This window comes from Candidatus Acidiferrales bacterium (assembly GCA_036514995.1).
Classification (GTDB): domain Bacteria; phylum Acidobacteriota; class Terriglobia; order Acidiferrales; family DATBWB01; genus DATBWB01.
The window spans coordinates 1-53,321 of sequence record DATBWB010000219.1 but is presented as its reverse complement, the minus strand read 5'-3'; the positions used below and the strand labels follow the sequence as shown (position 1 = coordinate 53,321).

Genomic DNA, 53,321 nt, shown 5'->3' with positions numbered 1-53,321 from the left:
GTGATCGTGGCTGGCGCGCGCACCCCGATGGGCCGGTATCTGGGCGCGCTCAAAGATTTCACGGCGATGGAACTGGGCGCGATCGCCGGCCGGGAAGCCATTCGCCGTTCCGGGATCGAGCCGGAAGCCTTCGATCACGTGGTGTTCGGCAACGCGCTGCAAACCTCGGCCGATGCTCTTTATGGAGCGCGTCACGTTGGCCTGAAAGCCGGACTTCGAGTGGAGACGCCGGCGCTCACGGTGAACCGGCTCTGCGGTTCGGGCATGCAGTCGATTGTCACCGCGGCGCAGATGATGCTTCTTGGCGAAGCGAAAATCGTGCTCGCCGGCGGGATGGAATCCATGAGCCAGGCGCCCCACGTGATCCGCGGCGCGCGTTCGGGTCTGCGGCTGGGCGAGGGAAAGCTGGAAGACTCGCTCATGGCGGCGCTGCTCGATACTTACTGCGGCTTCACCATGGCCGATACCGCCGACAATTGCGCCAAGCAGTGGGGCATCACCCGCGAGGCTTCCGACGAGTACGCGCTCCGCAGCCAGCAGGCCGCCGATGCCGCCTACAAAGCTTGCCGGCTGAAAGATGAACTGGTGCCGGTTGAGATCAAGAGCGGGAAAACGACCACCTGGTTCAGCGAGGACGACCACCGGCGACCCCAGACAACGCTCGAGGGTTTGCGAACCCTGCCGCCGGCTTTCCGAAAAGATGGTCTTGTGACGGCGGGCAACGCCAGCGGGATTGTGGATGGCGGCGCGGCGGTGGTATTGACCACCGCCCGGCATGCCCAGGAGCGCGGCCTGAAGCCCTTGGGGCGGCTGGTGAATTGGGCGGTGGCGGGCGTGGAGCCGCGGATCATGGGAATAGGGCCGGTTCCGGCTACGCGCGCCGTGCTCCAGAAAGCCGGCCTGAGACTCGAAGACATCGCTCTCGTGGAAGTAAACGAAGCGTTCGCGCCGCAATATTTGGCGGTCGAGAAAGAACTGGGCCTCGACCGCGACAAGACCAATGTCAATGGCGGAGCCATTGCCCTGGGGCATCCGCTGGGCGCTACCGGTACGCGACTGGTTCTGACGCTGCTCCATGAATTGCGCCGGCGCAACGCGCGCTACGGCCTCGCCACCGCTTGCATCGGCGGCGGCCAGGGAATCGCCGTGCTTGTGGAATCGCTGTCCTAATGCCGTTCCCACTGAATCTGCCCGGTCCTGAGCGATGCGGGAAGGGAGGCCGCACACCGCCGGGTGCGAGGCGGGCATCTTGGGAAATCAGCAGGAACGGAACCGGAAGCTGAAAGTCGCGACAGGTCGGGCTCAAAAACTCGATTCCTGCCGATCCTTTCATCCCGAGGCTTCGGGAGGAGGCATCCTGTGGAGATTCAAAAAGTAGGGGTGGTCGGTTGCGGGCTGATGGGCAGCGGCATCGCTCACATTGCGGCGGCGGCCGGCTATCCGGTTGTGGTTCGTGAAGTAAGCCAGGAATTAATCGACAAGGGTTTGAAAGCGATTGAGAAAAATCTGCAACGCCAGGTGGACAAGGGCATTCTTTCGGCGGAAGCCAAGGCGGCCGCGCTGGGACGGCTCAAGGGCACAACGCAACTCTCTGACGTGGCGGGCTGCGATTTGATCATCGAAGCGGTGACAGAAAATTTTGACGTAAAAAAATCCATCTATCAGGAATTGGACCAACTCTGCGGGCCGAATGCCGTCTTCGCGAGCAACACCTCGTCGCTCTGCATCACGGCCATGGCGGCCACTACCAAGCGGCCGGGGCGTTTTCTGGGGCTGCATTTCTTTAATCCGGTGCCGGTGATGAAGTTGGTGGAGGTGATTCGGACGATCGCCACCGAGAGCGAGGTTTTGGAAGCCGTCATCCAGTTCGCACACCGGCTGGGCAAGACCCCGGTGCGCACCTCTGACCGAACCGGTTTCATTGTGAACCGGTTGCTTGTGCCCTATCTCCTGGATGCGGTTCGGGCGCTCGAGGAGGGGGTGGGGACGATTGAAGACATCGATAATGCCATGAAACTCGGCTGTGGCTATCCCATGGGTCCCTTCACGCTGCTTGACTTCGTCGGCCTTGACACAACGATGTACATCGCTGACATCATGTTCGACGAGTTCAAGGAGAAACGTTTTTCAGCGCCCTCGTTGCTGCGCCGGCTTGTGCTGGCCGGATGGGCTGGTCGCAAGACCGGCAAGGGCTTCTACGACTATTCGAATCCGGAGAAGCCAATTCCTAGCAAAGGACTGGAAGCCAGGGGCTGAGGTGGCGGCACAGCGCCTGTAGCTCGGGGAGGACGTCTTCCGTTCACCTGAGGTCTTGGCATCCGGGAAACTGCCTCGGGTGATGCCGCCGACGCGCCACCTGAGCTACCAGCTTTCCTGTCCCGTTTGGTACGAAGACCATTCATCGAAAGGATTCATCTCCATGTCCTACGAGAATCTGCTCTTTGAAAAACGCGCTCCCATCGCTTTTGTCACGGTGAATCGCCCAACCGTCCTGAACGCGCTCAACCGCAAGACGGTGGAAGAGTTGCTGGATTGTTTCGTCAAGGTTCGCGATGACGCCGAAGTGCGGGTGGCCATCTTGACCGGTTCGGGTGAAAAGTCGTTCGTCTCCGGCGCCGACATCAACGAGCTTGCCCGGCAAACGCCGCTGGAAGGCAAAGAGTTTTCGCTTTTCGGCCAGAGCGTATTTGCCCTGATGGAGCACCTGGGCAAGCCGGTCATCGCCGCGGTGAACGGCTATGCCCTGGGCGGCGGCTGCGAACTGGCCATGGCCTGCACGCTGCGGTTGGCGAGCGACAATGCCAAGTTCGGCCAGCCGGAGGTGAAACTCGGCATCATGGCCGGCTACGGGGGAACGCAGCGCCTTGCCCGCCTGGTGGGCAAGGGAATGGCGATGCAGATTCTGTTGACCGGCGATCTGGTCTCAGCCCAGGATGCCTTGCGCATCGGATTGGTGAACCAGGTCACGCCCCTGGCGGAGCTCATGCCCGCCGCCGAAACCCTGGCGAAGAAAATCGCCGCCAACGCCCCGCTCGCGGTAAAATTCACTATGGAGGCAGTTCACCACGGCATGGAGATGCCGCAGGAAGAAGGCCTCTTCCTCGAAGCAACTCTCTTCGGGTTGTGCTGCGCCACCGAAGACATGCGCGAAGGAACGAAAGCTTTTTTGGAAAAGCGCCCGGCAAAGTTCACCGGCCGTTGACCCCGTCCCGGGCGGGGCCAAGAGGTCGAGTGGACGAAGGAAAAGAACGGGGTGAAGAATGGAAAACAAAACAGGGAAAAGCTTGGCTGGCCATCTCGATGCTCGAGGCATGAAGTTTGCAATCGTGGTCAGTCGCTTCAATAGCTTCATCACGGAACGGCTGCTGGCCGGCGCCATGGATGGGATCGAGCGATGCGGCGGAAACCCTCAGGATGTGACGGTGGCGCGCGTGCCCGGGTCGTTTGAGATTCCCGTCGCTGCCAGGCGCTTCGCCGAAACCAAGGAATACGACGCGGTCATCGCTCTTGGTGCTATCTTGCGCGGAGAGACAGCCCATTTCGAATTTCTTGCCCAGGAAGTGACCCGGGGCCTGCAAATCGCTTCCGTCGAGACCGGCGTTCCGATCGGCTTCGGTGTCCTGACCTGCGACACCCTGGAGCAGGCGATTGACCGCGCTGGATTGAAGAGCGGAAACAAAGGTTTCGAGACGGCCCTCAGCGCCATCGAAATGGCCAACCTCATCCGCCAGATGGGAACCAAAAAGGCTGCCGGTCGCTAAATGGGCCGGCGGCGCCAAGCACGCGAGTGCGCGCTCCAGATGATGTTTCAGTGGGAGCTGGGAGGGGGAGATCCGTCTCAGGTAGCTGAAGTTTATTGGGCTGGCGTGAATGTCGGCGACGAGACGCGCTCCTTTGCCAATCAACTCTTCTCCGCGGCCGTCGAGAACCACGAAAAGATTGACGACCTGATCGGCAAGCATTCCGAGCACTGGCGCATCAAACGCATGGCGGCGGTGGATAGGAACATCCTCCGCGTGGCCGTTGCCGAGCTGCTTACCACCACTGAGACCGACGCAGCGGTGATCATCGACGAGGCGCTCGAGATCGCCAAACGTTTCTCGATGCCCGATTCCTTTCAATTCATCAACGGTGTTTTGGATGCGGTGCGGAAAAGCCTGGGAACGGGGTAGCGAAGGCGGCTGCTCGCCGTGAGCCCGCTGCGGCGGACGGAAGGCTCTTTTGGCAACCTTCGGAGGTTGCTGACCTCACCCGAGCTTGCTCGCCGGCCTCCCGCCGCCGTTCCCTTCAGGCTGAGCCTTCCCCGATTGGATCGAGGCGAGCACGACGACCGTCGGTTCAGCGCCCTCCCGATCATACCGTGATCGTTCCCTCGAGAACCCTCACGGCCGAGCCGCCGACGCGAGGAATCAACTGGCCCTTTTGGTTCCTGAGGATCACGACCTCGATCCGCGATGGCCGGCCCATCTCCATTCCCTGTTCGATGTGGATCGTTCGCTCGGGAGCAAAGACGCCGTGCTCGACCAGATAGCTGCCGAGCGCCCCGGCGGCCGAGCCGGTAGCCGGATCTTCAATCAACTCCGAGGGCGCAAAGCTGCGCGCCCGGGCATCGGCCCAGCCGCGAATGTCGAGCGTGAAGACGTAGGCGACAATCCCTTTCGGCCAAAGCAATGCCAGCAGCTTGTGCGGAAACATGCGCACCTTTCTCAACGCCGCTCGCGTCTTGACCGGAACCATCAATTGCTTGAGCCCGGTCGAGACGAATTGAGGTACCAGGCCGTTCCCGCCAATCGCCGATTTTGAAATGCCCAGGGCAGAGGCCAGCCGCTCCACGTTGATTCTTCCCGGGAAAAATTTTGCCGGTGTTTGTTCCATGACCACCCGCTGGACCTTGCCTTCCCGCTCGATGATTTCCACGGGCAGGACGCCCGCGCCTGTCTCTTGCATCACGTGGGTGACGCCTTCCATGCGCGGCACGACGCCCAGCTCAGCCAGCAGCCACCACGTGCCAATCACCGGATGGCCGGCCAGCGGCAGTTCCTGCACCGTCGTAAAAATCCGCACCCGGCAAAGCGCTCGGCGGTCACGCGGTTTTTGCACAAACGTCGTTTCCGATAGGTTCATTTCGCGGGCAATGGCTTGCATCTGCTCCTGGTGGAGGTCGTCGGCGTCGAGCACGACGGCAAGCGGGTTGCCGGTCAGGGGCTTATCCGTGAAGACGTCAAGCTGAAAGAAGCGCAGGCGTTTCAAGATGGGCTCCTCGGGCGCCAATGCCCCCCGTAGCGGACGCGGCCGATCAAAGCTTCACTTCTCGCGCCAGGGCAAGACGCTTTTCCACAGGCGGATGGCTATAGAAAACCAATTCGATCAAGCGGTTCGGTCTTGGTTCAGCCAAATTTTGCGAGCCGAGCTTCTCCATGGACGAAATAAATGCCTCGCGGTCGCGCGTCGTCTCGAGGGCAAAGCGATCCGCTGCTCGCTCCATCTGGCGCGAAAAAGCGTTGGCCATCGGCAACGCCGCCAGGGAAATGGCGGTTCCTGCCAGCATCAGCAGCGGCAGGTTCGCAAAATCAGCAAGCCCTGCAAAACCGAACCATGGCGTGGCCAGGAGCAGCACCCGGTGCGCGGCATAAAACGATGCGAAAGCCAGCGCCGCTTCCAGCGCGAGCCCCCGCCAGAGGTCAGCATGGACATGGTGGCCGAGCTCGTGCGCCAGAATGGACTGAATCTCTTCCGGCGCATAATTCTCGAGCACCGTATCCGCCAGGATAATCCGCCGGGTATTGCCCCAGCCGACGAGCGCGGCGTTGCCGCGAGAGCTTTTCTCGCCCAGTTTCCACTCCCAAACGCCCCGCACCCGTGTCTTCGCCCGCTCGCAAAGTTTCTGCAAGCGCTCGGTCAGATCAGCGTTTTCGAGCGGCTTGAACTTGAAAAACAGCGGAAAGAGGAGAACCGGCGCGAGGTTGGCCAGCACCAAAACAAAAAGAACAAAGACCGCGGCGACGATGACCCACCACAATTCCGGATAACGGCCGAGAGCGTAATAGACAATTTCCAGGGAGGCAAGGCCGAGGAGTGCGCTCAGGACGGAAGCTTTCAGGTAGTCTTTCGCCCAACCGGAGAACGCCTGGCGCGAAAGGCCGTAGCGGCGCTCCAGAAAAAAGCCGCGGTAGAAACTTGCCGGAAGGTGGAGAAACTTCATGGCCGCGCCCAGGACGGTGGCATAGACAAGCAAGGCCAGGGCAGGGTGCCGGAAGACCTGGTAGGCGAAGTCGCGCAGCCAGACGGTTGCGCCGGTCCACAGGAACACGATAATCAGGGCGGTGGAAAGGAGCCAACTCGCGAGGCCGACAAACCGCCGGCTCCGATGATAGCGTTTCGCCATCTGCTCGCCCCGATTGGATCGGGGCTCGCGCTTCCCGGGTTGCTCGGTGGCAGGAACAGTCGCCATGGCCCTCAGGCTAGCAGTTGCGCGCCATTCTTTCAACTTCGCTCAGGACGCGAGCCACCAGCTCAGGGCTGGGCGCTTCCGCGTAGAGCCGCAAAATCGGCTCGGTGCCGGAGGCGCGGATCATCACCCAGCCGGCGTTCTTGAGATAGAGCTTGATCCCGTCCAGATTCTCCCGGTTTTCAACCGGCAAGCCACCGACCTGTTGCAGGGCAGGGTCAGAGAAGAAGGCCACGGCCTTTTCTTTTTGCTCGCCGTGAAGTTCGAGGTCAAAGCGATCATAGAAGTGCGGACCGAAGTCGGCGCTGAGCATCTCAACGAGTTGGCCCAGCGTCTTGCCGTGGCACGCCATCACCTCCGCGAGCAGCAGAGCGATCAACGTGGCATCGCGTTCCGGGATGTGCATCTTGACGCCGATGCCGCCGCTTTCCTCCCCGCCGATCAAGATGTCCCGCTCGCGCATGAGGTCGGCGATGTACTTGAAGCCTACCGGCGTTTCGAAAACCTGCCGGCCAAATTGGGCGGCAATTTTGTCCACCATCTTGGTGGTGGAGAACGTCTTGGCCACGTCCCCGGAGAGTTTGCGCGTCCCGGCAAGGTGCCAGAGCAGGATCGAAAAAATCTTGTGGGAATCAATGAATTGGCCGGTGCAGTCCACCGCGCCGATGCGGTCGGCGTCGCCGTCGAAGGCGAAGCCCACGTCAAAGTTTTCTTGAACCACCTTCTGGCGGAGCGCCTCAATATGAGGGTCGATGGGTTCGGGGTTGATGCCCGGGAAAAGCGGGTCGCGCTGGCCGCGGATCTCGACGCACCCCGCCCCGCCCTTGCCCGGCCCGGCCAGCAGCCGGGGCAAACAGCCTGCCGCGACGCCGTACATCGGGTCGGCGACGATGCGAAGGCCGCTCGACCCGATGCGCTTCATGTCCGCCAGCGTGGCAAGATGATTCAAGTAAGGGGCGATGACATCGAGTGGTTGAATGCGGTCAGGCTTGGCGGGGCCCGGTTCGGCGCCTTCGGCAAGGACGCGCTCGAGATAACTTTCAATCCGGGCGGTAATTTCTGACGACGCCGAACCGCCGTAGCGAGCTTTGAATTTCACGCCATTCCAGCGATAGGGATTGTGACTGGCGGTAATCAGGATGGCGCCGGCCGCCTTCTCCGCCAGAACCATGTAGGAAATGGCCGGGCTGGGGCAAGCCGACGAAGAAAGCAACACGGGGATGTCGAGCGAGGAGATGGTCTCCGCTGCCGCCTGAGCAAAATTCTCGGAGCCCCAGCGACGGTCGTAGCCGACAAGCACACCGCGGCGCCAATCCTCCTCTTCGCGGACGTAACGACCGATGGCCAAGGCCACCCGGCGGACATTGGCGAACGTAAAATCCTCGGCGATGACGCCGCGCCAGCCGTCCGTGCCGAATTTAATCTGCATCGCGGGAATGAAGTATAAGCGAAGGTCGTCCCCCGGGACAGGCAGTCTTGTCTCCCCCTCCCGGGTTCGTCAGGGCACGGCGGAATTCAGAGCAGTCGGCTTTGACTGTTCTGCTCGAGCCACTTCACGATTTTTCCGACGTCCTGGGCCCGCTGGCGCGGGCAAATGAGGAGCGCGTCCGGGGTCTCCACAACAATCAAATCGCGCACGCCGATGGCGGCGACAAACTTCTGCGGACTCCATAAAAAGTTGCCTTTCGAATCAAGGGCCACGTACCGCCCGGCGGAGACGTTTTCGCCGGCCCTTCGCGCCAGGAATTCATACACCGCTGCCCAGGAGCCGAGATCGCTCCAGCCGATCCCCCCGCGGGCGGCACAGGGAATCACCCAGACATCACGCGCTCGTTCCATAATAGCATAGTCCACCGAGATGCTCTGGAGGCCGGGATAGAGGCGTCGAAGAAGGCGCGCGTAGCCTCGGCTGCCGATCGAGCCGGCAATTTCGGATAACCCGGCAAACGTTGCCGGAAGGTATCGGCGGAGATGGCCGAGAAAGGTTGTCACCTTCCAGAAGAAAGTCCCCGAGTTCCAAAAATATCGCCCGGCGCGCAGATAACCGAGCGCGCGCAGAAGCTCCGGTTTTTCGGTGAAGCGTCTTGCGTGGAAGATGGCCTGGCCATGGATTCTGGTCGCCAGCCGACCTCGTTCGATGTAGCCGTACCCGGTCTCGGGGCGAGTGGGTTCGATTCCGAGAATGACAAGATGGTGATCCGAGGCAGCCGCCGCCAGCGCCGCCCGCACGATCCGGCGAAATTTCTCCGGGCGTCGAATGACATGATCGGCCGGAAAAACCGCCATCAAACTTTCACCCCGTCCCGCTCTGCGGGACTGGAGGTGAAAGGCGGCCAGTCCGATGGCGGCAGCGGTGTTGCGCCCCACCGGCTCGGCCAAAATGTGGCGAGCGGGAACGTGCGGAAGCTGCCTGCGAACGGCGGGAACGAGCTCCTCGGTGGTGACCACCCACATCCGCGAAGGAGGAAAAAGAGGCCGCAGGCGCTGGTAGGTCTGCCGGAGCATCGAGCCGTCGCCGACAATGTTGATGAGCTGTTTGGGGGATTGCGCCCGGCTGCGCGGCCAGAAACGAGTGCCTCGGCCACCGGCCAGGATCACCGCGTCAGCGAGCAGCTTTGACTTCATCTTTGCCCCGGCACCGTTCCCGTTTTCCCTTTTGTCGCCCGGGGGAACATCCGGGGTTCCACTGGGGTCTTTGCATCGGCCAAACTGCGTCAGGTGACTTGAGCCGGGCCGCGGCCGAGGTCACCTGAGCTGCATTTTTCCCCTTCGACGCGCGCTAGGCAAACGTGATCCGGGACCAGTCGGCTTCTGTCGCGCCACGTTCGCGCAGCGGCTCGACCCAGTCGCGGGCCAGGTCCGGGACAAGCGCCCGGAGCAGCTTGCTGCCGCAGGCCGGCTGGAGCCGAAAGTAGCCAAGGCTGGCCGGGATGAGCCAGACCTCGCCCCGGCGATATTCGAACGCGCTTGCCCCGTGCTCGATCCTCCCCTCCCCTTCGAGGAAGATGAGCAACTCAAAGCGACGCGTCCGGGTCACTCCGCCGACGGGTTGGTCAAACTCCCAGCTTTCCACGGCAAAGTAGCGACAGGCCGCCAGAAATGTTTCCCCGAGATGCTTGCGCGAAAAAACGATGGGGTTGAGCCGTCCCCCGCACCCGCCTGCCACGGCGGCCCAGCGGATGACGGCGAGCGCCTTCTCGACGTGAAGCTCGCGCGGCTTGCCCCGGTTATCGAGTCGCTCGAAATCATAGAGCCGGTAGGTGAGATCCGAATATTCCTCGATTTCACAAATCGTCATGTCTGGCCCGATGGAATGCACCGTGCCCGGGGGAATAAAGAAGGCGTCGCCCGCCCGCACCGGGATGCGATGCAAGCACTCTTCCGCCGCTCCGGAAGCGATCGCCGCCCGAAGTGCCGGCCCGTCCACGCCGGGCTTGAGCCCCAGAAGGATCTCAGCGCCCGGGGCAGCTTCCACGATGTACCACATCTCCGTCTTGCCGGGCTGGTTCTCTTTTCGGCGGGCATAGTCATCGTCCGGGTGGACCTGAATGGAAAGTTTTTCGCGGGGAAAGAGGAACTTGGCGAGAAGCGGGAAGTGGTTCCCCCGCGGGACGTCAGCCCCAAGGATTTCGTTGGGGATGCTCCGCCAAACCTCGCCCAGCGTCTTGCCCGCCCAGGGGCCATTTTCAAACGTGGCCCCTTCCCCGGTCAGCCACAGTTCGCCGATGGGCTGCGGCAAGTTCACCATCCCGGGAAACAGCGGCGCAAGATTCCGCCTCCCCCACAGACGCGCATCCATGGAAGGTTTCAGTCGCAGTGGAATGAGCTGGTTCACATTTCAAGAGGCGGCCAGCCGGGCAAAGAAGCGCTCCAAGCGGCGCAAACCTTCCTCAATCCGCTCCATCGAGGTGGCGTACGATAGGCGAAGGTAGCCGGGGGTGCCGAAGGCTTCGCCCGGCACCACCGCAATGTGTTCTTGCTCCAGCAGGGCGCGGGCAACGGTGAGTGTGTCGCCGATGCCGTCATGTTTCAAGAAGGCTTTCACGTTCGGATAGACGTAGAAAGCCCCTTGCGGGGTGACGCATTTCACGCCCTGAATCAGCCGCAGGCCTTGCAGGATGCGTCGCCGGCGCCGGGAGTATTCGGCAAGCATTTTCACAACCGATTCCTGTGGCCCCAGCAACGCCTCCGCCGCCGCCCGCTGGGCAATCGAGGTGGGGTTCGAAGTGCAGTGGCTCTGGATGGTCAGCATGGCATGGATCAGTCGTTCCGGCGCCAGCGCATACCCGATCCGCCAGCCCGTCATCGCATAGGTCTTGGAGAGTGAACCGATAATCACCGTATGGGATTTCGCTCGCTCAACGGCGGCGATGGAAAAGGGCTGGCCTTCATAAACAAAGTGAGAGTAGCACTCGTCAGAAATCAGCAATATGTCCCGCTGCCGGCAAAGTTCCAGGATCCTTTCAAATTCTTTCGGGTCCACAACGGCGCCGGAAGGGTTGTTGGGGGAATTGACGATGACCAGCCGGGTGCGTGGCGTCAAAGCTTTCTCGACGGCATCGGCGCGAAGCTGGAAGGAGTCTATTTCGTGCGTCTCGACCGGGACAACCTTGCCGCCGGCAAACTTGATGATGTCCGGAAAGCTGACCCAATAGGGAACCGGCAGGATGACTTCGTCGCCCGGGTTCACCAGGGCGGCGACGGCGTTGAAAATGGCGTGCTTGCCCCCGACACAGACCAGCGCTTCTTGGGTGCGGTAGTCGGTCCCAAAATCAGCCGCGTGGCGGTCGCAGATGGCCTGGCGCAGCTCGGCGATGCCGCCGGTGGCGGTGTATTTGGTGAAGTTATCGTGGATGGCGCGGATAGCCGCTTGCTTGACGTTGTCCGGAGTGGGGAAGTCGGGTTCGCCCGCGCCAAAATCCACCACGTCCACTCCCCGCGCTTTGTATCTCTCCGCCTCCATCAAGACGGCGAGCGTGGGGGAAAGAGCAATCCGTTGCAAGCGTTCGGCGAGTTGCATGGGCGCTATCGCGGCACCTTGTGACGCAGTCGTTCCTCGACGATCGGCGGCACCAACCCCTTGATGGAGCCGCCTAGTTGAAAGATCTCCCGCACCAGCCGCGAGCTCAGATAGCTGTAAGCCTCGGCCGGCATCATGAATACCGTCTCTAACTGGGGTTCCAGCTTGCGGTTCATTAAGGCCATTTGTAGTTCGTATTCGTAATCGGAAATAGCCCGTATGCCGCGCAGGATCACCTGCGCGCCGCGACGGGTGGCGTAATCCACCAGCAGCCCGTCAAAGGTGTCCACTTCCACGTTGGAAAGATGTTTGGTTACCTCGCGCAGCATCATCTCGCGCTCGGGAATGGTAAAAAGCGGGCCTTTGTCAGGATTCCGAAGGAGCGCGACGATCAGACGATCAAAGATTTTGGCGCCCCGCTCGATCAAGTCCAGGTGCCCGTTGGTGATCGGGTCAAAAGACCCGGGATAAATGGCCACCCTTGGTTTTATCGTTTCCCCGGCTGCCATGGCTGCGGGCACATTCTAACCCAGAAGGCCCGCCCTGCTGGAGACGGATTTTTTCTCCTGACCGCCCCTTCTGCCCCGCGGGAACGATCCCGCTAGGCCCGCAAGCCGGACCCATAAAGGGCCGAGAGCAGCCGGGGTGGCGTCGCATCCGCTTTCCTGTAGTACCAGAAGGGCTTAGTACGTTCGTACGGGAAGTATTTGTGACGGGCAGTCTATTGCGTGGCTTCGAAGCCGGGGTTTAGAGTGTTGGCAGCGTGGGGACTGGTGGCGCACGCGGAACGCCGGATTGACCCGGAACGGCGCTCGAAGGCGCTCTTTTGAGAGAGGAACATGAGCGAGAGATTGATCAAGAAACTTCTCGACACAAACAAGGAACTGCTGCTGATCTTCTCGATCTTGGCTTTCGCGGCGGTGGTGAATTTCTTTGTCTCTTCGCAAAGGCTGCTGCTCTCTTTTTACAATTTGCCGACGTTGTTTGCAGCCTACTATTTTGGCCGCAAGCGAGCGGTTCAAACCGCCATCGCCTCCATTCTGACTGTGATTTGGGTGGCCCTCGGTAATCCGATCGTTTTTGCCGCTGGGAAAATCCAGCTCGCTCATCGAACCCTGGACGTCTATCTGGATTTGGTGACCTGGGGCTCGTTTTTGGTGGTCACCGCCTATGCCACCGGAACGCTCTACGAGCGCAAAGAACAGCATTTTCATGAGCTGCGACAAACCTACGAGGGCATCCTGCTCATCCTCAGCCACTTCATGGCCAATGACAAGTACACCCAAAACCACGCCTATCGTGTCTCCGTCTTCTCCTCCAAGATCGCGGGCCACATGGGTCTGAAGGAAGAACAGATTGAAGACGTGCGGGCGGCAGCGCTGCTGCACGACCTCGGAAAATTGGACATCAGCCGCGACATTCTCTACAAGGCGGCTCGGCTCAGCGAAAGCGAATACAAAGAGATGCGCTCTCACGTGGTTCAGGGCGTCAACCTCCTGAAGCCGATCGGCGGTTCGCTCAAGCGCGTCATCCCCATTGTTTTGGCCCACCACGACAAGTTCGATGGCACCGGCTACAATCCGCTCCAGGGAGAACAGATCCCCATCGAAGCCCGCATCTTGTCCGTGGCCGATGTCTATGATTCCCTCACCACCGATCGCCCTTACCGCAAGGCGATCTCGCCCTTCGAGGTGCGGGAGATGATCGTGCAGGGCTCAGGCAAGGATTTTGACCCCAAGGTGGTGGCCGCTTTCGAACGAGCCCTTCGCAACAACGAGTTTGAAATCCCGGAATTTCTGGTCTGAGATGACTGCCACTCAACCCGGCTAGAATGCGGCCCAAAAGCAAATAACCCCTTTCGACTCGCCATTCTTGACAAATACCCGAATTTAACGGTCTTATATTGGGGCAGATAGGCTCTATCCTGTTGGATTGTAGTAACTTAATGCTCTTGACAGAATCGTGAAAAAGTCTTAGTATGAATATGCGACAAATTTAGTCGCATATTATGCTGAAACTTACAAAGAAAGCAGACTACGGATTGATTGCGGTGAAGCACTTGGCTATGAGAGGCCAGGCAGCTTCCTGCAGCGCCACCGACATTGCCGAGTCTTACGGGATCCCGGCGCAATTAATGGCGAAGGTGCTGCAAAAGCTGACCAAGCGGGGCTTGCTGGTTTCGCGGCACGGTTCGAACGGCGGTTACGCGCTTGCCCGGGCGGCCGCGGACATTACCGCCCTTGAGGTGATCAGTGCGATTGACGGACCACTCTATATCACCTCGTGCGTGACGACCCACGGCGACTGCTACCAAACGCCGCGCTGCACGGTGCGGGAGCCGCTACGCAAGGTCAACGACAGCATTCTGCAAGTTTTGGGTACGATCCGGATTTCAGAACTGGCCGCTGAAGGGACGCCCCGGCTGGCCACAGAATCGGTGACGATTCGAACTTAAGGAGCAGGCGATGGCCATCAAGCTTCCGATCTACATGGACAATCACGCCACGACACCGGTGGATCCGCGGGTGGTGGAGGCGATGCTGCCTTTTTACAACGAAAAGTTTGGCAATGCCGCCAGCCGGAATCATGCCTTCGGCTGGGAGGCAGAGAAGGCGGTCGAGGACGCGCGAGCGACCATTGCCCGCCTGATCAATGCCTCGTCAAAAGAGATTATCTTCACGTCCGGCGCAACCGAGTCAGACAACCTGGCCATCAAAGGGGTCGCCGAGATGTATCGCGAGAAAGGCGACCACCTGATCACCTGCGTCATCGAGCACAAGGCGGTGCTCGACACCTGCAAGCGTTTGGAGAAATACGGCTTCAAGGTGACCTACCTGCCCGTGGCTGGTGACGGCCTGATTGATCTGGACGAACTCAAGCGCGCCATCACACCCAAAACAATTCTCGTCACCATCATGGCGGCCAACAACGAGATTGGCGTGGTCCAGCCGGTCGAGGAGATCGGAAAGATTACTCGTGAGCGAGGTGTCTTGTTCCACACCGACGGCGTGCAGGCGGTCGGCAAGATCCCGATGGATGTCCAGAAAATGAACATTGACCTGATGTCGCTGACCGGGCACAAGATTTACGGACCGAAGGGCATCGGGGCCCTTTACGTTCGCCGCAAGAATCCGCGAGTGCAGGTTGCTCCGATCATTGATGGCGGCGGGCATGAGCGTGGCATGCGTTCCGGCACGTTGAACGTGCCCTCGATCGTCGGTTTCGGCAAAGCCTGCGAGCTTTGCGAAAAGGAGATGGGCGACGAAGCCGCCCGGCTGGGCCGGCTGCGCGACCGCCTGAAGGACAGAATCTTCTCGCAGCTTGATGAAGTCTATGTCAATGGCTCTTTGACGCACCGCCTGCCCCACAACATGAACATCAGCTTCGCCTACGTCGAGGGTGAATCGCTCCTGATGGGTATCAATGACGTCGCGGTCAGCTCGGGTTCGGCCTGTACCTCAGCCACCCTCGAGCCGAGCTACGTGCTGAAGGCATTGGGGGTGGGCGAAGACCTGGCCCACACCTCGATTCGCTTCGGCCTGGGCCGGTTCAATACCGAGGAAGAGGTGGATTACGTTACGGCTCGCGTTGTCGAGACGGTGAATCGCCTGCGCGAACTCTCCCCGCTCTACGAGATGGCAAAAGAGGGCGTGGATCTGAAGAAGATGCAGTGGACGGCGTAATCGAAAGCGCCGGAACGAATTTTGGAAGTTGGTCTGCGAGTTGAAACACAACGGAGGTTCGGATGGCTTATTCCAACAAAGTGATCGACCACTACAACAATCCCCGCAACGTCGGCAGCATGCCCAAAGAAGATCCTGACGTGGGCACGGGGCTGGTCGGCGCGCCGGAGTGCGGCGACGTGATGAAGTTGCAGCTCAAGGTCAACCCGGAGACGACGGTCATTGAAGACGCCAAGTTCAAGACCTTCGGCTGCGGGTCGGCGATCGCCAGCTCATCGCTCGCCACCGAGTGGGTGAAGGGCAAGACGGTGGAGGATGCGCTCAAGATCAAGAATACCGAGATCGTCAAAGAGCTTTCGCTCCCACCCGTCAAAATCCACTGCTCGGTGCTGGCCGAAGACGCTATCAAGGCTGCCGTCCGCGACTGGAAGAAGAAACGGGGGGAAGAGGTTCCCACAGCCCACGCTGCCATTCCGGCCTCGACGGCGAGCCCCTCGCAGAGCTAAACTTTTCGCTGCGCCCATTCATCGTTGCCCTTCCGGCAACGCGGGAGTCTGATGATCACGGTTACTGAAAAAGCGGCGAAGAGGATCCGCGAACTGCTCCAAAAGGAAGGCATCCCGATCGAAGCCGGTGGGTTGCGCCTGGGCGTGCAGGGCGGCGGCTGCTCCGGTCTCACCTACGCGATGAGAATCGACAAGCAGTCCAGGCCGAGCGACAAGGTGTTCGTCCAGGATGGCATGCGCGTGTTCGTGGATCCCAAGAGCTACCTCTATCTCGCAGGTACCGTCCTCGATTTCAAAGAAGACTTGATGCAGCAGGGCTTTGTTTTCGAAAACCCGAATGCGTCGAAGACCTGCGGTTGTGGCACTTCCTTTTCGGCGTAGTCCCAAATCGTCGGACGGTCGGGGTGGGAAACGGCGCCAGAGGGGAGGAGCGGCCGGCCATCGCCCCGCCCCAGCGGCGGAGCCAAATCTCGAATGGACTTGGAGCGGTTGGCTGCGTCCCGAACGCTCGGGACAGGAAGCGCCAACCATTTTTTGTGTGTGGAGGCGTCGGTAACCGGGCAAAGGTTGAAGTCGGACTCGGACCGCGGACCGTTTCGATGAGCAAGGACCAACCCAAGCCGACCACCCTCACCCCGGAAGGCGCGGTGCTTCTTTGTTGGAGTTGCCAGGCGCCGGTCGGGGGTGACCCCTTTTGTCGTTCCTGCATGAAGATCCAGCCGCCGGCACAGGAGGATTACTTCCTGGCGCTCGGACTGGATCGAAAGCTGGCGCTGGCCGCCGGCGATCTCGAAACGCGCTTTCACGAAATGAGCTGGAAGCTGCACCCCGACAATTTTCACAAGGCGTCAGCGCTGGAGCGAACGCTTTCCTTGAAGCAATCTTCGATTTTGAACGATGCCTATCGCACCTTGCGCCACCCGGTGGCCCGGACGGAATATCTGCTCCGCATCGAAGGCGCTCGCCGGGAGGGAGCCAAGAAACAACAAGCTCCGCAGGATCTGCTGGAAGAAGTCTTTGCCTTGAACGAGTTCCTCGATGAGATGCGCATGGAAAAGAGAGCGGGCCACGCCGTGCCGGAGGAGTTGGCCGGGCGCCTCAAAGAAGCGAAGAAAAATTTTGAAGCGAAATTAAAAAAGGTGGACGACGAGTTGACCGCAACGTTCGGGAATTGGGATGCCCTGCCCACCGGCGCTGCGGCCGAGGCAAAAAAGCCGGTGCTGGATCGCTTGAATGCGATCTTGAACCGCCGCTCCTATATTCGCAATCTGCTCGAGGATGTGCAGGAAGTCATGGAGGTCTGAGCACGTTCATGGGGAAAGTGGTCGGAATCGATCTTGGCACAACCTTCAGCCTGGTGGCCTATACGGAGTTCGGCCAGCCGAATTGCATCCAGGGGCCGGCGGGGACGACACTGTGTCCCTCCGTCGTTTCGCTCGATGAGGACGGCCAGGTTGTGGTCGGCGAGCTGGCGCGCCAGCGGCTGCTGACCCATCCGGAGCGCACCATCTATTCCGTCAAGCGCCTGATGGGCCGCGGCGTGGAAGATGTCCGCGAGGAATTGAAGATTTTTCCGTTCCGGATCGACGAGAAAAGCAAGAACGTGATTCGCGTCCGGCTCGGCGGTGGCGCCGAACACCGATCCAATCGGGGCGAGCGCGTTTTTACCCCGCCGGAGATTTCTGCCTTCATCCTCCGCGAGTTGAAAAGCTGGGCGGAAACGTTCTTCGGCGAGGAAGTGGATCGGGCGGTGATCACCGTGCCCGCCTACTTCAATGACTCCCAGCGCCAGGCCACCAAGGATGCGGGCACGCTTGCCGGGCTTGAGGTGCTTCGCTTGGTCAATGAACCGACCGCCGCCTCGCTTGCCTACGGGCTCGACAAACGGCGGAACGGCAGGATCGCGGTGTACGACTTCGGCGGCGGGACGTTTGATATTTCCATTCTCAAGCTCAAGGACGGCATTTTCGAGGTGCAATCCACCAATGGCGATACCCATCTCGGTGGCGATGACATTGACAATTTGCTGGTGGAGTATTTGGTCGAAAAGCTCAATGCCTGTTTTGAAGACAGGCAGCCTCTCGATGCGCTGGTCAGGCAGCATCTGAGAAAGCAAGCGATCCAGATCAAGCATGAACTCAGCGTGAAGGAAACGGTTGCCGTTCACCTGGCGACGTGGGACCTGCCTCAAGGGAATCACGGATCGGGGGCCGATAAGCTGCAGTTGTCCTTCGACCTCAGCCGGGCTGAGTTCGAGCAAATGGTGGAACCGATCATTGAGCGCACGCTGGGTCCGGCGCGATTGGCCCTGAAGGATGCCGGGCTAAAACCGGCGGAGATTGATGAAGTGGTCTTGGTCGGCGGCTCGACGCGGATGCCGTTGGTGCGGCGGCGCGTGGAGGAGTTGTTTGGCCGCAAGCCGCACTGCGAGTTGAACCCGGATGAGGTGGTGGCTCTCGGCGCCGCCGTTCAGGCAGACATCCTTGAAGGCGGCGTGAAGGACATGCTGCTGCTGGACGTGACGCCGCTCTCGCTCGGGATTGAGACCATGGGCGGCGCGGTGGCCAGGATCATCCCGCGCAATTCCACCATTCCTGCCAGCGCCAGCGAAATGTTCACGACGGCAGTGGAGGGGCAAACGAGCATTGACATCCACGTGCTCCAGGGCGAGCGGGAGATGGCCCGGGATTGCCGGTCGCTGGCCCGCTTTCAGTTGAAGCCGATCGCCCCGGCGCCGGCTGGACTGCCCCGGATCGAAGTGAAGTTTTTGATTGACGCCAACGGGATTTTGACGGTGGCGGCGGCTGATCTCCACACTGGCCGCGAGCAGAAGGTGGAAGTGAAGCCCTCGTACGGCCTGAGCGAAGCGGAGATCGAGCGCATGATTGAGGAGTCCTTCACCTTCGCCGAGCAGGATTTCAAGCAGCGCCAGTTGGTTGAGGCGCGCAATGAGGCGGAAGCGATCTTGAAAGCGACGGAAAAGTCGCTGGGCGACGAGTCGGCATCGCTGCTGGGCGCCGGGGAACGCGCCGCGATCGAGGCTTCCCTGGCGGAGTTGAAGGCGGTGACGACCGGCGAGGATTACAAGAAGATCCGCGAGGTGATTGACCAGCTCAACCAGGCCACCTATCACCTGGCCGAGATCTTGATGGACAGCGCCGTGCAAGCGACTTTGAAAGGGAAGAAGTTGAATGAAGTTTGAAGATTCTTCGGCGGGATCAGCCGTATAGTGGATTATGTCGGTGAAGATCACATTCTTGCCGCTCAACAAAACCGTTGAGGTGGACCTCGAAACGATGCCCTATCGGGAGCACGGCAAGCCGCATTCGTTCCTCGATATCGCCCTCAATAACGGGATTCACCTCGAGCACGCCTGCGGCGGGAATTGCGCCTGTACCACCTGTCACGTGGTGGTAAAGAAAGGCATGGAGCTGCTCAGCGAGGCGCAAGACGATGAACTGGACAAGCTCGACATGGCGGCTGACCTGCAACTCAATTCCCGGCTCGGCTGCCAGTCGGTCATCACCAGGAACGAAGGTGAGATCGTGATCGAGATTCCCGCCTGGAACCGGAACTACGTGAGTGAGGGCGGCGAGTCGTCCATGGTCACCGCCAAGAAAGAGGATTAGTCATCTCCGAGGCGTCGGGACTCCTGTCACTCGGGAGCTACTCGGCTGGGGGGAAAGCACCATGCCTGGCAACTTGACCTGGGATGACGCGGAAGACATCGCTCTGAAGTTGATCGAACTCCACTCGGACACCGATCCGATGACGCTTCGCTTCACCGACCTGCATAAGTGGGTGACGGAACTGCCCGACTTTGGCGACGACCCAAAGGGGTCAAACGAAGGGAAGCTCGAAGCCATCCAGATGGCCTGGTTCGAGGAATGGAAGGAGAAGCAAGAAGGCTAGAGTTCGAAACTCGAAACTCGAAACGCGAATCTGAAAGGTGTTAAGCGCTTAGAACTAAACGGGTTTCGAGTTTCGCTTTTCGAATTTTGATTTTCGAATTGTCCTGCCTTGTCAATTCAGCGGATTTCTTCTAATGTAATACAAATTGGATTCTCAGCAGCACCCTGGCGCCATGGTGCAATGGTTAGCACGGCAGTCTTTCAAGCTGCAAATGCGGGTTCAATTCCCGCTGGCGCTACCAATACCCGCAGCCCGGGATTGTCCTGACCCCGCCACGGCCGAGGAATAGCTTGCGCGGGGAACTCCCTACCGATGTACAATGCTGCCTGGAGTAGAGGAGCTGGGTTTCTCCGCCTGAGGCGGATCTCCCTTCACGTTGCCGCGGAACACTCGCATTCGTGTTCGATCCGCCCGGTGGCGACGCCCGTGGGCGAAAAGAGATTGAGCGCTGACGATCTCAAGGCGCATCGAGACTTCCCATTTTTCCCACACTCTTTCCGCTTGGTTCCCCTCTCTCAAAACTGTTGCGAAGCTGACTAAAGACTAACCTCGAAAAGGAATTTCGCAGGAACGCGGCGATGCGTTCCTGGAACATACGCGAAGGAGGTCACCCATCATGCCGACGTCCAAAGAATTCGCCATTCGCATGGAAGATCGGCCCGGCACTCTCGGAAAATTCTGCCGGGCGCTGGCCGACCGCGGAGTGAACATTCTGGCTTTCCAATCGGTCCCCTTTGAGGGAAAGAGCCTGGTCCGCCTCGTGGTGGATAATCCGGCGACGGCCAAAACGGTCATTGATAGCGAGCAACTGGCCTGTACAGAGACTGAAGTCGCGCAAGTCAAACTTCCACACCGGCCGGGCGAGTTGGCGCGAGCCGCTTCGCGACTCGGTGAAGCCAACATCAACATCAACTACGCCTACGTCGGGGTCGAGCCGGGGACGAATGCGCCGCTGTTGATTTTCGGCGTTGCGGAAGTCGCCCGGGCGGTGGCCATTTTGGAGCAAGCCACTGCTGCGGCGGCGATCTAGAGCCTGCACGCGGTCATCTCTTGTGGGCTGCCGCTTTCGCGGGCACCCCGCCGCGGGAGGGTCGTCGCGCCTTTGGCGGATAGTCCGCCCGAAGGGGGGGTGTTGGTCATTTCCGGCGCGAGAGGTCCGGCACGGCTTGAGGGGCTTGCCTTGTACGGAGTTCCTCCCGACCATGGGCCGGTCAATCCGCTCGAACAGCATTCGATGCGACAGCAGAGCGACAGAACACCTGTGAAGGAACTCCAGGTAGCCGCGAAACCCCCACGGCTTTGAACTTTCTTTTGACCTCGCTTTTGACCTTCCAGGGCCGGATGACCCCTGCGTAACCCCTCGCATAAAGTCGCTTGACAGCGGGCAACGTGCCGCGATTGAATAGATTGATTCAGCGCATCCTGAAGACCTTCATGAGGGGGCACAGATCAGGGGGTGGAGTGTATTTCTTTTTGGCGGCGCGACTCGTCGGAGCGCAGGCCTGCGGCTTTTTGGGCCCGGTGGTGAACTGACTTTCTGCGGTAGAAGGCTGCTCCGGCGGATGCTCGCCCCGACTCGTTCCCGGCTCGCGCATCCATAGGGGGGAAGGGTCATTTTTGTCCTACATTGATTCGTGTTTGGGGAGGTGGCCTTCCGGGGCCAGGCTGAGGGGGAAGGAGAAATGAAAGAAGTCACGATCGGAATTGGCGGTGCGGCCGGTGATGGTCTGGACAAGGCCGGGGATGCTCTGGCCAAGACCGCTGCTCGCCTCGGGCTCTACCTCTATGCCTATAACAGCTACCAGTCGGTGATTCGCGGCGGCCACATCTGGCTGCGCCTTCGCGTGGCTGAGGAGAAAGTCTATTCCCACGGCGACCACTTGAATGTGCTCATGGCTCTCAACCAGGATTCGATCGAGCGGCACGCGCGGGAGGTCGAACCCGGCGGAGCAGTGGTGTTCAACGCGGACAAACTCCATTGCGATGCGGTGTTGTTGCCCGACGGCGTCGTCCCGGTGCCGCTTCCGGTCACCGAATTGGCCAAGGCGGCCGGTAAACTCCAGCCCGTTATGCAAAACACGATCGCGCTCGGCGCTGTTCTCTTCCTCCTCGGCCTCGACTTTGAAATGGCCGGGGGAGTGCTCAGGGATACCTTCCTGTACAAGGGCGAGGCGATTGTAGATCAAAACGTGCGACTTGCCCGAGCCGGCTACGACTACGCCCGGCAGGCGTTTGTTCCGCTGGACTATTCCTGGAATTTTTCCCGCTCTCGCCGGCTGTTTGTCACCGGCAACGAAGCGATCAGCCTGGGCGCTGTCGCCGCCGGTTGCAAATTCTATTCCGCCTATCCCATGACGCCGGCCTCGGCGATTCTGCACTGGATGGCCAGCCACGGAGAGCGCTGCGGCGTGGTCGTCAAGCAATGCGAAGACGAGCTGGCGGTGGTCAACATGGCGGTCGGCGCCGGCCACGCCGGCGTGCGCGCCATGTGTGGCACCTCGGGCGGCGGTTTTGCTTTGATGACGGAAGCGATTGGCCAGGCGGGCATGATGGAAGTCCCGGTCGTGATTGTCGAGGTGCAACGCGGCGGGCCTTCCACGGGCATACCGACCAAGACCGAGCAGGGGGACCTGAACCAGGTTTTCGGCGCCTCTCAGGGCGACTATCCCCGCGTCATCCTTGCCCCCGCCGATGTGACCGATTCCTTCTGGACCACAGTCGAAGCTTTCAACCTGGCGGAAAAGTATCAGCTTCCGGTCATCATTATTTCGGATCTCCTCCTCTCGGAGCATCCGGAGACGGTTGAGGCGGACGCCTTCTCTCACGACGTCCCGATCGAGCGAGGCGAGCTGGTAACCGAATGGAAGGGCCAGGGCCCTTTCAAGAGGTATGCGTTCACGCCTTCGGGAATCTCGCCGCGAGCGCTGCCCGGAACCGAGGGCGCGGTTTACGTGGCGGCGACCGATGAACACGATGAGGAAGGCATCCTCATCAGCGACGTTTTCACCTCTCCGCCGGTGCGCCGCAAGATCATGGAGAAGCGCATGAAGAAGCTGGAAGCGCTTCGCAAAGAACTCGCGCCGCCGAAGCTCGAGGGGCCTCGGGAAGCTGAGGTCACGCTGATTGGCTGGGGCTCCACCCGAGGCGTCATCCGCGAAGCGGTCGCGCAGCTCGCAGCCGAGGGCATTCCCTCTAACCAGCTTCACTTCAAGGTTCTCTTTCCCTTCCATGCGGAAGAGGCACTGGCGATCTTGAAGACGTCGAAGCGCACGGTCTCGGTCGAAGCGAATCAAACCGGTCAATTCGCCCGTCACCTCCGGGCTGAGACTGGATTCACCGTGGACCACCAGATTCTCAAGTACGACGGGGAACCGTTTGAGCCGCAGCATATCGTCCACCAGGTCAAAGCGATCCTGGATGGCCGGGCGCGTTCGCTCGATGTAACGGCGGACGAGGCCCGGGAGATGGCCTACCACTACATTCGCTCCCATCTCGGTGAGGACGTGCGGCCGGGCCAGATTGCGCAAAGCGACGGTGATGGCCTGGCCGAGCCTGTCTGGCTTGTGGAAATCGTGAGCCGGGATGGCGGAGAGAAACGGGGCGAGCTGCGCATTGGCGTGGAAACGGGTTCGACCTATACCTGGCATCCGGCTGTTTCGTAACTGGGGGAGGAATTTCCAATGGCAACGGTGATTGAACTTCCGCTCGATGTTTTTCAAGGATTGGCGGAACCGGACTGGTGCCCCGGCTGCGGCGACTTTGGCGTCCTGAAAGCGGTGAAGATGGCCGCCAGCAAGCTGGGTATTCAGCCGAAGGATCTACTGCTCGTTTCCGGAATCGGCTGCTCCTCGAACCTGCCGGGATTCATGCACGCCTATGGCGTCCACAGCCTTCACGGGCGCGCGGTGGCCGTGGCCAGCGGAGCCAAGCTGGCCAATCACGACCTGAACGTGGTGATCACCGGGGGCGATGGCGACGGCTATGGCATCGGCATCGGCCACTTCATCCACGCCATGCGCCGCAACCTCGACCTGACCTACGTGGTCATGAACAATCAAATTTACGGCCTCACCACCGGCCAGGCTTCGCCCACCACCATGAAGACGATGCGGACCAAATCCACCCCGCGCGGCAACGTCGAGTTGCCCGTCAATCCCATTGCCTTAGCGCTGGTTTCCGGCGCTACCTATGTGGCGCGGGGCTTTTCCGGCGAGCCGAACCACATGGCCGATCTCATCGCCGGCGGCATCGCTCACCGCGGTTTTGCCCTGGTGGATGTCTTCAGTCCCTGCGTGACCTACAACAAGCTCAACACCTATCCCTGGTTCAAGCAGCGGGTGTACAAGCTGGAAGCCCTTCCCGCGTACGATCCCGCCGATGCCGAAAGCGCTTTGCAGAAATCTTTTGAGTGGGGCGACAAAATCCCGCTAGGACTTTTCTTCAAGGATGAGCAACCCACCTACGAAGATTCCGAGCCGGCGCTCAAGCAGGGTCCTCTCGTGCGCCAAAAGCTGGGTCTCGACCGGAAGCTGTTTGAGTCCCTGGTGGACGAATTGATCTAGTGATGTGTTCAAACGCTCGCGTGGGACACGCCCGCTCGCGCTTCATCTTCCTCATGACAAACAAGCTGATTCTGATCCTGTTGCCGTCTCGAAAAAAACCGGGTCGGTGCTGGCAAGATGCCCGCCGCGTGGTCGCTACGGTGGGGGTTGTGGTTGGTGGAAGAGCGCGAGCTTGCCCACCTCACATTCTTTGGCGATGCGCGGCCGCGCTGGCCCCGATGAATCGGGGCTGGCAGTTTCAAGTCGTTCCGTGCTCCCCTGCTCTCGGCTCTCGACAATCTGCCCCAAATTGTGTTTCGATATTCGACTTTCTGTCCCTGACCGACGGCTTGGCGGCTGGGTGGGACGGCCCAACAAATCGTCTGCCGGCTGCGTCAACTCACCCAAAGCCCTATCTGATGCAAACGCAATAGAATAGCCCGGCTTCTATCCAGAACATTTGTCAAGACTTAGCTTTGCATTCTAAGGGCTACGAGACGCCCCCGGCGGCATCCGGGGTGCAACAAGTTGTCCCTGAAGGAGTGTGTATGGGTTCATCAGAGACCAAGAGGTTCCCCTTCCCCGGCGGGCGAACTACTGCGGATGGTTCCGGGATGGTTGTCTGGGTGGAAAGCCATATTAGTCAAGGCGCCTGCGCCTACCCGATTACTCCGTCCACGCCGATGGGCGATGGCTATCAGGCCGAAGTGGCCAACGGCAAAAAGAATCTCTGGGGCGAGCAGCTCAAGTTTCTTGAGCCCGAATCCGAGCATAGCTCCGCCTCCGCCTGCGAAGGCTTTGCTGCCGCTGGCGGACGGGTGAGCAACTTCACTTCCGGCCAGGGCCTCATCCTCATGAAGGAAGTTCTCTACGTCATTGCGGGTAAACGACTGCCCGTAGTCTTTCATATTGGCGCGCGCGCTCTTACCTCGCATTCCTTGAACGTGCATTGCAGCCACGACGACATGATGGGCGTGGCCGATTGCGGCTGGGGCATGCTTTTTGCTCGCAATGCCCAGGAAGCGGGCGACTTTGCGCTGATTGCTCGCCGTGCTGCCGAGGATTCCGAGACGCCCTTCTTCAATGTTCAGGATGGCTTCCTCACCACTCATACGATTGAGTCGGTTCTCCAGCCTGAACCGGAGATGATGAAGCAGTATCTGGGCAAGCCGGAGGACAAACTGCGAAGAATTTTTGATCCGGAAACCGGCACGATGAGCGGCGTGGTTCAGAACCAGGACAGCTACATGAAAGGCAAGATCGCCCAGCGCTGGTTCTACGATCGGGTGCCGCAAGCGCTGGCCAATGCCTTTGAAGAGTTCTATTGCTTGACCGGCCGCCGCTACGATCCCGTCATGGGCTATCGGCTGGAAGATGCCGACTACGTCCTGGTGGGCATGGGCTCGATGATGGACACCGCTCGCGCCACCATTGACTACATGCGAGCGCACCTGGGGGCGAAAGTGGGTGTCCTGGCCGTTATCGCTTTTCGGCCATTCCCGGGCGCTCGGATCGTCGAAGCGCTCAAGGGAGCCCAAGCCATCTCGGTCATCGAGCGGATGGATGACCCTCTCGCGCAGTCGAATGCGCTTACCCGCGAAATCAAGGCTGCCTTCGCGGAAGCGATGAACAGCGTGCCGGGATATCCGAAGATCGATCGCATCCCCCAAATCTTTTCCGGAAGCGCCGGCATGGGCAGCCGGGACGTCCGCCCGGGCGATTTTGTCGGAGTTGTCCAAAACATGAGGAATCCGAACGGCCGGCGCTATTTTGCTCTGGGTATCAAGCATGAGCTGGCGCTCCCGCGGCTGGTCGACCCGGACGTGCGCCCGCGCGGCGCATTCTCCATGCGCGGCCACTCGGTGGGCGGCTACGGCTCGGTGACCACCAACAAGGTGATTGCCAGCCTCGCTTCCGACCTCTTCGGCCTCCACTGCCAGGCTTACCCGAAATACGGTTCGGAAAAGAAAGGCATCCCGACGACCTTTTACCTGACGCTGGCCGACGAGCCGGTGCTGACCCACTGCGAGTTGGTGGAAGTGGATTTCATCGCGCTCCAGGATAGCAACGCGCTTAAATCTTCGAACCCGCTCAACGGCCTCCGCGAGGGCGGAGCTATCTTCTTGCAACACGACCAGACGGACCCCGGCGTCATATGGGAGACGTTGCCGGGCTACGCCCAGGAAGTGGTGCGCAACAAACAGGCCAGGCTCTTTGCCCTCGATGCCTGGAAGATCGCCCGCGCCGTCTCTTCCCGCGCCGATCTTCAGGTTCGCATGCAAGGGATCATCTTGCTGGGTGCCTTCCTGCGGATTACTCCCTTCCAGACCAAGGCAGGCCTGAACGAAGAGCAGCTTTTCGCCGGCGTGCGGCGGTCGCTCGAGAAGTATTTTGGCCGGCGGGGCGCGCAGGTCGTGGAAGATAATCTGCTCGCTGTGAAACGCGGCTACAGCGAGCCCATTGAAGTCCTGCCGCCAGAAATGAAGCCCGAAGAGGTTGGCGCGGGAACCAGCCAAAAGCTCGGCGGCACATTCCGCGACGGCGGCTCGCCCCGTTTCCATGCGGAACGGGGCTCGCCCGTCAACCCCAACCCTGATTCGCCGGCGCCCGAAGATCACCTGGCGGTGCCCATCTTGAATACCGGCGAGTTCTACTGCCGGGTGCTCGACGCCTACAACCGCGGCATCGCCGAGGAAGAGTTGCCAGCCGACCTCGATGTCGCCCGCAGTTTGATCCCTCCCGCCACCGGCGCCCTGCGCGACTTCAGTTATTTGAGCCCGGAGATCCCTCGCCTGGATTCGAGCAAGTGCGTGGGCTGCATGGACTGCGTCACGCAATGTCCGGACACCGCCATCCTCGCCAGGGCAATCTATCCCGAGGAACTCGACCAACATCTCGCCCGGCTGGCCGATGAACCGCTCCGCAACCGGCTGCGCCAGCAGTTCGCCACCACCACGAAATACTTTGATACCTACCGGAAGAAGGGCCAAAAGGGCGGGCTCTTCGGCATCTTTGTCGATCCCACCAAGTGCAAAGGCTGCGCCGAATGCATCACCGCCTGCGGCGAACACGATGCCCTGAGCATGATTCGAAAAGATGACAAGGAACTGGAGTGGTTCAAGGCTGCTTTCCAGTTCTTCCGAAGCTTGCCGGACACCCCGAAGGCGCTGATCAACGAGAAAGCCCTCGGCGACATGATGCTGGCCGAGCGAAGCTTGCTCTTCGTCGGCGGCGCGGGTTCCTGCATGGGATGCGGCGAAGCCACCATCATCCGCATGATGCTCGCCGCCACCGGCTTCATCTACGGCCGGGATTCGATCGGCATTGTTGCCGCTACCGGCTGCAACACGGTCTATGGTTCGACCTATCCTTACAACCCCTTCCAGGTTGCCTGGACAAACTCGCTGTTTGAAAACGCGCCTCCCGTCGCCATGGGTATCCGCATGCGCTGGGACCAGATGGGTTGGGAGAAAAAGCGCATTTGGGCCTTTGGCGGCGATGGCGCCATGCTGGACATCGGCTTCCAGGGGCTCTCGCGCATGTTCATGTCCGGAATGGATATCAAGGTTCTGGTGCTGGATACGCAAGTCTATTCGAACACCGGCGGGCAAGCCTCCAGCTCCACCTACCTGGCGCAGAACGCCAAGATGAGCGCGGTTGGCACCACCATCATGGGAAAGACCGAACGGCGCAAGGAACTCTCTCAGATCGCCATGATGCATCCGGGCGTGTTCGTGGCCCAGACCAGCCCCGCTCTCCCCAACCACTTCTATCGGGCCGTTCTTGCGGCCAACGAATATCCCGGCCCCGCCGTCATCAATTGCTACGCCGCCTGCCAGCCGGAGCACGGCATCGGCGACGACATGGCTTACTCGCAAGCCAAGCTTGCCGTCGAGTCGCGCGCCTTCCCCGTGTTCCTTTATGACCCTCGCAAGGGCGAGAAAATTCGCGAGCGGCTTTCGCTGATGGGCAACCTGGCGCTCAAGGAAGATTGGTACAAACATCCCAAGACGGGCGAGCCGATTGATTTCGTCTGTTTTGCCCGGACAGAAGGACGTTTCGCCAAACACTTCGACGCGCAAGGCAACCCAAGCGAGGCGCTGAAGGCCGCGCAAGCCGATCGCCTTGCCAACTGGCACCTCTTGCAAGAGTTGGCTGGGCTCCGCTAGATAAAATCTCTCTCGTTCCGCACTGGGTCCCGAAGAAAAGCGTTCGGTACACAAGAGACGATCCTGCCGCCGGCGGTTGACATTCCCTCGGTTCGGACTACAATTTGCCCCCAGACTGGCGACCTCGGCTCTTTTCAACCTGGGAACAGAAGCGGTTTTGTCGGGCCATTTTGAGACCTCTCGAAGGAGTGAGCGATGAATTGGAAAAAATGGATTGTGGCGTTCATCGTGGCCGCGATCTTGGTCCAGGTATATGACTTTGTCGTTTTCGCGAAGTTGACGCGCGATGTGGAGCGTCGTAGCGGCCTTGCGTTTCGGCCGGACATCAGCCAGTGGAAAGTAATCTTCACTAGCGTCGTGGCGACGCTGCTCTTCATGCTGACATACGCGCTCTTTGGCAAGAGCCGAGGCTATCGGCTGGGCACGGGCTTGCTTTTCGGAGTTCTGATGGGCTTCATCCCCTGGATCGGAAACGTTTACAACCGGCTCTTGTTGGCCAATTTCACGCCCTCCCTCTATCTGGCATGGGCGGCAGGCTCGTGGGGAAGCTACGTGCTGACGGGGATTGTGTCTGGCCTTATGTACAAAGAATAGATTCGAGTGTCCGGGCTGCACACTTGGTGAGAAGAGGCGCGATGAACGCGAACCGCTTGCTGCTTTCGATCGTCGTTCTTTCGGTCGTCGCCAATGGGTACGACTTTCTGGTTCACAACGTTCTTTTGAAAGCAACCTACCAGGCGCACCAAGACCTGCTGAACGTGCCACAAAGATTGGGCCTGCTCATCTTTGCTGACATCGTCTGGGTTATCCTGTTTTGCTGGTTTTACGCGGCGTTCGCCCGTGGCCGCGGATTCCGGCTTTCGACCGGACTCTGGTTCGGATTTTTCGTCGGGTTGATTGCCGGCTGGATGCCTCAGGTTTACAGCCGCCTGGTGCTGGCCGGTTTCCCGATTGCCTTTTACATTTCCTGGGGGGTTGCCAATCTCGTGCGCAGTCTGCTCCTGGGCGCAGTGATCGGACGCCTCTACCACGAAAGGTAAAAGCCTGACTTCGTTGCCGGCCTGGTGTCGCTCCAGCTAAGTGGGCCTAGGGGAATCTGCGAGACGGTTCCCACGGGCAGAAGTCCGTGGGCTGAACGCGCTTCCTCTCTTTGCTTTTCTGGATGTTCAAACCAACAGCTTCGGCCGCTGGGGAATCTTTCTTCGGCAGAACCTCTGCCTTCGTCAATATGCCGTGGTCACGGTCAGATGGTGAGGCCAGAAGGTGGCGTGAAAGTGGGTCCACAGGCGGCTGTCCACTTGCGGCGTGATGATTTGCCGGTCGGGTGGCCGCCGCCGGTTGATCTCCTGGCGGAGCAGCGTGGTGGCATAGAGCGAGTGGGCCCGAAGTTCGACCTCTTCCGGGCTGTGGCGCGGGATGAGTTGCCGGCGGTTGATCTTCTCCTCAAGCGCCGGAGCGTAGCGAAAAATTCCCATCAAGCGGAGCGCCAGCGGAACAATATAGTCGGCGAAGGCCGTGAGCCGCTCCGGATCCTCAAGCCCAAACAATCCCTTGGCGCTGAGCCGGCCGTGGAGCATGTAGAGCAGGAGCTGGGCCCGCTTGTGAAAGATGACCTGCCTGCCGTCGTAAACGCTCGCGTCGTAGAAGGAAGGAAACTCTCTCACCAGCCGCTCGAGTATGCCCTCGCCCCGGTCGTAGAGCCGGCGCGACCCTTGCCTCAGAAAAGGGTGGAACTGGCCCTGGTATTTCGCCGCCAGCCTGGCGCCCACTTCGCGAAGGATTCCGACCCGCTCGTCGAGCATCGGCATCTCAATGTTGCCGCGAAAAATTTCTTCCAGATCCTTGCGGCTGATCCCAGCAAGAAAATCGCCCTGCAGGATCGGCCGGCCCTCATCGAGCGCGCGGCAGAGGCAGGCCATCATGGCGTCGGCATCCCACCAGATGCGGCCGCGGTAAGACACCTGGAAAACAACATGCCGCTCGAAATCGGTGAAGGCAAAGTTCAGGCTGTTGCCGACAAAAAAGAATGTGCTGGTTCGTTCCGTATCCTCCTCGATCAGGTTCATGCCGCGCCATTCGGGCAGCGGAAGCTCTTCGTACGCCATGTAGTCAGCGTGCTCGGCAATTTTTTCCGGAATGGTTTGCACAAAGCGCGAGGCGGCGATCACGGGCTTGAGACTTTCGAGCACCGGGACACCCTCGGCCCAATCCCCTCCCGCCCCGCCGGGCGAGGATCCTCCGGATTGCCCTGATGCCAGAAGCGCGGGCAAACCTGGCCCGGCCCGTGTCCAAAACTCCCGTCGGCTCATCGCACTCACTTCGGACGCCCGGCAATCCTCTTGAGCGTTCGTCCGGATGTTTCCGTACGGGCGACACCTTAGTCCCGGCTTCGCAGCCATGTCAAGCGGGGCTATAGTAATGTTAGAATTGGCGGGAAATGCCCTCTGCCAACCTCCGCATCCTTGTGCTGGGCGACATCAACCTGGACATTTTCGGGCGAGGGGACGGTATCCTGCGGCGTGGCTGCGACAACCTTTCGCCCGTCCTCGAGTTGCATTGCGGAGGGGTCGGGGCTAATTTAGCCATCGCCCTGAGCCGCTGGGGGATTCCGGTGGAGCTGGCGGGCTGCGTCGGCCGCGACATCTTCGGAGATTATGTGATGAGCCGCCTCGCCTGCTTTCCGATTGACCTTTCTTCCGTGGAGAAGACCAGCCAGGCAGCCACCGGTCTGTTTTTCATCTCGGTCGGTCGAAACGGCGAGCGAACGTTTTTCGGCAGCCGCGGCGCCAATGGTTGGAGCAACCAGCTCCGGGGGAGTCCGCGCCTTCCTGGCCGCACGGCTCTCTTTCTAACGGTGGGTTACTCGTTTCTTGCCTTCCGGTCAAGGAAGCGGGCGCAGCGGATGATGGATGGGTTGCGCCGCAAAAAGGTACCGATTGCGCTCGACGTGGGTGAAGCCGCTTCACACCGCCCTGAGGTTTTGCGAGCGGCGCTGCCTAAGGTTAATATTCTGTTTTCGACGGAGAAGGAAGCTAGTGCCTTGACCGGCACGCGAAGGCCGGAAGAAGCCGCGAGAAAACTTCTTCGCCGCGGCCCTCACATCGTTGTCCTGAAGCTGGGCGCGAAGGGTTGCCGCGTGATCCGCCGCCAGGACGTACTCCGAGTCCCTGCCTGCCGCGTGGACGCCGTGGACACGACCGGCTGCGGCGACGCTTTTGACGCCGCTTTCATGCAGGCGATGCTGCGGGGTTGTTCGCTCGAGGAAGCGGGACTGCTGGCGAATGCTTGCGGCGCGGCAGCCGCCCGGGTGTTGGGGGCGGGGGAACGCCTGCCGGGACCGAGGGAAACCTGGAAGATTCTCGAGCGGGCTCGCTTCCGTCCGCCGTGGGAGGCGACGCGGCGAAGCCTTTTGAAATGGATCAAGACTCTCGATGGTGGTCGCCACGTAGGGGCGAACGGCCGTTCGCCCCTGCAACCATCCGAAGATGAGAGGTAACCATGAAAGACCGGCCCGCATGGAAGCAAGCGATGGAGAGCCACCGGTTGGAGCGACTGGAGGATTTGTTTGGCGTCAGCAAGCCGGTGATTGGAATGGTGCATCTCTGGCCGCTCCCGGGTTCGCCCGGCTATCGCGGCTATGGGATGAACAAGATCATTGAGGAAGCGTTGCGCGATGCCGATGCGCTGGTGCGGGGTGGCGTGGACGGATTGATCGTCGAGAACATGTGGGACTTGCCGTACTACGTCGGCAACGAGGTTCGCCCGGAGGCGATGACGGCGCAGGCGGTGGCTGCCCATGAGGTGATCAAGCGCTTCGACCGCCCGACCGGCATCAACGTGATTCACAACGGCGGGGTCGTCTGCCTTTCCATTGCAGTTGCAGCCGGGGCGAAATTCATTCGTGTCTGCATCCTGACCGGCTCTCGCCTGTGGGATACCGGCGAACTGGATCAAGGTTGCGGCGCGGATTTGATGCGCAAGCGCAAGGAGCTCGACGCCGAACACATCAAGATTTTTGCCGACGTGGACAAGAAACATTCCGTCGCCTTCCCCGGCCTCGACTTGGCCACGCACATCGAGTGGTGCGAGTTCTACGGGGCGGATGCCCTGATTGTGACCGGCAAGATGACCGGCTCGGCGCCCGAGGTGGAAAAGGTGAGAGAAGCTCGCCGGCATGCCTTCCGGCCGCTCCTGGTCGGCAGCGGCGCCACCGACCGCACCATCGGCGACTTCTTGCAGTATGCCGATGGCGTGATCGTCGGGTCGAGCCTCAAAAAAGATGGCGTCATGGAAAACCCGGTGGATGTGGAGCGGGTGCGCAAGTTTTTGAACGCGGTGCGGGCCGTCCGGGAAGGCGCCAGGGTGATCTCCGCCTGATCCCTGGATGGTTTTCCTTTTTCTCCCCATTTTCTGTCAAGCAAGTTGACCCGGTTGCCGGAGGCGAGGGCCATGGCTGCCGTGGATTCGGCAGGCTCACCACAGGTCGAGGTGGTGGGGATTGGTAGCTGCACGGTGGACTACTTTGCTCTCGTCCCCAAGCTCATCCACGCCGAAGAAAAAATCAACGTGGAAAGCGTGGAAGTGCACGCCGGCGGCGTAACGGCAAACAATCTGACGCAGGTCGCCCGGCTGGAAGCCCGGGCGGGCTGGTTTGGCCTGATCGGCGACGACGAGAACGGGCGCATCATCCGAGAAGCATTCGAGCGCGACGGGATGGACGTCCAGGGCGTGGTTGAGGTAAAAGGCGCCCGGTCATCCTTTACCTGGATCCCGGTGGATCGGAAGGGTGAGCGCTCGATCTATATGTTTCCGAACGTCACCGCGACTGTGACTCCCCAGCAGGTGCGCGAGCGCTTTGGGAGCTACATTCGCCGGGCAAAACACCTTCATAGCGAGGCATCCCAACTCCCGCTCGCGCCGATCCTGGAGGCCATGACGATCGCCCGCTCCGCCGGCGTCAAAAATCTTTTTGATCTGGACGTGGATCCAACCTACTTTGTCCGCGACGCCAGGCTCGGAACGGAGGCGGAGTTGATCGAAGCCCTCAAGCTGGCGGACGTGCTGAAGCCCTGCAAGCCAGCGGCTCGGGAGCTGACGGGCATGCGCGACCCGGAACTGATGGCGAGGAAGCTGCTGGCCTTTGGGCCGAAGCGCGTCGCGATTACGTTGGGCCAAGACGGGTGCCTGCTGGCCGAGGGCGAGCGGGTTGCTCACGCCCCGTCCTATCGCGTCCCGGTAGTGGACACCACCGGTGCCGGTGACGCTTTCATGGGTGGGCTTTCCTTTGCCACCTTGCAGGGCTGGGACCTGGAACGATGCGGAAGGTTTGCCAATGCCTGCGCCGCGCTCTGCTGCACCCGTGTGGGCGCGCGGGCCATGGCCAAACGGGCTGAAGTGGAAGAGCTGATGAAACAGGCCAATTGATCCTGCCCGCGGGCTAACTCTCGCCGCGGATTTTCACTGCTGCAAGGCAACTTCGCTAGGGAATACGATGCACTCTTCTTCTGCCAGCGTCCGAATTGGTGGACTGAGGCACGCTTTTCCAGTATGCTAAATATGTTTATGTTGCGAAGTGGCTGGCAAAAATATGCGGCTTGCGTCCTACTACTATGGACAATGGTCGATATTTCGATGCCGATGGTTTGCCGCAGTGAAGGTTTGGTAGTGTCGGGTATCCAGTCTGTATTCGTGACAAAATCTCCCGCATCCGGCGACAGACATCCCTCTAGATTCAACTACGAAGATGATTGCTTTTGCTGCTGTGCCCACATCATCCCCAGTCCGCACTTTGTATTCACCGCTGTTCTTCTGGAAGTTCCTGTCGGCCCAAATGCCGCATATGGTCAATCCCACGGGCTAGACGAGTCGATCTATCATCCTCCTCGTAGCTAACCCAACCGTCTGCCGAGTACGTTCCCTGTCCCGCTAGCCCATTCAGGCTGCCTAGCTGGCGATTCACTATGTTGGGTTGGCTATGGTTCGAAGCAAAGAAGAGGTTCGCACGTTCTACAAGCGATGGGGTGCTCCGGTTTTGACCTTCTGGCGCCTTTTTCTGGGTGACGAAGCACAGGCCGAGGAAGCCACGGCTGAAGCCTTTTTGGTCTATCTGCGAGGCGATCATGCTCTCGAACAGAACCATGCACTTATCCTTCTTCTCCGCTTCGCAGTGGATACCGCCCAGGACAGAGCCTCCCCGTCAGTTTCGCGAAAACCGGATGACCAGACCCTGAAAAGTGCGGTCCTGTTGCTGCCCTGCGAGCAACGCGCCGTCTTCATCCTGCGAAACGTGCTCCGGATGGACGCAGCCTCAGTTGCGATTGCCACCGGACTGCCATGTGAACAACTACGCGAACTATGGCTCCGATCGTTGCTGGCTGTCCGCGAGCTTTTGCCAAAAGACTTTTTCAAGGAGCGTACTCGATGATTTCAACTTCGGTGAGAACCGAGGCAACACTTCTCGCTTGCCTACTGGTCTTGATGTTCCCCGTCCGTTTGCCAGGACAGGAGCCGCCAGCCGCGCCCCAAGTCCCGACGCGGCTGACCCTTGAGCTGGCAACGGAAATTCTTTTGGCGCGCAACCCGACGATTCTGCGGGAGCGGCAAAGTGTGGTCGTGGCGCGTGCGGGCGTCGTGGAGGCTCGCCTTCGGCCCAACCCGGCGTTCGACCTGTCTTCGGAGAGCTATCCGCTGTTTGAATCCAATCCCGGGCCTTTCTTCCAGCGCAATGAGTTCATCGTGCGCGTGGGCCAGCCGATCGAGACCGCTGGAAAGCGACGCAAGCGGACGCAAGTGGCCGAGCAAGATGTGGCTGTGTCGCAGTCTCTTTTGCAGGACACCGTGCGGCAACTCAAGCTCGATGTGAGGGTGCGCTACTACCGGGTTGTCCTGGCCAAGGCGGAATATGAGCTGGCCCGCGACATTCTCAAACAGTTCGACGAGATCATTCGCCTAAACCAACTTCGCTACCAGCAGGGGGAGGTATCGGGTTTGGACTTGGCCCGCGTGGAGACCGAGCGATTGCGCTTCTTCAATGACGTAGTTGGCGCTGAACTCCAGTTGCAGAACGCAAAAACAGCACTGCTCGAACTCCTGGGAGCCACGGATATGAGCGCACAGTTCGACGTCGCAGAAACATTGGCTTTCCGTCCGCTCGCGGCCGGTCTGGAGACGCTCGAAGAGGAGGCCTTGGCAGCCCGGGCGGATTTGCGGGCGCGCCGCGAGCTTGTCGAACGCGAACGGCGCCAGGTCACATTCGAGAAAGGCGTGGCGGTGCCTAACCTTACTCCGTTCTTCGGTTACAAGCGCAATGTTGTGGAAAATACCGTGACCTTCGGTGTCAACATCGGGTTGCCCTTCTTCAACCGCAACCAGGGTGGGATCGCCCGCGCTGCTGCTCGTGTGGAACAGGCGGGCTACGAACAGCAACGGATCGAGCTGACGGTGCGGCGCGAGGTGCGCCAAGCCTACCAAATAGTTCAGGCCGAGGAACGCCGGGTGCGCGCCCTCGAAAGTATCTATGTGACCAAGGCCCGCCAAGCCCGCGACATCGCTCAGGCCGCCTACCGGTTGGGCGCGCTGGATCTGATCGCTTTCCTCGATGCTGAACGCGCCTACCGCGAAACGCTGCGCGGTTACAACCAGGCCCTGTACGACCATCAGATCGCGACTTTTCTCGTCCAAGCAGCCGTAGGAAAGGAGCTCTAGAAGGTGACCAGACGGAATTTAATTCTTGCGATCGTCTTTGTGATAGGTGTCGCTGTTCTGCTTGTTTTCATACGCGGCAAACCAAAAACGCCCGCCGCGCAGACTACAGCCGTTGATCCGAACGTGGTTGAGCTTAGCCTGGAGGCGCAGCGAAACGCCAACCTGCAGATCGTCGAGGTTACCGAACAGCCGCTCGAACGCGCCTTGGTGGCCACCGGCGTCGTGGCTGCCGACCAGAACCGTGAGGCGCACTTGCGGCCGCTAGCACGAGGCGTGGCGGAACAGGTACTGGTGAAACTTGGAGACCGCGTCGAGCGCGGGGCTCACTTGCTGGCCTACGACAACATCGAGCTGGGTGAGCTAATCGGCGAATACCTGAGCCTGCGCGCCGAAGTTGAACGGCAACAAGCACAGGCGGATGTGGCCCGGCGGTTCATGGAGCGCGGGGCCGCTCTGCTGAAGGTGGAGGCCATCGCGCAGAAAGAGTATGAGTTGCGCGAGGCGGAGTACAAGCAGGCCGTTGCCGCCGTCAAGAGCAAAAAGGCCGAATTGGCCCGCGTGGAAGAGAAACTCCACCGGCTGGGCCTGAGCGACGCAGATTTGCAAAAACTCGGCGGCTCGGAGCACGGTGCTCACCGCACCGGTTCGCACAATGTCTTGCGAGCTCCATTTGCCGGGGTCATTACGAAATATGACGCCGCACCGGGCGAGGTGCTGGAACCCGATCGGGAAATCTTCACGCTGGTTGACACCTCGGTTGTCTGGGTGCTTGCCGACATCTACGAGAAAGACCTTGGGCAGGTGCAGGTGGGGCAAACCGCGCGGGTGAAGGTGCCTGCCTATCCCGATGAAATCTTCACCGGAAAGATCACCTACGTCAGCGACGTCCTGGATCCGGCTTCCCGCACGGCCAAGCTCAGGTGTGTTGTGCCCAACGGCGACAGCCGCCTCAAGCTGGAGATGTTTGCCACGGTGGAAATACCGCTACCGGTGAAGCGCAGCGCCATCGCCGTACCGGGTGCCGCCGTACAGGTGGTAGGCAACCAACAGGTGGCGTTTGTGCAGAGGGACGCTACCCATTTTGAAAAGCGCGTGGTCGAGGTCGGCGAACGCTCCGGGGACTGGATCGAAATCCGGAGCGGGCTGCGCGCGGGCGAGCAAGTGGTCACCATTGGTGCCTTCTACGTCAAGTCGGCTTTGCTCAAAGAACAAATCAGCGGGGAGGAGTAAGCCGTGCACCGACTGATTGATCTGTGTCTCCGCTATCGTTTTCTCGTATTGGCACTCACGCTGATGGTGGGGGTGGCAGGAATCGCAGCCCTCCGGTCTTTGACGATTGACGCAGTGCCAGACATCACGCCGGTCCAGGTGCAAGTCCTGACGCGGAGTCCCGCACTGGGACCGGTCGAGGTGGAAAAGTACGTGACGTTCCCCATCGAGGCTGCGATGACGGGCATCCCTGGTGTGCACGAGATCCGTTCCGTCTCCCGCTACGGCCTGTCGGCGGTGACGGTGATCTTCGAAGATGACATCAACCTGTACCTCGCCCGCCAGCTCGTTAACGAGCGGTTGAGTGCGGCCATCGAGAATATTCCCCCGGAACTCGGGCGACCTCAGATGGGCCCAATGACCACGGGTCTGGGTGAGGTGTACCACTTCACCGTCGAGGGCGAGGGGTATACGCCTACGCAGTTGCGCACCATTCTAGACTGGGACATCGCCTTCCGCCTGCGTGCCGTGCCCGGCGTGGTGGAGGTCAACGCATGGGGTGGGCTGGCCAAGCAGCACCACGTCGTGGTGGATCCGTCCAAACTAATTGCCTACGGGGTGACGCTGCGGGATGTCTTCGAGGCTTTGCGGCGCAACAACGCCAATGTGGGCGGCGGATATATCGAACACAACCAAGAACAATACATCATCCGAGGTGAAGCGCTGGTCGCTTCGATGCGCGACCTGGAAAACATCGTCGTCGCCACGCGCAGCGAAGGCGTCCCGATCTACGTTCGCAACATCGCCGAAGTGCGCGAAGGCGCGATGCTGCGCATCGGTGCCGCCACGGCCAATGCGCGCGGCGAGACCGTGATCGGCATGGTTCAGATGCTTGCCGGGGCAAACGCCAGCCAAGTGGTGGAGGACGTTAAGAAGAAGATCGCCGAAATCCAGGTTTCTCTGCCGCCCGGCGTGCGCATTGTGCCCTTCTATGATCGCGCCGATTTTGTCAGCCGTGTGATCCGCACAGTCCGAAACAACCTGCTGGAAGGCGGCCTACTTGTCGTGGCGATCCTGCTTGTGTTGCTGGGGAATCTACGTGGCGGCCTCATTGTTGCCTCCGCGATCCCTCTTTCGATGCTCATCGCCTTTACCGGAATGGTGCAGGCGGGCATCAGCGGCAACCTGATGAGCTTAGGGGCGATTGACTTCGGGCTGATCGTGGATGGCTCAGTGGTGATGATCGAAAACATCGCCCGGCGCTTGCGGGGAGCTGGCAAGATGCGCGGGGCTCCACGACTCACTGTGATCTCCGAGGCGGCTCGCGAAGTGGTGCGCCCCGTCGTCTTTGCCGTGGGGATTATCATCCTGGTATACGTTCCGATCCTCTTGCTGACGGGAATTGAAGGCAAGATGTTCCGCCCCATGGCCATCACCGTGATCTTCGCCCTGGTAGGTTCGCTTATTCTAGCGGTGACGTTGATGCCGGTGCTGGCCTCCCTTTTCCTACGGGAAGAACACGAACGGGAGCCCTGGCTGATGCGCCGCCTCCGGGCCGTCTATGAGCCGGCGCTCGCCTGGGCGATGCGCCACACGCGGCAAGTCGTGCTGATCTCCGCGGCCGTGTTTGCTGTAAGCGTCGTGCTCTTCTTCTTTATGGGTACAGAGTTCGTGCCTCGGCTCGACGAAGGGGACATTGCTATCCAGGCCTGGCGGCTGCCCAGCATCTCGTTACAGGAGTCTATCCACTCCAGCCTAGAAATCGAGCGCGTGCTGCGCCGTTTCCCTGAAGTCAAGACTATAGTTTCGCGCACCGGCAGTCCTGAAATCGCCACCGACGTAATGGGGATCGAGCTGTCGGACATTTTCGTTATCCTCAAACCGCGCTCGGAATGGAAAACCGCCAGAACCAAAGAGGAACTGATCGCCAAGATGAACGCTGCCCTGCAGACTGAAGTGCCGGGCGTGGGATTCTCCTACACGCAGCCGATTGAGATGCGTTTCAATGAACTGATTGCCGGGGTGCGTTCGGACGTAGCGGTCAAAATCTTTGGCGACGACCTGAACGCGCTGGGGGAAAAGGGCAATCAGGTCGCCCGGGTGCTCAGTACGATCCGCGGTGCCGAAGACGTGCGCGTCGAGCAGGTTGCCGGGCTGCCGATGATCCGCATCACCGTGGACCGGGCACGGCTGGCGCGCTACGGTCTGAACGCGGCCGACGTGCTCGACACCGTCGAGGCCACCCGAGTCGGAAAGGTTGTGGGGACCATCTTCGAAGGACAGCGCCGGTTTGACCTCGTCGTGCGGTTGCCCGAAGCCGCAATCGCGAATCCAGAACTCCTCGCCAGCTTGCCCGTGGCCAACGACGAGCGCCGGTATGTGCCTCTGGCGCAGGTGGCCGATGTACGCCTCGACACAGGGCCGGCGCAGGTTAGTCGGCAAAACGTCCAGCGGCGGCTGGTCGTGGAGTGCAACGTGCGCGGGCGCGACCTCGGCGGCTTCGTCGAGGAAGCCCAGCAGAAAGTCAGCCGGTCAGTAAAGTTGCCGGCTAGTTACTACATCGAGTGGGGTGGGCAGTTCGAGCAGCTCCAGGAAGCGCGGCGTCGCCTGGCCGTGGCGGTGCCGTTGACGCTGCTGGTGATTTTCCTGCTGCTCTATGTCGCCCTCGGAGGGTTGCGGCCGGCCTTGCTTATCTTCTTAAATGTCCCTCTTGCTGTGACCGGTGGCGTGTTCGCGCTGGCGGTGCGTGGATTGCCGTTCAGCATTTCGGCTGCGGTCGGATTCATCGCCCTATTCGGCATTGCGGTGCTGAACGGCGTTGTTCTTGTCTCGTACATCAAACAGCTTCGGCAAGAAGGTCGCTCGCTTGAGGATGCCGTTTTGGAAGGAGCAAGAACGCGCCTGCGTCCCGTTCTGATGACCGCAATGGTGGCTGGCTTCGGATTTGTCCCGATGGCTGTTGCCACCACTATGGGCGCCGAGGTCCAGCGCCCACTCGCTACCGTGGTGATCGGTGGCCTAATCACTTCGACTCTGCTCACGCTCTTCGTGCTGCCGGCCATTTACCGTTGGTTTGAGGAGGAACGCGCCGAGGTCGAAATTTAGTCAGGAGGTCTTGCCCCCATGAAAGAGATCAAAGCCATCATTCAGCCGTTCATGCTTTCGAAAGTGGTCAATGCCTTGAAGGACCTGAAAAGCCTACCGGGCGTGACCGTTGACACTTCGGTCCGCGGATTCGGCAAAGGACGCGCTGCGGACGCTCCTGCGCGCATCGTTGAGGATCTTGTTGAGTACGTTCCGAAGGTGAAGCTTGAGATTGTTGTTCCAGATGGTCTGGTGGAAACCGTGGTGGCTGTGATTCAAAAGAACGCCCACACTGGCAACGCCGGAGACGGAAAGATCTTTGTGTACAACGTCGAAGAGGTGATCAAGATACGCACCGGCGAACGGGGTGAAGGAGCGATCTAGGCGAGGCGGAAGTTTCGCGATTGGCATAGAGACCATGACCTCATCCGAGGGTGTGCCTTGGCCTCAAAAAATCCTGTTTGCTTTCTCTCATCGTATCAGCGTAGTATGATATAAGTTATGACTGATATGTCATATCCGAAGAATTCGCCAAGGGAGCTGCGGGCCAAACTGTTCCGTGGCTTTGCCGACCCCTCCCGGCTGTCGGTCCTCGAAGCCCTTCTCGAGACTCCGCAATCTGTCTCCGCTATTGTCGAAAGTACCGGGCTCTCACAACCAAACGTCTCCAACCATCTCGCTTGTCTCAAGGATTGCGGGCTGGTGGTGGGGGAGGAACGGGGTCGGTTCTCCTATTACCGGTTGGCTGACACGCGCGTCAAACGTCTGCTGCGAGATGCGCAGTCAATCCTAGGGAACGTAGCCAAGAGGATTGAGGCCTGTCCCCGTTACGAGGCTGGAACGATCAGAGATGGCAAGCGAACAAGAGCGAGGCCAGAGGTGCGGATGCGAAGGGGTTGAGCGGAATCCTCGCACCGAGGCCCTGCGACGGTTCCGGTTCGGCAGTCTGGGCTTGGTGTTCCTTTCCGTCGTGGCCCTTCTGCTCCTGGTAAGCATCGTCGGCGAGCGCTTCGGGGTTTTGGAAGGGTTTGTGGCCCGGGTGCCATGGTGGCTTGCCGTGGCCCTGGTTGGCCTGGGCGGCTATCCCATCTTTCGCGGGCTCTATCTTAACCTTCGCCATCGCCGCATCACCGCGCATGCCATCATGACGATCGGGATGGTTGCCGCGCTGGCGGCGCGAGAATACCCGACCGCGATTATCATCGTGTTCTTCATGCGGGCGGGTGAGTTCCTGGAGAGTTTTACGATAAGAAAATCGCGCGACGCAATCAAGAAACTGATTGCGCAGGCGCCCCGGACGGCGCGGGTCAAGCGGGATGGCGCCGAAAGGGAAGTAGCCATTGAGGAACTCCAGGTGAACGATAGGGTGCTCATCCGGCCGGGTGAAAAGATTCCGGTGGATGGCCAAGTTCTGGCTGGCACCTCGTCGGTGAATCAGGCGCCGATCACGGGCGAATCCTTGCCGGTGCCGAAAAGCCCGGGTGATAGCGTCTTTGCCGCCACCGTCAATGGAGCGGGAGTCCTTGAGGTCACGACTACCAAGGTGGGCCGCGATACCACTTATGGCCGGATCATCCGGCTGGTTGAGGAAGCAGAGGCTTCCAAAGCTCCGGTGCAAAGGTTTGCCGACAAGTTCTCAGCGTATTTTGTCCCCTTGGTGCTGGGAGCGGCGGCCTTGACGTATCTCACCACCGGCCAGGTGATGAACGCGGTGGCGGTGCTGGTGGTGGCGTGCGCGTGCGCCATCGCGATTGCCACTCCGATGGCCGTCTCCGCGGCAGTGGGAAGTGGCGCGAGGTCGGGAATCCTGATTAAAGGCGGGGCGTATCTGGAGTTGCTGGCCAAGGTGGACACCCTGGTGGTGGATAAGACGGGCACGCTCACTTTTGGCCGCCCGGAAGTTGTGCAGGTGATCCCTTTCGGCAACCGGAATGAAAAAGAAGTCTTGGAGCTGGCGGCGGCTTTAGAACGCTATTCGGAGCATCCCCTGGCGGGAGCGGTGGTTCGCGCGGCGGGAGGAAACGGTGCTGGCCCGGTGGAAGATTTGCGGGTAGTCGCCGGTAAAGGCATCGGAGGGAACGTCAATGGCTCCCGCGTGGCCGTGGGTAGTCTGCGCTATATGGAAGAAGCGGGCTTGACGATGCCTCCGGAAATGTTGACCTGCGCCGAATCGGCCGAGACAGAAGGTCAAACTTCGATTGTCGTGGCCATAGACGGGCAAGCGGTCGGACTCATTACGGCGGCGGATACCTTGCGCCCGGGGGTGGGCAGAGTTTTCGATGAAGTGCGAAGGATGGGCATCAAGCGGATTATGATGCTGACCGGAGACAATGAACGGGTAGCGCGTGCCATCGCGAACCAACTGGGAATCGAGTACAAGGCAGAGTTGCTGCCCGAAGACAAGATCGCGATCGTGCGTCAACTTCGAAGCGAGGGCGCGAGGGTGGCGATGGTCGGCGATGGCATTAACGACGCGCCGGCCCTCGCTGCCGCCGACGTGGGAATCGCCATGGGAGCGGCGGGAACGGATGTCGCCATCGAAGCGGCTGACATCGCCTTGATGACCGATGATTGGAAGCAGATTCCCGCTGCCATTCGGCTGGCGCGGCGAACGTTCGGCGCCATTAAGCAAAACCTTCTCTTCACGGCGATCTACAACGCTGTAGGAATCGCCCTGGCCTGGGCCGGTGTGATTCCGCCGGTAGTGGCTGCTGCCGCCCAATCCTTTCCCGATGTGGCCATTTTGTTGAATTCTTCCCGGCTTTTGCGGCGCACGTGATTGCGTCCGCTTTGCCTTTCCCATTCCCAGCGTGGGGAGACCCTTTTGCCTTCCTGTGCCTGCGTGTTATAAAGAGAGTTTTGAAGCCGGTCAGCGGGCCTTTCTGTCACCCGGATGTAGAAGAGAGAGCCCGGGGCTCGCGACACCTTGAAGCTTTTGGTTCACGGCGGTGCGTTTTCCGCCGGCACCGAGGAGTTGGATGCCATGCGTTGCGACAACATTCTGCAAGCGATTGGGCGAACGCCGCTCATCCGGCTCAATCGCCTGGGTCGCGACCTGCCGCCCCCAATCTACGTTAAAGCCGACCATCTGAACCCCGGCGCCAGCGTTAAAGACCGGATCGCCATCACCATCGTTGAAGACGCGGAGCGGCGCGGATTGCTGAAGCCCGGCGGCACGATTGTGGAGAATACCTCGGGAAATACCGGCATGGGCTTGGCGATGGTGGCAGCGGTCAAAGGCTACAAAGCGATCTTTACCATTACCGATAAACAGTCCAAGGAAAAGATTGACGCGCTCAAGGCGCTCGGGGCGCAGGTGATCGTTTGCCCGACCGCCGTCGAACCAGAAGACCCCCGCAGTTACTACTCTGTGGCTCGCAAGCTGGCGCAGGAAATCCCCAATGCCTTTTTCGCCAACCAGTACGAGAACCCGATGAACCCCGAGGCCCACTACCGCACCACCGGCCCGGAAATCTGGGAGGACACCGAAGGCAAGATCACGCACTTCGTCGCCGGCATTGGCACTTGCGGCACGATTGTGGGCGTCGGCCGCTTCCTGAAGGAAAAGAACCCCGGCATCCAGATTGTCGGCGCCGATCCCATCGGGTCTGTCTTCTACGAGTACAAAAAGACCGGCAAGCTGGGCAAGCATGATATCTACGTGGTGGAGGGAATCGGGCAGGAGATGATGCCGGCAGTGGCCGACTTCACCGTGATTGACGATGTGATCCAGGTGAGCGACAAAGATTGCTTCAACCTGACGCGGAAACTTGCGCTGCTCGAGGGAATTTTTGCCGGCGGCTCAGCCGGGGCGGCGATCTATGCCGCACTCGAAGTTGCCAGGCGGGGAACGAAAGAGGATCTGATTGTGGCCTTCCTGCCCGACAGCGGCGCGCGCTACCTGAGCAAGGTTTATAACGATGAATGGATGCGCGACAACCAATACCTTGAGCCGGAAGTCCGCCTGACCGCCGAGGAGATCCTCCGCGCCAAACACGGCTCCGGGCCGATGCGAGAGTTGGTGATCGCGCGGCCGCACGAAACCATGCTCGAAGCCTTGCTTCGCATGCAAGAGAACGACATCTCTCAACTGCCGGTCATGGAAAACGGTACCCCCATCGGAGCTGTCTATGAAGATGAAATCCTGCGGCTGGTGATGTCGGGGAAGGATTTGAGAGATCTCATCGTCCGTGAAGTGATGGGCAAATCCTTTCCGGTTGTGCCCCGCAACGCTCGACTCGAAGAGATAACGCGGTGCCTCACGCCCCAAACCCCCGCCGTTTTTGTTGACCTGGGCAGCGGCCGATACGACGTGCTGACCAAGTACGACCTTGTCCACTCCCTCCGTCGGACCCTGGAATAGACCGCGCCTTTGGGTTCTGCGAATTTTCTTGCCAGCGCCAGGGGTGTCGTCCCGAGGCTTCGGGAGGCCGGTGAATCCGATTGGATGCTGCGTTGTCTCTTCCCGATCGAACGGAGGGTCGCTCGCTTGAGGCCCGCCTCAAGACAGCTCCGGCGGGCGATCCCGACTGATGGGGATGTTCGATCCGCTGGGGAGGGTCGAGGGGGTGACCGGAACGAACCGAACTTCCCCGATTCTATCGGGGGACACCCGCCGGAAACTCAATCTTGCTGAGCGAGCACGAGCGCTGGTTTTTTCCTTCTGGCTGTTCTTCTTGGCGCGGCGATAGTCGAGAGGGTTGACTGGCCTATGAGGGTGACATGAGCACTTGCCTCGAAGAGACTCACCCTCCCGGGAGCCTCCTCCATCTCCTGTGTAGCACGTTTGGCTCCGGCTGGCAACCCCTCTCTGGTGATTCCGAAGCTAATCATCGCCGTCTCGCCCGTAAGACTTCGGATCGTGATCCTTCCCATGGCAGCGCAGGTAGCACGTGCCTTGTTGGAAACCGGTGCGACGAAATTCGAGCCTCCCGCTCCTACTAGGCGCGACAATGCTGCGATCGAAGTTGATCAGCATGGAAGCTGACGAGGCGTGCGGGTCATGGCAGGTTGAACAGGCGGTGCCTCCTCCGCCGCGGATATGCTCCTTGTGCTTCTCAAAGCTCTGGTCACGAAGAATGCTGTTTTCGATATCGTGGCACTTGTTGCACAAGGCGTAGTTTGTCGGCGAATAGTCGGCGCCCGAACCGCGCTCACCGGGAACGACCGGTGGCGTCTCCAGCCGGTTCTCGCGCTCGAGCAAGTGCTCCAAGTTAGACCCGTGGGTGCCGGCGGGGCCAGTGAGGGATCCCAAATTGCGGCCGGTGTCATTGTTGTGACAATCGCTGCAGTAGATATAGCTGGTTGCCGTGAGCGTGCGATTGGCCATCGGCGCCCCACCGGGCGTAATCGGCGCCGGGCGCAAGCTGGGCACTTCACTACCCAAACCGGTCGTAAGATTGCGCGGACGAGTGACGGGATGGTAGGACAAACTGAATTCGAACTCCATCCGGGTGTTGAACCGATTTGGGTTGCCGACATCGAACTGCCGCTGAGGATTGCGCCCGTAGCCGATCCCAATGATGCTCGAATCGAAGAGCTGCGGCTTATTGGCACTGTCCGCGTGGCACTTGAAGCAGATTTCAAACTGGTTGGTGCTCAGCGGGAGAAAGGTTCCGGCGGCGGAGTGGCCACGCGTCCCCTGGATCGCTCCGTTCACCCGTGGGGGTTGAGCGGCTGTGCTGTTTGCGAAGTGGGGGTTGTGGCAATCGGCGCATTCAGCGTGGCGTGGCGCGCCGGAGCTCGTCTCCGGGAGCGGCGATGAGGCGGCCGACGGACTTTCAGCCGCATCGTGTACCGAAGGGGTCAGGTTCACCGGATGCTTATAGAGCTTGCCCTGGAATTCTCCTCGAACGTCCCGACTCCGTTCTGCCACCGAACCGTCGTGGCAGGCGTAGCAGGTGTTTTCCTCCAAGAACTTCACCAGGCGTTGTTCCATCTGGGGTGCGTGCGGGCGGTGGCAGCTTTCGCAAGCATTCTGGCTGACGCCGACGTAGCCTGTGTGGGCGCCTTGCTGGATGGTATAGCGCTGGTCGGCGAGCGGGTCGGGTGGAACGCGGTGCGAGGAGTTCGCCCAGCCAGCTTTCTGGTGGCAGGTCTGGCAAATGGCTGAAGCTTGGTTCGCCTTCACCAAAAATTTCCCGACGGTCGGGTCGAGATACTCTTGGTGCGGTTCGTGGCAAGTGGTGCATTGCAAGCGGCCGCTGCGGTCGAGCTGCACTGCGTCGCCGCCTGGCGGATTGCGGATTTCGCTGCCAGGCAGAGGGTTGAAGGCAAAGGGATGGTCGTCGGTCAAACCACGCTGGCCCGCCAGGTTTGAGGGCGACGTCGCGGGCAGTGTATAGGCGCTGCCCTGCAAGAAGGGAATTAGACCTTTGCTCATCGTGTCGCCCAGAGCGATAGTGCCGTCGTGACAGCTCAGGCAAAGTTTGGAAGCATCTTCCGGCCGCATAGGCGCAACGTTTGCCTGGAGTGTGCTGCTCCGGTAGGTAGGGGGCTGGGTGGTGGAGAGCGTGTGATTCCACAAGTAAGCGCTCGGGTTGGCATTGTGGGGCGTGTGGCAGAAGATGCAGGCATCGTCTTCGGAAACCGAACGGAGAGTGGCGGTCGAGCTGGCGCGAAAGTCATGCTTGGAATTCACAATCGCGCGCTTGGTGCCCGTCTGAGCCGCAAGCAGGCTGCTGCCCCAGGCAACCAGAAGCAGGAGGGCGAGCAACCTCGCCTCTGACCTCGGCCGGGTGCGTCGCATCTCAGTGCCCTCCCGAGGGAGCGCTCGCACCGCTTGGGGTCAGAGGGGCGCCCTCGGCCCGGTAACGGAAAATCTGCACTCGGCGGTTGTAGCTATCCGCGACGTAAATGCGGTTCTCGCGGTCAACCGTGATGCCGGTGGGCAGGAAGAATTCGCCGGGACCACTGCCCGTAACGCCGAAGACGAAGCGAAGGCCGCCGGAGGAATCAAACACCTGCACGCGGTCGTTTCGCCCTTCGACTACATACACCTGACCGTGCTCGTCAAGCGCGATGCCCTTGGCTTTGTCGAATTCGCCTGCTCCGTCACCGAGCCGACCAAAGGCAGCAAGGAAATTTCCCTGCTCATCGAGATGTTGCACGCGGAAGTTCAGCGAGTCAGTGACCCAGAGCGAGCCATCTCGGTCCACGGCGATGTGCGTGGGATAGTTGAACTCACCCGGGCCGCCGCCGGGTTGGCCGATGCGGCGAAGCACCTTGCCATCAAGCGTCAGCGCTACCACGTACATTGCCACCGTGTCCACCACGTACAGGCGACTCCGCTGGGAATCCACGGCAAGTCCTGTAGCGCGCTTGAAAATGCTTTCCTGCTTTCCCAATCCGCCCACCGTGCGAAGGAACTTCCCGTCCCGCCTGAAAACAAAGATGCGCGAATGCACCGCGTCAGAAACGTAGATGCGACCCTCGGCATCAGTAGCCACGGCGATCGGAGCAGCCAGCGGTTCTGAACGCGGCCCTTCCAGGCGCCCGTAGCGCCGCTTGGCCGCGTCAAAGATGTGCACGACCCTGGCCTTGGTGTCAGCCACTAGCAGCCTGCCCTGGCGGTCGACGCACACACCATGCGGCAGCAGCAAGTTTTTCTGCCGGTCGTCCAGGCCGATGACTGCTTTCAGCAGCCGCTTGAACCAGGAACCTTTTCCGGTGACATCCTTCGCGCTGCGGATTTCTCCGACCCATTCGATGGGCTGGGCGGGCATCGGTCGAGGTGTGGTGCTGGCGTCCTGGCTGCGTAAACTACTGGGCAGTAAAGCGGCCAACATCCAGGACGCAAGCATCAACCAGTACAGGTTCTTATTTGGCTCAGAAATTCTTTGCGAATTGTGTCCCGCCGCTTGCATCAAAAGACCTGGAAGTCGCGCGCCACGCGCAGGAAGTAGCGGTTGATCTTGAGGCCGCTGGGCTGCGGCGGGGCAAGGATTTCCGTGCGGAAGTTGCCGAATCCCGTCTCGAAGGTGAACTTGCCGAGCCGATACCGGGCACGAGCCTCGCTCTGCCGGAAGCGCAACTCGGCGGATGCTAGGAGATTAAACTCGGAGCGCCAATAGCCGCTCAATTCGAGCGAGGAAATCGGCCGGATCGTCAAGCTGACGGCGTTTGCGCGCGTGGTGCGGTCAAGCAGTGGGGTAAAGCCCAATTGGTCGAGCGGAAGGGGAATGGTAATCCGCTGGCGTAACTGGACGAGGCTTGGGAAGAGCGCTCCCGCGCCCTCACCCAGCGTGCGGGTGTAGCTGAACGCGAGGCGAGAGTGGCTCACCTGGCCACTCAAGTTGGTCACGTCCTGCTTCGTATCCCCACTCACGTTCAGCAACTCGATGTACGCGCGGTCGGCACTGAAGAGCACGCGGAAAGGACGCAAACGGGCGGTTTGCAGTTCAAAGCGCACGCGGCGCTCTTCGGTGAAGCCGCCGAGTTGGTCGACCAAGTTGAGCTTCGAATAGCGGGTCGTGCCGGCCAGCCGCAAGCGGCGCACGTCTCCCCAACCCAACCGGACGTCAAAATTGTTTGAGAAGGTGTTCGCTGTGTTGCCCAGGCTAGTGCCCATCAACTGCCAGCGACCGACGTAGCTGCCGCCCAGTTCCAGCCCGCGCCAGCTTTTCTGGTAATTCACTCCGGAGAGTGACTCGGTGAGCGACTCGCGCACTTCAAACTGAGTGATGGGAGGCGTGATGCGGTAATAACGTATTTCTTGGTTGAGATTCACGGACTCCGTCAGCCGATAGTCCACCCGCCCACCGGCGAAATGGGAAACGAAAGAAGGCGGGGCAACGAAGATAATTTGACCGGGCACGCCGGGTAGGCCACCGACCGCGCCTTCTGTCGTCAATCGCACGCGCGTATGCGTGTAGTAATAGCTGGAGGCGAGCTTGGGCGTGTGCTGAACGCGGAGGTTCGTGCTGGTGATGGAATCCGTGGATTGTGTCGAGCCCTGTCCCGGGAGCGAGCCCTTCAGCCACTGGCTCCGGTTATCCACGATTAGTTGGGCTTTCTGGTTCCAAAAAGACCGGCGAATGTTTGCTCCCAGGACGCGCAACGTCTGCTGCAATTCCGTGGGGAGAGCGAAGCCTGCGACCGCATTGGCCACACTCGAGTATTGATCGAAACCAATGCCCCAATCCCAACCCTTCCATTTGTCCTCGGCGCCCACGCGCCAGAGATTCTGGCGATAACTGGTGTCAGTGATGGATGTGGGCACGCGCACCTCCGTTGCAAAGCGGTTATAGCCGAAGCTGAAGCGGGGCAGCTTGGGCAAGCGGAGCGACCAGTCCAAGCCCAGCGAGGAGTTATCCGAGTCTTGGCCGAAGGTGGCCCCTCTCGAATCAAATTGGTTTTTGCGGTAGTAGAACCGGAGGGGAAACGGCCGCTCGGGCAAGAAAACCGTATTGATGCCCCAGCTCAGGATGGTGTGTCGAAAGCTGCCGATGTCCACGCTGTTGGAGCCGCGTTCCCCGGTGAAGTCCACCGTGAAAGGCAGAAGGGCGGGATCCTTTACGAAGCCGCCCAAGGTCAGCCGCAAGTCGCCAGATGCTGTCGAATAATCGGAACTACGAGCCAGCTCGGAAACCGGTATGAGCGGAGTTTGAGTGGTCTTGCTTAGGTTTACGCCGAGCGAGCCCAGCAAGCGCCACCGCTCCGGCTCCTGGGGTTGCGCGGCGACAGGCAGCACGCTGGCGAAGAGCAGTACGCCTAGGGCCCATGTTTCCTTTCTCAGTTTCAAGGCTCACTCCGGCCGGCCTGCACGAGTCGTGCTCAAGCCATGCTTAAACCTACTGCCGGGCGGACACGACTTGTGGTTTGCGGTTGCACGTATTCGTCTGCTGCTTCAGGGGAAGAGGGAGGAGGCGCCGGTAGAAACTCCGTTCGCCTCCCCCGTTCCTCTCAGGCTGTCTTTACAAGTGGCAATAGGTGCAGAACGTCCCGGTCGCCTGCGTCGGGAAAACACGGGCAAAGATTCCCGAGTCGCCGTTGTGCGGGTCGTGGCACGTCGCGCACTGCATCTTGCTGTTGTAAAGCGGAATCTCCCCGGCGGCGTCCACCGACCGGCTGCTGGCTGGCGTCAACAAACCGCCATCGGCGGCAGCCACAGCCGCGTTGTAGGTGAAGTTCACCGGGTGAGTCTTCGACAGATCCCTGATTCTTTCTCCCTGGCCCATGAACGTTGTGTCCTCAGGGATCGGTCCGCTGAAGTCAGCCTTGGTAATGGGTGAATAGAACGAGTTGATCGCCACGGTGCCATCGTGGCAGCTCAAGCAGAGGTTGCTCACGGTCATGCCGCTTCCGCCAGAGGTGCCCAGATCGGTGACGTCCGTCGCGTTCAAGCTATCGCTCTGGTAAACGCCATACGAGGCCACGCTGGACAGCCTATGGTTCCACAGCAGATAGCCAGGACCCGTCGGAGCATCGCCCGTTTTGTGGGCCACGTGGCAGTAGCTGCAAGCAGTGAAACTGGCCGAATTGAATACCGACCTCAAGTCGTGATGCTTGTTCGAGCCCGTGACGATCTTCGACTTGGGGGGCTTGGCCAGCACCAGGGTTGTCCCGAGCGCGAGCACCAGGACAACTAGGATGAGTAACTTGAAGGACCTCATAATGCCTCCCTAATTGAAATTGGGCGCTTTAGTTACCTGTTCGAGTCACGTACTAGAGTGATTGCTTGGAGAGTTTTCTCACCTCCTTTGCGCTTGATTTGCGGTGTTTCCCTCCCAGTCCCCTCCCAGAAGCTGAAAGATTTGCACGCGGTGGTTGAGTTGATCGCTTACGTACACCCGGTTGTTTCGATCGATGTAGATTCCCACGGGTAGATTGAAGGCCCCAGGCAGGTTGCCGAAGTTGCCGACGAACATCAGAACTTGGCCATTGCTGTCAAAGATCTGGAAGTTGTTGAAGGCCGCATCCACTACCCAGATGTGTCCTTCGCTGTCGAAGGCCACGCCCTTGGGGCGGACGAAGTGGCCTGGCCGTGTGCCCTGGCTGCCAAAACGGCGCACGAACTTGAAATCGGGCGAGAAGACTTGCACCGAGCAACTACCCGTGTCGGTGACGGCAAAGTAACCTTCGGGATTCACCCCAATACCGACCGGAAAGTTGAACTGGCCGTCCTTTTCGCCGCGGCTTCCCACACGAGTGATGAGCTGCAAGGTGTCGAGGTCGTAAACCAAGACCTGGTGCAGGTGTGAATCGACTACGAACAGCCGCCGCCGGGGCTCATCCAGGGCTAAGAATGTCGGGTTCGTCATCCCGGCATCTCGGCCCACCGTGGCTTGCAGCCGACCCTCGGCATCGAACTTCAAGACCATGTCCAGCAGCGGATCGGAAACGTAAATGTTGTCTTGTTGATCGACGGCCAGGCCGAGAGGACTTTTCAGCAGGATGCTGCGGTCACCTTGCAACCGAACAACCTTGTGCTGCTCCTTGTCGAGAATGAACACTGTTGCCCGCTGCAGTGACGCAATCAGCAGCCGCCCGCGGGAGTCGGTGGCCAGGCCAGCCGGCTTTTCGAAGATCTCGGTTACGTTCGGATCGGGCCTGCCCACCAACCGGTCCACCAGCGAGCGCTTTTTGCGAGGCTCGATGTCAAAGTTGTTGGAGAACATCTCGATGAACCTGACCCGGGGCTTATCGGGCGGAAGCGGCCAGACCAACTCCGGCGGAGGTACCGCTGCGGCCTTCTTTTTCTCCGCTTGGCCAGGCACGGCGAACAGCATGCCCAGGATCAGAGCTGGGGCAAGCGCGAGCCATCGCCGTTTGAAGACTCTCGCGATCATGGTATCCATGGTGTCTGGGGAGTCGTTGCCGGATGGCAACGGTCGCAAACCTCGGCTTCTTTCCATTCCGCGCGCAACAACCTCGGTTGCACGAGCACATGCGGGACGTGACAGCTCAGGCACGAAAGCTTCTCGCCTTTGCGTGAAGGATCGGGCTGATCCCCCACCGGATGCTCGAGGAAGGGATGGCCAATGCGACGGCTGCGGTCGAGAACAAGCTTGGGAATCTTGTTGAATTCCGTTGCCTGCAGAGTTTGCTTCTCGAACAGCGTTACCGTGTCACCCGTGACGTTCCGCTCTCCGTGACACTCCAGGCAGAGCGCGTTGGTGCTGGCGCGGGTCTGCGCGGTGAATTCTGAGCCGTGCGGGTCGTGGCAAGTGATGCAGGCAATCTTGACCGTTAGCGGGTGAATCGGGCTGGCTTCGCTGCCCCGCTTGTCCTCGTGGCAGACAAGGCAGAGTTCATTTCCCTCCGCCAGCAGGCTAACCGTCGTATTCTCACCTTCGGTCTTGATCTCGTGGCACGCAGTGCATCCAACATCCTTGACCGCCGAGTGAACGAACTTGGTCTTGGTCAGAGTGTCATGGCAGGTGAGACAAGTTTCAGAAGAGCCAGCTTCCTTTTCACTGATGGGCGCCGGGTGAGCCTTGGGCTGTTGGCCCCCGGCCTTCATGGGCACAAGCAGAAGCATGGCCAAGTAGGCCAGGAGACGTCCTGCGTGGACGGTTCGAAGAGAGTTGGGGAAGGCAGCCCGCATCGGGGGCTCCAGCGATGCCGCTGTGGTTCTTTAAAGGCGCGGAGGCTTTTCCAGTGCACGATTCCCACCAAGGGAAGCGTTACAGTACTACCAAAAATCTACAACTCTGCCTTTTCTTTTCAATAAGTTGGAGCGGTAGTGCAAGGGCGAGGTACCATGGCCTAGAGGAGTCTGAGGCATTTCCCACAATGCTCGGGGAAATTACGGCCAAGCAGAGAGGTTTTCTGGCTCCAAGAAGCCTAAGGCTTGGCATGGGCATAGTGGGAGCACCACACCCATCGAGGCCCCTAACGCACTGCGAGGATGAGCAGAAGTGCGAAGAGGAGCGAGTGAACCACTTCCGACCAGCCGAGCCGCCGGATGGCAAATCGTTCACCCAGCCGGGCTAGACCATAGCCGGCGCGAAGCAGCGCCGGTGCAAACGCAAAAGGCACCGCCCAGGAGAGCCGGCGGTTTACGGCGAGCGATACCAGGAGGCCGACAAGGAGAAGGTGATAG

The 53,321-nt window shown here is 60.3% G+C and carries 45 protein-coding genes and 1 tRNA gene; 31 read left to right on the top strand and 15 right to left on the bottom strand.

Annotation, left to right across the window (positions count from 1 at the left end; all coding sequences use genetic code 11):
* From VIH17_14150 to nusB, 5 genes are all read left to right on the top strand, one after another.
* The coding region (locus VIH17_14150; protein HEY4684377.1) for an acetyl-CoA C-acetyltransferase at positions 1-1,170 on the top strand (1,170 nt) is incomplete at its 5' end.
* A gap of 189 nt (positions 1,171-1,359) precedes the next feature.
* Positions 1,360-2,256 (top strand): 3-hydroxybutyryl-CoA dehydrogenase, encoded by an 897-nt coding sequence (locus VIH17_14145; protein ID HEY4684376.1) that lies wholly within the window; start codon positions 1,360-1,362, stop codon positions 2,254-2,256.
* 82 nt (positions 2,257-2,338) lie between these two features.
* Positions 2,339-3,202: an enoyl-CoA hydratase-related protein gene (locus tag VIH17_14140; GenBank protein ID HEY4684375.1), complete on the top strand. Its 864-nt coding sequence runs from the start codon at positions 2,339-2,341 to the stop codon at positions 3,200-3,202.
* Positions 3,203-3,311: 109 nt separating this feature from the next.
* Positions 3,312-3,761 carry a 6,7-dimethyl-8-ribityllumazine synthase gene (gene ribH, locus VIH17_14135; GenBank protein HEY4684374.1) on the top strand — a complete coding sequence of 150 codons (450 nt, stop codon included), beginning with the start codon at positions 3,312-3,314 and terminating at the stop codon, positions 3,759-3,761.
* Complete coding sequence (nusB, locus tag VIH17_14130) at positions 3,762-4,172, top strand: transcription antitermination factor NusB (GenBank protein HEY4684373.1); 411 nt, start codon at positions 3,762-3,764, stop codon at positions 4,170-4,172.
* A 181-nt stretch (positions 4,173-4,353) separates the two neighbouring features.
* Here nusB and VIH17_14125 read toward each other — a convergent pair whose 3' ends face one another.
* The 7 genes from VIH17_14125 to coaD all read right to left on the bottom strand — a co-directional run bounded on the left by VIH17_14125 (position 4,354) and on the right by coaD (position 11,977).
* Complete coding sequence (locus VIH17_14125; GenBank protein ID HEY4684372.1) at positions 4,354-5,250, bottom strand: PhzF family phenazine biosynthesis protein; 897 nt, start codon at positions 5,248-5,250, stop codon at positions 4,354-4,356.
* Between the two features lie 46 nt (positions 5,251-5,296).
* Complete coding sequence (locus tag VIH17_14120; protein HEY4684371.1) at positions 5,297-6,451, bottom strand: M48 family metallopeptidase; 1,155 nt, start codon at positions 6,449-6,451, stop codon at positions 5,297-5,299.
* Between the two features lie 10 nt (positions 6,452-6,461).
* Complete coding sequence (locus VIH17_14115; protein HEY4684370.1) at positions 6,462-7,877, bottom strand: phosphoglucomutase/phosphomannomutase family protein; 1,416 nt, start codon at positions 7,875-7,877, stop codon at positions 6,462-6,464.
* A gap of 86 nt (positions 7,878-7,963) precedes the next feature.
* Positions 7,964-9,073, bottom strand: coding sequence for a mannose-1-phosphate guanylyltransferase (locus VIH17_14110; GenBank protein ID HEY4684369.1), 1,110 nt, complete (start codon positions 9,071-9,073; stop codon positions 7,964-7,966).
* 154 nt (positions 9,074-9,227) lie between these two features.
* Complete coding sequence (locus VIH17_14105; protein HEY4684368.1) at positions 9,228-10,283, bottom strand: type I phosphomannose isomerase catalytic subunit; 1,056 nt, start codon at positions 10,281-10,283, stop codon at positions 9,228-9,230.
* 3 nt (positions 10,284-10,286) lie between these two features.
* Positions 10,287-11,468, bottom strand: coding sequence for a pyridoxal phosphate-dependent aminotransferase (locus VIH17_14100; protein ID HEY4684367.1), 1,182 nt, complete (start codon positions 11,466-11,468; stop codon positions 10,287-10,289).
* 5 nt (positions 11,469-11,473) lie between these two features.
* Positions 11,474-11,977 (bottom strand): pantetheine-phosphate adenylyltransferase, encoded by a 504-nt coding sequence (gene coaD, locus VIH17_14095; GenBank protein ID HEY4684366.1) that lies wholly within the window; start codon positions 11,975-11,977, stop codon positions 11,474-11,476.
* Positions 11,978-12,307: 330 nt separating this feature from the next.
* On the opposite strand from coaD, the gene VIH17_14090 reads away from it, so the two are divergent.
* From VIH17_14090 to VIH17_14015, 16 genes are all read left to right on the top strand, one after another.
* Positions 12,308-13,273 (top strand): HD domain-containing phosphohydrolase, encoded by a 966-nt coding sequence (locus VIH17_14090; protein HEY4684365.1) that lies wholly within the window; start codon positions 12,308-12,310, stop codon positions 13,271-13,273.
* Between the two features lie 203 nt (positions 13,274-13,476).
* Positions 13,477-13,923, top strand: a complete 447-nt coding sequence (locus VIH17_14085; protein HEY4684364.1) for an Rrf2 family transcriptional regulator — start codon at positions 13,477-13,479, stop codon at positions 13,921-13,923.
* A 10-nt stretch (positions 13,924-13,933) separates the two neighbouring features.
* On the top strand, positions 13,934-15,151 hold the full coding sequence (locus VIH17_14080) for an IscS subfamily cysteine desulfurase (protein ID HEY4684363.1): 1,218 nt from the start codon (positions 13,934-13,936) through the stop codon (positions 15,149-15,151).
* A 62-nt stretch (positions 15,152-15,213) separates the two neighbouring features.
* Positions 15,214-15,657 (top strand): Fe-S cluster assembly scaffold IscU, encoded by a 444-nt coding sequence (gene iscU, locus VIH17_14075; GenBank protein HEY4684362.1) that lies wholly within the window; start codon positions 15,214-15,216, stop codon positions 15,655-15,657.
* Positions 15,658-15,708: 51 nt separating this feature from the next.
* Positions 15,709-16,038 carry an iron-sulfur cluster assembly accessory protein gene (locus VIH17_14070; GenBank protein ID HEY4684361.1) on the top strand — a complete coding sequence of 110 codons (330 nt, stop codon included), beginning with the start codon at positions 15,709-15,711 and terminating at the stop codon, positions 16,036-16,038.
* A 218-nt stretch (positions 16,039-16,256) separates the two neighbouring features.
* A complete protein-coding gene (gene hscB / locus VIH17_14065; GenBank protein HEY4684360.1) occupies positions 16,257-16,961 on the top strand; it encodes a Fe-S protein assembly co-chaperone HscB in 705 nt (234 codons plus the stop codon).
* Positions 16,962-16,969: 8 nt separating this feature from the next.
* Positions 16,970-18,859 carry a molecular chaperone DnaK gene (gene dnaK, locus VIH17_14060; protein HEY4684359.1) on the top strand — a complete coding sequence of 630 codons (1,890 nt, stop codon included), beginning with the start codon at positions 16,970-16,972 and terminating at the stop codon, positions 18,857-18,859.
* 40 nt (positions 18,860-18,899) lie between these two features.
* Entirely contained in the window at positions 18,900-19,286 is a 387-nt protein-coding gene (locus VIH17_14055) for a 2Fe-2S iron-sulfur cluster-binding protein (protein ID HEY4684358.1), read from the top strand.
* 61 nt (positions 19,287-19,347) lie between these two features.
* Complete coding sequence (gene iscX / locus VIH17_14050; protein HEY4684357.1) at positions 19,348-19,569, top strand: Fe-S cluster assembly protein IscX; 222 nt, start codon at positions 19,348-19,350, stop codon at positions 19,567-19,569.
* A gap of 166 nt (positions 19,570-19,735) precedes the next feature.
* Positions 19,736-19,810, top strand: a tRNA-Glu gene (locus VIH17_14045).
* A gap of 375 nt (positions 19,811-20,185) precedes the next feature.
* Positions 20,186-20,599, top strand: coding sequence for an ACT domain-containing protein (locus VIH17_14040; protein HEY4684356.1), 414 nt, complete (start codon positions 20,186-20,188; stop codon positions 20,597-20,599).
* A 652-nt stretch (positions 20,600-21,251) separates the two neighbouring features.
* Positions 21,252-23,231, top strand: a complete 1,980-nt coding sequence (locus VIH17_14035; GenBank protein ID HEY4684355.1) for a 2-oxoacid:acceptor oxidoreductase subunit alpha — start codon at positions 21,252-21,254, stop codon at positions 23,229-23,231.
* A gap of 18 nt (positions 23,232-23,249) precedes the next feature.
* Positions 23,250-24,131, top strand: a complete 882-nt coding sequence (locus VIH17_14030) for a thiamine pyrophosphate-dependent enzyme (GenBank protein HEY4684354.1) — start codon at positions 23,250-23,252, stop codon at positions 24,129-24,131.
* Between the two features lie 527 nt (positions 24,132-24,658).
* Positions 24,659-28,279: a 2-oxoacid:acceptor oxidoreductase family protein gene (locus VIH17_14025; GenBank protein ID HEY4684353.1), complete on the top strand. Its 3,621-nt coding sequence runs from the start codon at positions 24,659-24,661 to the stop codon at positions 28,277-28,279.
* 195 nt (positions 28,280-28,474) lie between these two features.
* Positions 28,475-28,873 (top strand): hypothetical protein, encoded by a 399-nt coding sequence (locus VIH17_14020; GenBank protein ID HEY4684352.1) that lies wholly within the window; start codon positions 28,475-28,477, stop codon positions 28,871-28,873.
* A gap of 41 nt (positions 28,874-28,914) precedes the next feature.
* A complete protein-coding gene (locus VIH17_14015) occupies positions 28,915-29,319 on the top strand; it encodes a hypothetical protein (GenBank protein HEY4684351.1) in 405 nt (134 codons plus the stop codon).
* A gap of 183 nt (positions 29,320-29,502) precedes the next feature.
* Here VIH17_14015 and VIH17_14010 read toward each other — a convergent pair whose 3' ends face one another.
* Positions 29,503-30,588 (bottom strand): queuosine salvage family protein, encoded by a 1,086-nt coding sequence (locus tag VIH17_14010; GenBank protein HEY4684350.1) that lies wholly within the window; start codon positions 30,586-30,588, stop codon positions 29,503-29,505.
* Positions 30,589-30,716: 128 nt separating this feature from the next.
* Between VIH17_14010 and VIH17_14005 the strand changes: the two genes are divergently transcribed.
* From VIH17_14005 to VIH17_13960, 10 genes are all read left to right on the top strand, one after another.
* Positions 30,717-31,775, top strand: coding sequence for a carbohydrate kinase family protein (locus tag VIH17_14005; GenBank protein HEY4684349.1), 1,059 nt, complete (start codon positions 30,717-30,719; stop codon positions 31,773-31,775).
* Between the two features lie 2 nt (positions 31,776-31,777).
* On the top strand, positions 31,778-32,656 hold the full coding sequence (locus tag VIH17_14000) for a BtpA/SgcQ family protein (GenBank protein HEY4684348.1): 879 nt from the start codon (positions 31,778-31,780) through the stop codon (positions 32,654-32,656).
* A gap of 72 nt (positions 32,657-32,728) precedes the next feature.
* The gene (locus VIH17_13995) at positions 32,729-33,703 is read left to right on the top strand and encodes a carbohydrate kinase family protein (protein HEY4684347.1); all 975 of its coding nucleotides are present in this window, start codon (positions 32,729-32,731) and stop codon (positions 33,701-33,703) included.
* Positions 33,704-34,253: 550 nt separating this feature from the next.
* Positions 34,254-34,703, top strand: coding sequence for a hypothetical protein (locus VIH17_13990; protein HEY4684346.1), 450 nt, complete (start codon positions 34,254-34,256; stop codon positions 34,701-34,703).
* Positions 34,700-35,983 carry a TolC family protein gene (locus VIH17_13985; GenBank protein ID HEY4684345.1) on the top strand — a complete coding sequence of 428 codons (1,284 nt, stop codon included), beginning with the start codon at positions 34,700-34,702 and terminating at the stop codon, positions 35,981-35,983. Before VIH17_13990 ends, VIH17_13985 begins: the two co-directional genes overlap by 4 nt.
* A gap of 3 nt (positions 35,984-35,986) precedes the next feature.
* Positions 35,987-37,213 carry an efflux RND transporter periplasmic adaptor subunit gene (locus VIH17_13980; GenBank protein HEY4684344.1) on the top strand — a complete coding sequence of 409 codons (1,227 nt, stop codon included), beginning with the start codon at positions 35,987-35,989 and terminating at the stop codon, positions 37,211-37,213.
* A 3-nt stretch (positions 37,214-37,216) separates the two neighbouring features.
* Positions 37,217-40,297: a CusA/CzcA family heavy metal efflux RND transporter gene (locus VIH17_13975; GenBank protein HEY4684343.1), complete on the top strand. Its 3,081-nt coding sequence runs from the start codon at positions 37,217-37,219 to the stop codon at positions 40,295-40,297.
* 18 nt (positions 40,298-40,315) lie between these two features.
* The gene (locus VIH17_13970; protein ID HEY4684342.1) at positions 40,316-40,660 is read left to right on the top strand and encodes a P-II family nitrogen regulator; all 345 of its coding nucleotides are present in this window, start codon (positions 40,316-40,318) and stop codon (positions 40,658-40,660) included.
* Positions 40,661-41,126: 466 nt separating this feature from the next.
* On the top strand, positions 41,127-43,055 hold the full coding sequence (locus VIH17_13965; protein HEY4684341.1) for a cation-translocating P-type ATPase: 1,929 nt from the start codon (positions 41,127-41,129) through the stop codon (positions 43,053-43,055).
* A 147-nt stretch (positions 43,056-43,202) separates the two neighbouring features.
* Entirely contained in the window at positions 43,203-44,639 is a 1,437-nt protein-coding gene (locus VIH17_13960) for a pyridoxal-phosphate dependent enzyme (protein HEY4684340.1), read from the top strand.
* Between the two features lie 462 nt (positions 44,640-45,101).
* Here the strand turns inward: VIH17_13960 and VIH17_13955 are convergent, their stop codons facing one another.
* The 7 genes from VIH17_13955 to VIH17_13925 form a co-directional block, all read right to left on the bottom strand.
* The gene (locus VIH17_13955) at positions 45,102-47,024 is read right to left on the bottom strand and encodes a cytochrome c3 family protein (protein ID HEY4684339.1); all 1,923 of its coding nucleotides are present in this window, start codon (positions 47,022-47,024) and stop codon (positions 45,102-45,104) included.
* A gap of 1 nt (position 47,025) precedes the next feature.
* Positions 47,026-48,063, bottom strand: coding sequence for a 6-bladed beta-propeller (locus VIH17_13950; GenBank protein ID HEY4684338.1), 1,038 nt, complete (start codon positions 48,061-48,063; stop codon positions 47,026-47,028).
* 77 nt (positions 48,064-48,140) lie between these two features.
* Complete coding sequence (locus VIH17_13945; GenBank protein HEY4684337.1) at positions 48,141-50,018, bottom strand: hypothetical protein; 1,878 nt, start codon at positions 50,016-50,018, stop codon at positions 48,141-48,143.
* A 172-nt stretch (positions 50,019-50,190) separates the two neighbouring features.
* The gene (locus VIH17_13940) at positions 50,191-50,889 is read right to left on the bottom strand and encodes a hypothetical protein (protein ID HEY4684336.1); all 699 of its coding nucleotides are present in this window, start codon (positions 50,887-50,889) and stop codon (positions 50,191-50,193) included.
* A gap of 78 nt (positions 50,890-50,967) precedes the next feature.
* On the bottom strand, positions 50,968-52,065 hold the full coding sequence (locus VIH17_13935) for a hypothetical protein (protein ID HEY4684335.1): 1,098 nt from the start codon (positions 52,063-52,065) through the stop codon (positions 50,968-50,970).
* A complete protein-coding gene (locus VIH17_13930; GenBank protein HEY4684334.1) occupies positions 52,062-52,823 on the bottom strand; it encodes a cytochrome c3 family protein in 762 nt (253 codons plus the stop codon). The genes VIH17_13935 and VIH17_13930 overlap by 4 nt, the downstream gene beginning before the upstream one ends.
* A 287-nt stretch (positions 52,824-53,110) precedes the next feature.
* Positions 53,111-53,321 (bottom strand): hypothetical protein (locus VIH17_13925; GenBank protein HEY4684333.1); only part of this gene is annotated, 211 nt, incomplete at its 5' end.

What these genes read in the sequence shown, in the direction of transcription:
- VIH17_14140 (HEY4684375.1), top strand. Translation starts at nt 2,339, where the DNA reads ATGCCGCCGACGCGCCACCTGAGCTACCAGCTTTCCTGTCCCGTTTGG.
- ribH (HEY4684374.1), top strand. Translation starts at nt 3,312, where the DNA reads ATGAAGTTTGCAATCGTGGTCAGTCGCTTCAATAGCTTCATCACGGAA.
- nusB (HEY4684373.1), top strand. Translation starts at nt 3,762, where the DNA reads ATGGGCCGGCGGCGCCAAGCACGCGAGTGCGCGCTCCAGATGATGTTT.
- VIH17_14120 (HEY4684371.1), bottom strand. Translation starts at nt 6,451, where the DNA reads ATGGCGACTGTTCCTGCCACCGAGCAACCCGGGAAGCGCGAGCCCCGA.
- VIH17_14115 (HEY4684370.1), bottom strand. Translation starts at nt 7,877, where the DNA reads ATGCAGATTAAATTCGGCACGGACGGCTGGCGCGGCGTCATCGCCGAG.
- VIH17_14110 (HEY4684369.1), bottom strand. Translation starts at nt 9,073, where the DNA reads ATGAAGTCAAAGCTGCTCGCTGACGCGGTGATCCTGGCCGGTGGCCGA.
- VIH17_14100 (HEY4684367.1), bottom strand. Translation starts at nt 11,468, where the DNA reads ATGCAACTCGCCGAACGCTTGCAACGGATTGCTCTTTCCCCCACGCTC.
- coaD (HEY4684366.1), bottom strand. Translation starts at nt 11,977, where the DNA reads ATGGCAGCCGGGGAAACGATAAAACCAAGGGTGGCCATTTATCCCGGG.
- VIH17_14090 (HEY4684365.1), top strand. Translation starts at nt 12,308, where the DNA reads ATGAGCGAGAGATTGATCAAGAAACTTCTCGACACAAACAAGGAACTG.
- VIH17_14085 (HEY4684364.1), top strand. Translation starts at nt 13,477, where the DNA reads ATGCTGAAACTTACAAAGAAAGCAGACTACGGATTGATTGCGGTGAAG.
- VIH17_14080 (HEY4684363.1), top strand. Translation starts at nt 13,934, where the DNA reads ATGGCCATCAAGCTTCCGATCTACATGGACAATCACGCCACGACACCG.
- iscU (HEY4684362.1), top strand. Translation starts at nt 15,214, where the DNA reads ATGGCTTATTCCAACAAAGTGATCGACCACTACAACAATCCCCGCAAC.
- VIH17_14070 (HEY4684361.1), top strand. Translation starts at nt 15,709, where the DNA reads ATGATCACGGTTACTGAAAAAGCGGCGAAGAGGATCCGCGAACTGCTC.
- hscB (HEY4684360.1), top strand. Translation starts at nt 16,257, where the DNA reads ATGAGCAAGGACCAACCCAAGCCGACCACCCTCACCCCGGAAGGCGCG.
- dnaK (HEY4684359.1), top strand. Translation starts at nt 16,970, where the DNA reads ATGGGGAAAGTGGTCGGAATCGATCTTGGCACAACCTTCAGCCTGGTG.
- iscX (HEY4684357.1), top strand. Translation starts at nt 19,348, where the DNA reads ATGCCTGGCAACTTGACCTGGGATGACGCGGAAGACATCGCTCTGAAG.
- VIH17_14040 (HEY4684356.1), top strand. Translation starts at nt 20,186, where the DNA reads ATGCCGACGTCCAAAGAATTCGCCATTCGCATGGAAGATCGGCCCGGC.
- VIH17_14035 (HEY4684355.1), top strand. Translation starts at nt 21,252, where the DNA reads ATGAAAGAAGTCACGATCGGAATTGGCGGTGCGGCCGGTGATGGTCTG.
- VIH17_14030 (HEY4684354.1), top strand. Translation starts at nt 23,250, where the DNA reads ATGGCAACGGTGATTGAACTTCCGCTCGATGTTTTTCAAGGATTGGCG.
- VIH17_14025 (HEY4684353.1), top strand. Translation starts at nt 24,659, where the DNA reads ATGGGTTCATCAGAGACCAAGAGGTTCCCCTTCCCCGGCGGGCGAACT.
- VIH17_14020 (HEY4684352.1), top strand. Translation starts at nt 28,475, where the DNA reads ATGAATTGGAAAAAATGGATTGTGGCGTTCATCGTGGCCGCGATCTTG.
- VIH17_14015 (HEY4684351.1), top strand. Translation starts at nt 28,915, where the DNA reads ATGAACGCGAACCGCTTGCTGCTTTCGATCGTCGTTCTTTCGGTCGTC.
- VIH17_14010 (HEY4684350.1), bottom strand. Translation starts at nt 30,588, where the DNA reads ATGAGCCGACGGGAGTTTTGGACACGGGCCGGGCCAGGTTTGCCCGCG.
- VIH17_14005 (HEY4684349.1), top strand. Translation starts at nt 30,717, where the DNA reads ATGCCCTCTGCCAACCTCCGCATCCTTGTGCTGGGCGACATCAACCTG.
- VIH17_14000 (HEY4684348.1), top strand. Translation starts at nt 31,778, where the DNA reads ATGAAAGACCGGCCCGCATGGAAGCAAGCGATGGAGAGCCACCGGTTG.
- VIH17_13995 (HEY4684347.1), top strand. Translation starts at nt 32,729, where the DNA reads ATGGCTGCCGTGGATTCGGCAGGCTCACCACAGGTCGAGGTGGTGGGG.
- VIH17_13990 (HEY4684346.1), top strand. Translation starts at nt 34,254, where the DNA reads ATGGTTCGAAGCAAAGAAGAGGTTCGCACGTTCTACAAGCGATGGGGT.
- VIH17_13985 (HEY4684345.1), top strand. Translation starts at nt 34,700, where the DNA reads ATGATTTCAACTTCGGTGAGAACCGAGGCAACACTTCTCGCTTGCCTA.
- VIH17_13970 (HEY4684342.1), top strand. Translation starts at nt 40,316, where the DNA reads ATGAAAGAGATCAAAGCCATCATTCAGCCGTTCATGCTTTCGAAAGTG.
- VIH17_13965 (HEY4684341.1), top strand. Translation starts at nt 41,127, where the DNA reads ATGGCAAGCGAACAAGAGCGAGGCCAGAGGTGCGGATGCGAAGGGGTT.
- VIH17_13955 (HEY4684339.1), bottom strand. Translation starts at nt 47,024, where the DNA reads ATGCGACGCACCCGGCCGAGGTCAGAGGCGAGGTTGCTCGCCCTCCTG.
- VIH17_13950 (HEY4684338.1), bottom strand. Translation starts at nt 48,063, where the DNA reads ATGTTGGCCGCTTTACTGCCCAGTAGTTTACGCAGCCAGGACGCCAGC.
- VIH17_13940 (HEY4684336.1), bottom strand. Translation starts at nt 50,889, where the DNA reads ATGAGGTCCTTCAAGTTACTCATCCTAGTTGTCCTGGTGCTCGCGCTC.
- VIH17_13935 (HEY4684335.1), bottom strand. Translation starts at nt 52,065, where the DNA reads ATGATCGCGAGAGTCTTCAAACGGCGATGGCTCGCGCTTGCCCCAGCT.
- VIH17_13930 (HEY4684334.1), bottom strand. Translation starts at nt 52,823, where the DNA reads ATGCGGGCTGCCTTCCCCAACTCTCTTCGAACCGTCCACGCAGGACGT.